Genomic DNA, 56,479 nt, shown 5'->3' on the forward strand with positions numbered 1-56,479 from the left:
GGATGTCTTGTACCGACTGCGCCGGCATGACCTTGGGCTTGGGAGGCAATGCGCTCTCGGCGTCAATCACCCATTTGCGCAGCATATTGGCGTTCAGGCTGTGCGCCAGTGCTACCGCTGCGATGGATACACCAGGGCGCATGCATTCCTGGATCACCGCTGCCTTGAACTCCGAGCTGTGCCGCCGCCTGCGTCGCCGGCCCATCAAATCTATTCCGTAAGTGTTCATGTGTCCGCCTAAGTTGGTGGACACGAGCCTCCTACAGCGTCGGGTCGATATCAACGTGTGTTTGCTGGCCCCTTACCGTGTACAGCGTCGTGCGCTTGCTCAATGCATAGGTGTAGCCTATGGCCAGTTGTTGCGCATCGGCGTCGGATCCGGAACGATTGGATCGCGCGAAGGAGGCCTTGATGGAGCCTGCGCCCACAGGTACGGCGGCCCCGATGAGGATGTTCGATTGCTTGTCGCTGCCCAGCCTGTGCTGCAGGTAATTGACGTAGGCCTTTACCACGCCAAAGTCATAGGTACCGCCCACAGTGGCGGTCTTGTAATCCTCGGCTCCCACCTTGGTCTGTCCATACGCGACGGCGATATTGACCGGCCCCACGGCATAGCCGATGCGCCCGCCCTGGTAGCGTGCGCCGTCGACTTTTTCGCCGGCGGCGATCATCGCCTGCCCATAGACGCCGCCAAGCGTACGGGGCAGGAAGTAGCCCACGGAGTTGCTGGCGCGCGATTGTGTCCTGGCACCGCCCAGACCGAGCGGCCAGCCTTCGATGATGTTGCTGCTGCCGCCGACGCCCACGGTCCCCAGCGGTGTGAAATGCGAGACGTTCCAGAAGGTCGGGGTGTAGTCACGACCCAGGCGTACTTCGCCCAAGGTCTTGCTCGTCAGGCTCACCGTCGAGCGCCGGCCCCAGAATGCGCCCTGCGAAGCACCGGTGTCGGGCAGCACTGCGGACTCCAGCCAAAACCCCGTGGACCAGCCTCCCCCCAGGTCTTCGGTCCCGCGAAAACCGATACGACTGGGAAGCAGATAGCCGCCCTGATCCATGCCGGTGGCATGCTGGCTTGCGACCTTCGAATAAGTGACATTCAAGTCGAGGCTGCCGAAAATCGTGACGCTGGATTGCGCGTTGACTGCACATGCGGCAGCGAATGCGCACAGTGCGAGGACTTGTTTTTTCATGGTGGTGCTTTCTTCAAGGATGCGTTTTCCCGCCCGTCGGCGCGGGCCGACAGGAACGGACGGATGGCGTTTGCCGCGGGTCGGCCCGGCGCCGCAGGGGATCGCCGGGCCGGGCCGCTCTAGCTCTCGAGGCGAATTCCCGCTTGCTTGATGAGTGCGGCCGTCGCAGCGGTCTCATCGCGCACGAGCGTCGCAAACTGCTGCTGCGGCATGGGCGCGGGCTGCGCACCGAGCTTTTCCAGGCGCGGTCTGGCTTCGTCGGAGTCGAGCGCCCTCACCGTTTCAGCATGCAGCCGCGCCAGCACCGTCGCCGGCGTCCTGGCAGGCGCGAACATGCCGACCCAGAACGTGTGATCCGCGTCATGGAGACCGCATTCCGCCGTCGTCGGCACGTCGGGCAGCACCGCCGAGCGCGCGGCCGCGCCTATGGACAGGGCAACGAGCCTGCCGGTCTTGACCAGGGGAGCGGCCACGGCCAGAGGCAGAAGAAACCAGTCCACGCGGCCGCCCATGACATCGTTGAGCGCTTCCGGCGTACCGCGATACGGCACATGCAGCGCATGGATCGCGGCAGCAATACGGAACTTCTCACCGGCTATGTGGGAGGCGCTTCCGTTGCCCGACGAGCCGTACATGTATTTCCCCGGCTCGGCACTGACCCTGCCTACAAGCTCCTTCAGCGAGGTAAAGCCTTTGCTGGGCGCCACGACGAACACGTTCGGCATGGAGGCCAGCATCGTGACCGGCGTGAAGTCCTTGAGCGTGTCGTACTTGAGCGCCGGGTAGAGCGCAGCATTCGCGACATGGCCGGCGGAGTGGATGAGCAGCGTTTGCCCATCGGGAGCAGCGGACGCGACCTGTGCCGCGCCCAGTGTGCCGCCGGCACCGGGACGGTTCTCGATGACGAAGGGCTGGCCCAGGTACTTGTCCAGCCGCTCTCCCACGATGCGTCCTATGACGTCGGTGGTCGATCCCGCCGTAAAGGGCACGATGACCCGGACAGGCCCCTGGGGGTAGCCCGTGGTCTGGGAAAAGGCGGTGGCCGGCAGGAAGGCTGCACCGCCTGTGGCGGATGCAATTTTTAATAGTTCTCTGCGATGAAAGTTCATCGTTGTCTCCTCTTGATAAGGAATGAAGCTAGATAGTCGGGCGCATTGTCGGCGTGCATGAAATGCATGCCCGTGCGCGCCGTCAGGGCGCCAGAACCAGGCGTTCCATGGAACCTGCCAGGACTTTCAGATAGGCGGGGACGGCATGCTCCAGGGGCACGACGCAGGCGTCGCTCACGTCGAACGCAGCGAGCGAGCGGTCCTCGAAGCCAGGCAGCAGCTCCCTGAAAATGTCGGCGCACTGCCTGGCGTCGAGCTTCAGACTGTCGACACCCAGCATCTGCAGATCGCGGCGATAGAACGCCATGATGTCGAATGGCACGTTACGGTCCGGTGTGGAAATAAGGACTTGCGTGCCACCGACCTTCAGGCATTCCAGCGCCGCGGCAAAGTACGGCGACCCGACCGTGTTGTAGGCGATATCCACGCCTTTGCCGTCCGTCAACGACATGACCTGCTGCGCGATATCCGTGTGACTGCCATTGATGACTTCAACGCTCCCACTCGCATGGCCCGCATAAGCCACGGCATTGCGCTCCACTCCGATGACACGGGCACCGACACGCGTGGCGAGCTGGACAGCCGCCTGGCCGACTTTGCCATTGGAGCCAAAGACCAGGATGGTCTGGCCTTGACCCGTCATGCGGGCACGCCGCAGTCCTTCGTAGGCGGTAACGAAAGGCACGCCTACCGTCGCGGCGCAGGGCAGTGAAATATGTGCGGGCTTGCGCACCAGCGCTTCGACAGGCAGAACAAGATACCGGCCATGGGTGCCGTCACGGGTGATTCCCAGGTCGCCGCCTGTGCCCCAGACCATCTCTCCCAGCCATTCGGATGGCCCCGCGACAACGCGCCCCGCATAGTCGCGCCCTGGGGTTCGCGGCCAGACGGCATAGGGCATCATTCCCATGGCGGCCTTGACATCGCTGGGATTGATCGCCGCCGCAAGGACCTCGACGATGGCGGAGCCGTCAGGTGGATGGGGCTGCATGACATCGATGATGCTGGGCTGCAAGGCGTCCGGGCTGGCGGCCTTCGTGATCAGGCGCAGCGCACGTGGTGGAGTGCTCATGGTTTTTTCTCTGTGGGGAATGAAAGGGTGAATGGCGGGTTGCCGGATCAGGCCAGCGGCGGGGTCGGGATGCGCATGACACCCGGTTCGAGGCACAGCTCCACATCGAGATGAAAGTGCCCCTTGCTGTCGGGTTCGAAATTGCGCAGCAGCGAGCCGACGGCACCGAATGCGGCATCGCTGTAGGCGTAGGGATCGTGGGCGTCGAAGATCTGCGTCGTCAGCACCTTGTGGCCTTGCGCGATGGCGATGAAATGCAGATGCGCAGGGCGCATGTGATCGCGGCCTTGCAGCGCAAGAAGTTCGCCGCACGGCCCGTCAATGGGAACGCCATAGCCGGAGGGCCGTACGCTTTCGAACCAGAAACGGCCGTCCACATCGGTTTCGAAAGCGGCACGCAGGTTCATCTCTTCCTGCTCGTGGTCCTGGTTCTCGTACAGTCCCCCGGGGGCGGGCGCCGGCAATGGGCGTTCCATCGATGGAGACCACCTTGCCGCGGACAAACAGCGGGGAGCCGACGGTGTCCTCGGATGCGATATATGCGCCATTGGCGCGCTGCGGCTGATTGGCACGCCAGAACGGACCGATGAGTGCCGGCTCCGTACCGCCCGCGGCCAGCACAGCTTTCGCATCCATCAGGAGCACGAGAGTCGCCAGGCCGAGAATGTCGGCCAACAAGATTCCTTCGTGCTTTTTGGGGCCTGTGGCCTGGCCCACGGCGACCATGAAGTCCAGCCCCTTGTGCAGCTCTTCATAGGTGAGTCTAGTTTCGGTGGCAAATGCATGGATGTGGCGGATCAAGCCATCCAGGAGCTCGCGAGTGCGTTGATCCTTGGTGCCCTCGTTCGCCTTCAATACCGCCTTCAGAAGCGCCTGCGGATTTGCAGGAATGGCGCCTTGGCTGGTGGCATGCCGCGGTTTCTCAATGGCTGCGATGGTCATGTCTGTTCCTCGTAAATTGGATGTATCAGGAAGCGGGCGTCTTTAATCCGCGCGAATGTTTGCCTGGGCGGCAACGGCGGTCCATCGGGGGACTTCTTCTGCGACGCGGGCGGCAAGAAAGGCCGGTGTGCTTGCGATAACGTCGAAGCCGAGCGCGTGAAGCCGCGCCTGGATTGCCGGCACGCCCAGGATTCGGGTCACTTCGGCGTTGAGCCGACTCACCACCGCCGCAGGCGTGCCGGCAGGCGCAAAAAGTGCCTGCATCGTCTCGGAGCGATAGCCCGGGAAGCCGCTTTCGGCCACCGTCGGTACCTGGGCGAGCTCCGCCCAGCGCCTGGTGCTGCCAACGGCCAAGGCGCGCAGGGTTTTCGCTGCCAGGTAAGGACTGGCGGCCGGCAAGGCGACCAGGGCGCAATCCACCTGGCCCGCCAGGGCCGCCTGAACGGCGGGCGCCGCGCCGGAATAAGGAACATGCATCATCCGGACATCGGCCCGCTGCCACAGGAGTTCCCCTCCCAGATGAACGCTGTTGCCATTGCCGGGGGTCGCGTAATCGAGCCCGCCGGTTTGGGTCCTGGCGACGGCCAGCAAATCAGCCAAGCTGGTGATGGCGCTCTTTGCGGGCACGACGATGACGTCGGGCGAAGTCACGAGCAAAGAGATCGGGGCAAACTGCTCAATGGGCTCGTACGGCCGCTTGTCCGGGTGGAGCGCGGGATTGGTCACGAACGATGACGATGCCAGCAGCAAGGTCAAACCATCCGATGCGGCACGCGCCACCGAAGCTATGCCGATGTTGCCGCCCGCTCCAGCACGGTTTTCAATGATGACGGGTTGTCCGAGCGCTTCGGCGAGTCGCGTTGCGAGCAGACGAGCCACGATGTCCGAGGTTCCGCCAGCGGCGAACGGCACCACCATGCGGACCGTCGCCTTCGGTGACCAGACATCGAGTGCTTGCGCAGCAGTCTGTGCTTTTGCGCCAAAGGCAAGGCCGCTGCCGGCCAGCGCCAGGCCAGCACTGAGCGCCAGGCGCCGGCTGACACGCAGCGGTTCATGCCCGGTCGGTATTGTTTTGATCATGCTTGTCTCCTTGCTGCCTGCAGCAGGCACGGCAAGAATGCGCGTGCCCGCCACCACTTTTATTTCGCTTCGCTGGTTTGAGCGATGTAGCCGTCCGTGCCGTAGACCAGACCCGTCGTTTCTGCGGCCTTGACCACATCCGGGTGCCACGCGATGCGGCCGCACTCCTCATCTGTGCCGCCCACCACGGAATAGACGACCAGCGCGTGCGCATTGGGATTGCGAAAGCCACGCATCACGCCGATAGGGCACGAGATCACATCCCATTGATTCAGCATCACGGAGTACTGTCCCGTCTCACCCCAGATGACTTCCATCTGGCCGTTGAGTGGACAGAAGACCTCCTCGGTCTTGTGCGCATGGAGGCTGGCGCCTTGCCCGACGGGAATCTCGATGAAGGTCACGCCGAAGCGGTGGTTGCCAGGAATCGCCGGCTCTACCCCCTTGTTTTCGAGTACGCCGCGATTCATGATCTTGTAGATATTCTTCTTCATGCCGGGCAGGCGGCTTTCGATGAAAGTCTCCCGGTAGGGCTCCACCTTGCCCCAGCGAGCGATGCGTGTGGCTTCCATTTCTGCGGGTTTCGGATCCATGTTGATTCCTTTATGCGATGAGTTATTGGCGTACAAAGCGCTGTGATTGCTCTCTGTTAGTGCAAATATAGGCAGAGGCTTCCAAGATATCCACTAGCATTTTTTGAAGCATTCGATAACATTTCGGCATTGAATGACCGATTGCCGGTCCACGCTTGGAACAACAGGGATTGCAGATGGATTTGAGGCAGCTTCGCTACTTTCTGGTGGTGGCCAACCAGCAGCACTTCGGCCGCGCAGCCAGTGTTCTTCACGTGGCGCAGCCCGCATTGACACGCCAGGTGCAACTGCTGGAAGAAGAGCTCGGGGTGCAGTTGTTCGTGCGGCATGCACGCGGCGCCACGCCTACGCAAGAAGCACTCTTCTTCCAGGAGCGCGTGTCCTTTCTCTTGCGCTATGCCGAACAGATGAAGCAGGACATGATTGCGCTGCAGCGCAATCCGCGCGGCCCCGTTACCGTGGGCCTGTCACCTGGATTGGCGCTCCTGCTTGCCGTCCCCCTCACCCGGGCCGTACACCGTCGTCTACCCGATGTGCGCCTGCGCATCGTGGAGGGGTTCGCCCCCGTGCTGCACACGATGGTCCTGCAGGGCGGCGTCGACCTTGCCGTGCTCAACGGGCCGGTTCAGGTATCCAACCTTGTGACGTTTCCTCTGCTCACCGAAGACCTGTGCCTCATCGCGCGCGCGGACGACAAGCGCGTGCGGGGGCCGGGCGTCCAGCTCGAGCAGTTGGCGGGGCTGCCCTTGGTGATGACCGGCCTGGCCAAGTCCGGTGTCCGCCTGGAACTGGAGGCGGCCGCAGGGCGTGCCGGCATCGATCTCAACCCCGTCGTCGAGGTAGAGACCATTGAAGTCGCCAAACGACTGGTCTGTGAAGGCATTGGAGCCACGGTGCACTTTGCGGCCACGGTGAAAGAGGATGTGGAGGCTGGCCGGCTGGTGGCACACCCCATTGCAGGATTGCATCTGCGCCGCATCCTGGCGCGCGCCGCAGACCGACCGCCATCCCGCGCCACCGAGGAGCTCATCGGCATCATTCGCACCGTCGTCGAAGACGCCGTCGATGCCGGGCAGTGGCCTAACGCCACCCTCAATTAGGCGCCACGACCGCCGGCCGTCCGCCTTCCCCGCAGTGACCAGGGACCCGGGCACAAATCCCTGCGGCCATGGGCAGCACATGCAGATCCGGCCATGAATACTGCAAAGGGAATGGCTGGTTACAGAGGGCCGGGCGGCGCGGCCTGATCGAGCCCCTCAAGATGAAGACCCAGCGCGCTCAGTGGGAGCCAGCTTCGTCCATGGCCGTGGCGGGCTCCCACCGCAACAGCCGCCGCGCTGTCTTTCCCAGCACCCAGTCCTTGTCGCCCTGCGAAAGTGCCGGGTTGTCCTGGACGAAGGAAAGCAAGCGCCCCCACGGCGCATTCGACTCCTCGTGCGTGACGTCGCCGGCCCAGAGCACGCGATCCGCGCCGAACGCGTCGATCGCCTGCAGGAAAGCCCGTTGGACGCCCTGTGCCGGGTCGTCGCAGCGGCCGAAGGAACGCTGCGCATGGCTCCATTTGAACCAGACATTGCGGTGCTGGGCGAGCGCCCGAACATCGCTCCACTGCGCCTCGGATTTGACCCAGCCGCAATGGTCGATCACGAACTGCAGATCCGGAAAGCGGACAACCGCATCACGCAGCAGGACGCCCATGTCGCCCCCCAGCACGCTGATCGGCAGCGCGGCCGACTGCACCAAGCCGAACAATTCGTCATAGCCTCCCGCCATCAGCGCCTCGCGCTCCTGCGGCTCCCAGACCACGATCCGCACGGAACGGCAGCCTGGCGAGTCGGCCAGCACTTTCAGCAACGCCCCCAGTTGGGGGTCATGCCGGCGAATGCGCTGGAGGTAGGAGAATCGGTCGGGGTAGCGCAATGCTGCCGCCTGGGCCAGCGGACTCAGCGGCCTATAGCCGCCATCGTCGAATTCGCGGCATGGCGTGCCCTGCCCCTTTGCATTGCGGTCCCAGAGCTCATCGAGCACCACGCTGCGGATACCCAGCGCATCCATGGCGGCGATGATCTCATCGGCACCGAGTTCCAGCGAAAGGTGCAGTTGCGCGTCCACGATGTCCGCGCTGCCGCGCCCGCCCAAATCTTTGCGTGTGCTCATCATCTGCCTCCCAGGGCCTAGTGTAAACCAGCGAATTTACGGGCCTCGCGCGCTCGTCACAATGATCGCGCCGATATGGTGATCCCTGCGCCAGAACATACCAGGCAAGCCACCGGCCGCTGCAGCGGGGCCGACCGCCAGGGCGATCCCGCGGCAAAGGGCGGTGGCCAGACTGCTTACTCGCTCTTGATATTGGCCGACTGGATCAACCGGCTGAACGTGGCGCGCTGGTCGCGCAGGGTCCTGTCCAGGTCCTGTCGTGAGCCTTGCGCCGCCTCTCCGCCCATTCCCAGGAATCTCTCGGCGATGGCCGGGTCGCGCGTGATTTCGTTGATCTTTCGGTTGAGCAGGTCAAGTATCTCGGCGGGAGTACCGGCCGGCGCCATGACCGAGTTGATGCCCGGCACCACGAGGTCGGGCACGCTCTCGGAGATGGTCGGGACATCGGGAAACTCCTTGAAGCGCGTGGCCGTGGAAACCGCCAGCAGGCGCAGTCGCCCGCCCTTGGCCAGGGGCGTGATGCCGCCCAGACCGTCAATCAGCACGGGAATGCGGCCGCCCATCACATCCGTCTGCGCAGGGCCCGACGTGGGAAACGCCACGTTCATCAGGCGCGTGCCGGTCTTCTCGTTGATGTTCTCGCCAATCAGCCGCGACAAAGAGGCCGCGCCAGGCGTGGCGAAGAACATCTCCCTGGACCTGGCCTGCGTGAGCAAGTCCGGCATGTTGCGGATGCTGCTGTCCGAAGCAACGGCAATGGCCAGCGGAACATAGACCACGGGCGCAACGGATACCAGGGCTTTCTCGCCGTCGTAAGGCAGCGTCTTCGTCATCAATGGCGCGATGACGAGTGCCGAGTTGCCGGCAAACAGCAAGGTATGGCCATCGTTCCTGGCCGTGGCCACGAGCTGAGCGGCAATCGTTCCGTTGGCGCCCGGCCGCGCCTCCACCACGATGGGCTGGCCAAGTGACTGCGACAGCCGGTCTCCTATCAGCCGAGCAAACACATCCACGCTGCTGCCGGCACCGCCCGCAACCACCAGACGTACAGGCTTGGCGGGCCAGCCTTGGGCCTGCGCAGCCGGCGCTGCGGCCAGGACCAGCATGGCGAGCATCGGCATGGCGCGCTTCCGCCACCAGGTCCGACCCCGCGCCACCGTATGTTGAATGTTCATTTTTGTCTCCTGAGGAATGGAGTCATGACTTTAAAAACTAACCACACCAGCCGCCAGCGAGAAGAAGACATGCAGGCCATGTCGATTCGGTATGGACAGGCCGGCTCCCGATTGACGGGGTGCGTGATGGCGACATGCATGTCTGCATTTCGACTCTGCGCGCGTGACGCCACCGACCCACAGCACGCGGCCGGGCCCGGCTTGTCATGACATTCATGCATGGTGGCGATGCCGCTGCGCTCCTAGCGAGATCAGCGCTGGAATCCTAAAGTGCATTCGACTCCTTCATACACCTGAGCGACAACCCGGACTCCCGCATGGACTGCGGGTGCCGGACCCTGAAACGGCGGACTCCATGACCTTCCAGATTCCATTCGAGGAAAGAATCCTCGGCAATATTCTCATCGACAGCGCCAGGAAGTTCGGCCCCAAACCGTTCCTGACCATAAACGGCCGCTGCTATTCATTCACAGAAGCACACGACATCAGCCAGTCCGTGGCGCGGGGCCTCAAGCGGCTCGGCGTGGGCGCGGGCGAACCCGTGATGCTGATGCTCGACAATTCCGCCGAGTTCATCTTCGCGTGGTTCGGCATCGCGCTGCTCAACGCCACCTGCGTGCCGGTGAACACCGCGTACACGGGAGATCTTCTTGCCTACGTCGCCGGCGATGTGCAGGCGCGCGTCGCGATCACCAGCGACAACCTCGCTCCCGCATTCGCCGCCCTGCCGGCCGCGCGCCGCGGCGCGCTGGCCACCCTGGTGATCAGCGGCCATTGCGAGGCCATCGAGGGGCTTGACACCATGGCCTGGGAGGCTCTCAAGGTGGTCGAAGGCGAGCCCGTCAGCACGCCCGCAAAGCCCGGCGACAGGGCATTCATCTGCTACACGTCCGGCACCACCGGTCCATCCAAAGGCGTGGTCATGCCGCACTCGCTTGTGCTGCAGACCACGGAAAACTTCATCAACGTCGCCGGCATGCGCCCCGACGACACGGTGTTCTCGCCCCTGCCCCTTTTCCATGGAATGTCGCGCTCCATGGCGACGCTGCCGGCGCTGGTGCTCGGCGCGCAGGTGCACCTGGCTGCGCGCTTCAGCGCGACGAGCTTCTGGCAGCAGGTGCGCGAAGCCGGCGCCACCATCAGCATGACCATCTTCACGATACCGCCGGTGCTCAAGAGCAAGCCGCCGAGCGCCGACGACCGCGCGCACAAGGTACGCGTGATGTTCAATGCGCACCACGACCCGGAGTTCGAGGAACGCTTCGGCGTGCGCCTCGTCGAGGCGCACGCCATGACCGAAACCGGCATGACGATCTTCACGCCGTTCCCCGAGCGCAAGCTGGGCGCCTCGGGCCGGGCGGGCCCGGACTGGGACACGGCGCTGGTCGACGAAAACGACGACCCCGTGGCACCCGGCGAGATCGGCGAACTGGTGCTGCGACCGCGCAAGCGCGGCATCCTGATGGACAGCTACCTCAACAAGCCCGAGACAACCCTTGGCGCCTTGCGCAATCTCTGGTTTCACACCGGCGACCTGATGCGTGCGGATGAGGACGGCTATTACTTCTTCGCCGGCCGCAAGAAGGAACGCATACGCCGGCGCGGCGAGAACATCTCGGCCTACGAGGTGGAGGCCGTCGCTGCGGAGCATCCGGACGTGGTGGAGTGCGCGGTGGTCGGCGTGCCCGCCGGCGACAACGAAGACGATGTCTACCTCTGCGGCGTACTGCGCAGCAAAGAGGCCATCAGCCCCCAGGCGCTGCACGCCTGGCTGCAGGAACGGCTGCCGAAGTTCATGGTGCCGCGCTATATCGAGTTCCGCGACGAACTCCCCAAGACGCCTTCGGCCAAGGTCGAGAAGCACACCTTGATGAAAACCCTCCCGGCGGCCACGGCCTGGGACAGCCTGCGCGCGCACGCGCCGGCCTGAAACGAATTTCTACAACCAGGAGACAAAAATGACAAGAATCATAGAAAAAAGGAAGTTCCCCATTGCCCTGCTGGCAAGCGCGGCCGCCCTGGGCGCAGCCAGTTCGGCCTCGGCGCAGTCGTCGGTGACCGTGTTCGGTGTCGTCGATGCCGCCGTGAGCCACTTCAGCAATACCTCGCGTGACCCCCGCGGCCCCACGCCGGCCGACCCGCTCTATCAGAACCGCGGAGAAATCAGAACCTCGACCAGCATGCTGCGCCACTCCGGCACCACCACCAGCCGTCTGGGCTTTCGGGGCACCGAAGACCTCGGCGGCGGTCTGGCCGCCAGTTTCTGGCTCGAGGCCCCGGTCACCAACGACGATGGCAACGCTGCCGGCCTGACCTTCGTGCGACGTTCGACCGTGAGCCTGTCGGGTCCCTTTGGCGAGATCCGCCTGGGCCGCGACTACACCCCGACTTTCTGGAACGACAGCACGTTCGACCCCTGGGCACAGATCGGCGCCGGAGCCGCCCTGGGCCTGGCCGCGGGCAACAGCTCGCCGGGCAACGGTTTTGCCGCCAACGGCAACTATGCACGCTCCAGCAACTCGGTGGGCTATTTCCTGCCTCCCAAGCTCGGCGGCATCTATGGCCAGGCGATGTACAGCTTCCATGAAAGCGCCGTCGCCACCTCGCGCGCCGGCCGCTATGTCGGTGGTCGCCTGGGCTACGCCAACGGCCCGCTCAACATCGCAGTGGCTTATGCCGAGAGCAGCCTGCCCGAAGGCGCCTTCGTGGGGACCGTTGACCAAGCCAGGATCTTCAACCTCGGCGGCGCCTACAACTTCGGCGTGGCCACGCTCAGCGCCGCCGTGTCGCGCACCAAGTACGAACGGGACTATGGCAACACGCCCGTGGCCGGGCGCGCGCCAGAGGTCGACATGACGGGGTATCTGCTTGCCGTGACGGCGCCTGTGGGCAGCCACTTGATCCGCGCCGCCTACTCGCGCGTGGACTACGACCGGCATGGCGCGGCGGGCAAGCCCCGGACCAGCAAGCTGGCGGTGGGCTATGTCCACAACCTGTCCAAGCGAACCGCGCTGTACGCCACCGCGGCCCGCGTGAACAACCGCAATGGCGCCTCGCTGGTGGTCAATGGCGCCCCGGCCATCGCCAACAACGCGACCTATACGGCACGCTCGTCCACCGGCTACGACTTCGGCCTGCGGCATTCGTTCTGACCCGGGCGCGCAACGCCCCTACTAGGAAAAAGCAAATGATTCTCACGATCCATGAAGCACGTCAACTGGTACGCGCCAGCATGCTGGCCTTCGAACACAGTCCGCAGGAAGCCGACATCATTGCCGATCACCTGATCGACTGCGAACTGCGCGGGCTGTCGTTCGGCGGCTTGCCGCGCGCGCTGTCGGTGATCGACCGCCTGCGCGACAGCGCCACGCCACGCCGCCCGATCACGCTCCTGAAGGACTCGCCGGTGTCGGCTTCGCTGGATGGCGGCGATCAGGTCGGCTATCTCGTGGGGCGCCGCGCCACCGAGATCGCGATCGAGAAGGCACGCCAGACCGGCCTGGCCGTCGTGGGCGCGTCCAAGACCTGGTACACGGGCATGTTCTCCTATTACCTGGAGATGGTCACCGCGGCCGGCTTTGCCGGAATGATTGCCGGCAGCGGCGGCCAGAAGGTTGCACCCCACGGCGGCACCGAAGGGCGCTTCAGCACCAATCCGATTGCCTTTGGCTTTCCGTCGGATGGCACGCCCGTGATCTGGGACATCGGCACCGCCGGCGTGATGCTCGGCGAGGTCGTTCTGAAGAAACGCCTGGGCGAATCGCTGGCGGAAGGCCTGGCCTTCGACGCCCACGGCCAGCCGACCCGCGACCCCGAAGCCGCGCTCAACGGCGCGTTCACGGTCTGGGGTGGCCACAAGGGCTCGGGACTGGCGATGGTGGTTCAGCTGCTGGGCATGCTGGCCGGGCAGGCGACGGCGCCGCAGTCGCTGCGCGACTGCGGCTTCTTCATCCTGGTGGTCGACCCGGGCCTGCTAGGTGACGCCGCGGACTTCCAGGCACGGGTGGCGGCCTATGCAGACAGTCTTAGGGCGACACGACCGGTGGACCCCACGAAGCCGGTACGTGTGCCCTTCGAGCGATCGGTGGTCGAGCGTGAGCGCCGGCGCGCGGCCAACGCTATCGACGTCCCGGATTTGGTTTACGAAGCACTGCGTGAGGCGGCTGAGTCGTCCACGACTCAATAAGGTTCATCATGAAAATAGGCATCATCGGCGCAGGTTTCATCGGCCGCGCACTCGCAACACTGGCTGTGGCCAACGGCCATGAAGTGATGATCAGCAATTCGCGTGCGCCCAGGACACTGGGCAGCACCGCGGTGGCGATAGGCTGCCAGGTCGGCACCGCGACGCAGGCGGCCACGTTTGGCGATCTGGTGATCGTCGCCATTCCGCTTGCCGCCTACACCGAGATCCCGGCCGAACCCCTGGTGGGCAAGATCGTTCTTGACGCCAACAACTATTACCCGGCGCGGGATGGCCGTATCGAGGCGCTGGACTCCCACGCCACGACCACCAGTGAAATGCTGGCCGCGCATCTCCCGGGCGCAAAGCTCGTCAAAGCCTTCAACGCCATCCTGCAGGACGATCTGGCCACCGACGCACGCCCGGCAGGAACGCCCCAGCGCCGGGCGCTGCCGATCGCGGGCGACGACGCCGAAGCCAAGCGCATTGCCACCGAACTGATAGACGCATTCGGCTTCGATGTGGTCGACGCTGGCCCTCTCGCCGAAGGCTGGCGCTTCGAACGCGCCATGCCGGGCTATTGCATTGCTTTGCCGAAGGAAGACATGAAAGCCGCGCTGGCCGCAGCCGAGCGCGGCGTGGAAGTGCCCCACGGGTCCTGGCGCCGCTAATCGCGCCTCACTTCAGTGCAGCCATACACAAAATTTATAGGAGACAAAATGACCCTCCATCATTCCACCCGGCGCACCGTGTTGCTGGCATTGGCCATGGTCGCTGCGGGCGCTCAGACCGCACCCGCATATGCGCAGGCCTATCCCGGCAAGGCAGTGAAGGTGATCGTGCCCTACAGTCCCGGCTCCAACCCCGACGTTGCCGCACGCATCGTTGCACAGGCATTGCAGGACAACCTGGGCCAGCCCTTCGTCATCGACACCAAGATAGGTGCGGGCGGCGGCATCGGCCTGAGCGCTGGGGCCAAAGCACCGCCCGATGGATACACCGTGGTCATTGGCCACGTCGGCGGACTGGCCATCAACCCCAACGTCTATACCTCGCTGCCGTACAACGCGAACACGGACTTCGTACCTGTCGTCCAGTTGTACAACTCACCTCTGGTACTGCTGGTCGCGCACGACTCCCCCTACAAGAACGTCGCTGACCTGATCGCGGACGCGAAGGCCAGGCCCGGTCAGCTGACTTTTGCTTCGGGCGGCAACGGCAACGGCGCGCATCTGACCGGTGAGTCGCTGGCCAAGCTCAGTGGTGTCTCCATGCGCCACATTCCGTACAAGGGCATGGGCCCGGGGATCACGGACGTCATCGGCGGGCTGGTGACCTTCACGTTCGGCAATTTCTCGCTGGGAATGCCCCTGGTCAAGGGCGGAAAAATGCGCGCCCTGGCGCTCAGCGGCGCAGTGCGCGATCCGCATTTCCCGGACATTCCTACGGTTGGGGAAACCGTCAAGGGTTTCGAGTTCCAGGACTGGACCGGCGTGCTCGTGCCCAGGGGAACACCGCCCGAAGTAACCACCAGGCTGCAAACCGAGATCGCCAAGGTGCTCGCCAGGCCCCAGGTGATCGAGCAGCTTCAGGCCCAGGGCCTGAACCCTGTGAGAAACGGCACCTCTGCGCAATTTGCCCAGTTCATCCAAAGCGAGCAGCAGAAATGGGGTGCGGTGGCAAAGAGCATCAACCTCAAGATCGACTAGGCCACCAGGAATTCCCATGAGCTACCTCCCCGAGGGCTTGCCCTCACCCCACCCCACCCTTGACGACGCCCCGTTCTGGCAGGCCTGCCAGCAGCAGCAGCTGGTGATCCGGCATTGCGAGAGCTGCCACCAGTTCTTCCACCCCCCGCTGCCCGTCTGCCAGAAATGCGGTTCGTCCAATCTCAGCTGGAAGCCGGTCTCGGGCCACGGCACGGTGTACACCTACACGATAGGCCACTACGCCGTGCACCCGTCGCTCAAGGGGCAGGCGCCGTACAACGTTTCTGTCGTGCTCCTCGACGATGCCGACGACGTGCGCCTCGTGTCCAACGTGGTCGACGCCGAGCCGCCGCTGCTGGCGATAGGCCTGCCGGTCACCGTCTGCTTTGAACCCGCCAGCGATGGCTCGCTGCTGCCGCGCTTTCGCCGCCGCGCAGCGGATACCTCATCCCCCCAGGAGGGCGTATGACTTTTCCCATGCCCCATTGGCCGCGCCATCTCCAGCCCGTGATCGTCGGCGTCGGCGAAAGCGAATACCGCAAGCGCGGAGGACACAGCGACACGCCCGAACTCACGCTGTGCCTGGACGCGATTCACAACGCCGCGAATGACGCCGGCCTGGACGCCCGTGAACTCGATGGCTTCAGTTCATTTGGCTTCGAGAAGAACGAACCGGCGGTGGTGCAGACGGCGCTCGCGGCCCCCGCTCAGCGCTTTTCCTCCATCGTCTGGGGCGCTGGCGGCGGCGGCTGCTCCGGCTCGGTGATGCTGGCAGCCATGGCGGTCGCGACCGGCCAGTCGCGCTTTGCCGTCGCCTACCGCTCGATCTGCCAGGGCGATGGCCAGCAGCGCTACGGCCAGTTCCGCGACCGCCCGCTGTGGGGCTCCTATGTAGGCCCCTATGCGCTGATGTCGCCCGGAATGATGACTGCGCTGACCTATCGCCGCTTCATGCACGAGCGCGGCACGGGCCCCGGGCACCTGGCGGAGATCGCCACCAACTCGCGTGCCAATGCCCAGTCCAATCCACGCGCCGTGATGCGCGGCAAGCCGCTGTCGAAGGACGAATACTTCGCTTCGCGCATGATTGCCGACCCCTTCCGGCTGTACGACTGCTGTCTGGAGACCGACGGTGCCTGCGCCGTGATCGTGACCACGCGCGAGCTGGCCGACAAGATGAACTGCGCGGCAGTGCCCATCCTGGGCGCGGCGCAGGCCAGCGGTGAACGTTGGTCGCTTGGCCCCATGGGCTCGCACAACATGCCGCTTGCGGACTATCCAACCATCAATTCACGCGAGGTGGCCAAGGCGGTTTACGCCCAGGCGGGCCTGACGCCGGCCGACATCGACGTGGCCCAGCTCTACGACGCCTTCAGCGGCCTGATTCCCATGGCCCTCGAAGACTACGGCCTGTGCGAGGAAGGCAGCGCCGCGGACATGATCGATTCAGGCGCGCTGCGCCAGGGCGGCCGGCTGCCCGTCAACACGGCCGGTGGCATGCACTCCGAGGCCTACCTGCATGGCCTCAACCTGGTCATCGAGGCCGTGCGCCAGGCGCGCGGCGACGCCGTCCTGCAGGTACCCAAGGTGCGCCACAGTCTGGTCACCAGCGGCGGCGGTGGCGGGCACAAGAGTGCATTGATTCTGGGGGCAGCATGAACGAACTACTGATCCAGATCCGCGCGCTTCTGGAGACCGGCATGCACGGCGTGGCCGCGCTGTGTGCGGTCGACGGCACGCTGGATGCCAAGCGCCTCGACCTGTACCAGCCGCTGTGCTACGAACTGGCGCTGGCGGCGGCGGAATTGCTGGCAGCGGAGAACGCAGTCGCCAAGACCGCAGCGCTCGAAGGGCTCGAGCCCGCCCTGGCCCGCCTGTTCGCAGCCGATGCGATCACGGCCGTGCTGGCCCGTCTCGAGACCGTGTTCAGCGATGCAGAACTCGATCCTGGCCCCCTCCATGCCGTGACCACGGGCCCGGAGCTCGCACGCTGGCGCAGGCAGGCCGCAAGCCATGCGGTAGTGGCGCAGATCGGCCGTGAAGTCGCGGGCTGCGACGCCGACATTGGCGCCGTGGCGCTCGACGAAGACGCGGCGATGGCCCAAAGCGCCTTCCAGCGCTTTGCGGCCGACACCGTGGCACCCATGGCGGAGAAAATCCATCGCCACGACCTCACCGTGCCCGAGCCGCTGCTGCAGTCCATGCGCGAGATGGGCGTGTTCGGGCTGTCGATTCCCGAGTCCTTTGGCGGCACCGCGCCCGACGGCAAGGAGAACGCGCTGGTCATGATCGCCGTGACCGAAGCGCTGTCCGAGGCGTCCCTGGCCGCGGCAGGCAGCCTGATCACGCGGCCCGAGATTCTCGCCCGCGCGCTGCTGGCCGGCGGCACGGCCGCGCAGAAGTCGCACTGGCTGCCGAAAATCGCCGCAGGCGAGCCGCTGTGCGCCATCGCCATCACCGAGCCCGACTTCGGCTCGGACGTGGCCTCGCTGTCGCTCAAGGCCACGCGCACCGAAGGCGGCTGGCTGCTCAACGGCGCCAAGACCTGGTGCACCTTCGCGGGCAAAGCCGGCCTGCTGATGGTGGTGGCACGCACCGATCCCGACCGCACGCTGGGCCACCGCGGGCTGAGCCTGATGCTGGTCGAGAAACCCTCCTTCGACGGCCACGAGTTCACCCACGTGCAGCCGGGCGGCGGACGACTTTCGGGCAAGGCCATTGCGACCATTGGCTACCGCGGCATGCACTCGTTCGATCTGTCGTTCGAGGAGGTGTTCGTCGCCGACGACCATCTGATCGGCGAGGCAGGCGGCATTGGCAAGGGCTTTTACTTCACCATGGCCGGCATGGTCGGCGGCCGCATGCAGACCTCGGCACGCGCCTGCGGCGTGATGCGTGCGGCGCTGCGCGCCGCCGTCAGCTACGCGGGCGACCGCAAAGTGTTTGGCGCGCCGTTGGGCGACTACACGCTGACCCAGGTCAAGCTGGCCCGCATGGCTGCCCGCCTGGCTGCCTGCCGCCGCCTCACCTATGCGGTGGGCGACATGCTCGAGGCCGGCCAGGGCCGCATGGAGGCAAGCCTCGTCAAGCTGTTCGCGTGCCGGTCGGCCGAGGCCGTCACGCGCGAAGCGCTGCAAATCCATGGCGGCATGGGCTACGCCGAGGAAACCGCCGTGAGCCGCTACTTCGTGGATGCCCGCGTGCTGTCCATCTTCGAGGGGGCCGAGGAAACACTGGCCCTCAAGGTTGTCGCCCGCAGCCTGCTGGAACAGGCGTTGGAGGCTGCAAATGCTTGATGCCCCGCTTCACGTGCTCAAGGGCCTGCGCATCGTCGAGGCCTCGGCCTTCGTGGCCGCACCGCTGTGCGGCATGACGCTTGCCCAGTTCGGTGCCGACGTGATCCGCATCGACCCGCCCGGTGGCGGCCTCGACTACCGGCGCTGGCCGGTGACCGCGAACGACACCAGCCTCTTCTGGGTCGGGCTCAACAAGTCCAAGCGCTCGGTGGTCATCGATTTCACCCAGCCCGAAGGCCGCGAGCTCGCCATGGCGCTGATCTGCGCGCCTGGCGAGGACGCGGGCATGCTGCTGACCAATTTCCCGCCGCGCGGATTCCTGTCGTATGAAGACCTCAGCGCACGCCGCCCTGACCTGATCCAGCTCACGCTGTCGGGGGACAGGCATGGCGGGTCGGCAGTGGACTACACCGTCAATCCGCGGCTGGGCCTGCCTGCGCTCACCGGCCCCGAGGACACGCAGCAGCCGATCAACCATGTGCTGCCCGCCTGGGATATAGGCACGGGCTACATGGCCGCCATGGGCATCCTGGCAGCCGAACGGCACCGGCGCACGACAGGTCAGGGCCAGCATGTGAAACTGGCGCTCGAGGACGTGGCGCTGTCTATCGTCGGGCACCTGGGCTTCATCGCCGAGGCCGAGCAAGGCGTGGCGCGCGCGCGGGCCGGCAACGAGCTCTATGGTGCCTTCGGTCGCGACTTCATCTGCGCCGATGGCGAACGCGTGATGATCGTGGGCCTCACCGGCAAGCAATGGCGCTCGCTGTGCCAGGCCACGTCGATTGAATCGGCCGTAAGCGCATTGGCTGCGCGCCTGGGACTGGACCTGGACCAGGAAGGCAACCGCTTTCGGGCGCGCGCCGAGATCGCCGCGCTGGTCGCGCCCTGGGTGGCGGCGCGGCCCCTGGCGCAGGTAGCGCAAACCTTCAATCAACGCGGTGTGTGCTGGAGCGTCTATCAGACGGTGCAGCAGTTGGTGCAGTCCGACCCGGCCTGCTCTCCGGACAACCCTATGTTCGCGCATGTCGACCAGCCCGGCGTAGGCCGCAGCCTGGCGGCGGGCCTGCCGCTGGATTTCTCGGGCATAGAACGCGCCGCGCCGCGCCCCGCGCCGGCACTCGGCGGCCACACGGCCGAGGTGCTGTCGGAAGTGCTGGGCATAGACAGCGCCGCGTTCGGTCGCCTGCTCGCGCGTGGCATCGTGCGCCAGGGCGACGCATGAGTGCAGCCATGACCGACGTGGCGGCCATCGATTTCGCGCGCTGGCTGCGCCCGGGCGACACCGTGCTCTGGGGCCAGGCCAATGCCGAGCCGCGCACATTGACGCGCGCCCTGGTCGCGCAACGCCATGCATTGGCGCGCCTGCGTCTGGTGCTTGGCATCGACTTGTCGCGCACGCTGCAGCCCGAGCACGCCGATGCCTTCGACTTTGCGAGCTATTGCGGCGCCGGCGGCAACCGGGCGCTGGCCGGTGCGGGAGTGCTCGACATCCTGCCCTGCTCCTACTCCCAGCTTCCTGCACTTCTGCGCCAAGGCTCGCTCAAGGTGGACGTGGTGCTGCTGCAAGTGTCCATGCCCGACGCCCAAGGCCGCTACAGCCTGGGCCTGGCCAACGACCTGCTGATTGCCGCACTGGACAGCGCACGGGTCGTCATCGCCGAATGCCATCCCGATGTGCCCTGGACGCACGGCGCGCGCACCTTGGCGGCCGATGATTTCGACCTGCTGGTCCATGCGGCCGAGCCGCCCCTCGAAAACCTGCCTGCCCCATCCTGCGCCATAAGCGCTGCCATCGCGCGCAATGTGGCGCAATGGATCGACGATGGCGCCACGCTGCAGCTGGGCCTGGGCGCCATCCCCGACGCAGTGCTTGCGCTGCTGGGCGACCGGCGCGACCTGGGCCTGCACTCGGGCGTGATCGGCGACGGTGTGGTCGACCTGTTCGAACGCGGCGTGCTCACCAATGCCCGCAAGTCCATCGATGCCGGCACAGGCATTGCGGGCGTGCTGATGGGCAGCCAGCGCCTGTACCGTTTCGCCCACCGCAACCCGGCCCTGCAGCTGCGCGGCAGCGACTACACGCACGCAGCCGACGTGCTGCGCCGCATCGACCGCTTCGTCGCCATCAACTCCGCGATCGAAGTCGACCTGAGCGGGCAGGTCAATGCCGAGGTGGCGGGCGGCAACTACGTGGGCGCCGTCGGTGGCGCGCCTGACTTCATCCGCGCGGCCCAGGCCAGCCAGGGCGGTGCGTCCATCATCGCCCTGCCCGCGACCGCGGGCGCGCGCAGCCGTATCGTGGTCAGGCTGTCGGGCCCGGTGAGCACGCCGCGCTGCGATGCCGGTATCTTTGTCACCGAGCACGGTATTGCGGATCTGCGCGGACTGGGACTCGAGCAGCGCCGCCAGCGGCTGCTCGACATCGCCGCGCCCGAGCACCGCGCCGCGCTCGAAGCACAGGCCTGAAGCGCCAGTCAGCCCGCCACCGTCGCCGACCTGCCTGGCCACAGCCCGCGCTGCACGACGCTCATGATCTCGGCGTAGACAAAGTCATGCATGAGCTGCACGTTGCGCAAGCGCAATTGCTCGCGCGTGCTGACCAGGCTCAAGCCCAGCGACATGCCCTTTTCAGCCAGCGGCACGGCCATCAAGCGGCCGGCGGCGACGTCGTCGACCACGCTGCCAAGCGACAGGACGGTGTAGCCCGTGCCTTGCAGCGCCATCGCCCGCAGCAGATTGACGGTGGTGGCTTCGTAGACCGGGCGCAGCGACAGGCCGATCTCGGCAAATGCATCCTCCAGCAAGACCCGGATGCTTTGCTGACCGCTGGGCAGGACCAGGGGCAGGTTTGCCAGGTCGCTCAAGGTTGCGCTCTTGAGACTCCTGAGCTGCTCGTTGGGCACGCCAACCAGGTACAGCTTTTCCATGAACAGCGGTGTACAGACCAGTTCGCTGTCCGGATCCGGGTCGTAGCAGACAGCCAGCGAAAGCTCGCGCGTGAGCAGCCGCGCGCACAGCACGCGGCTGTCGGCATCCACCATGTTGACGTGCAACTTCGGCCAGCGCGAGGCGACCACCGGCAGCAGGTGCGGCACCATCACCAGGCCCGCCAGATGGGTGACGCCAATCGATATCGTTCCCGAGATCACCTGCGCGGAATGCGCGATCTCTTCACGCAGCTGCGCGAGCTGCAGCAACACGCCCGGCGCCTTGGAGGCCAGAATTTCACCCGCTTGTGTCAGCTCGCAGCCACGGTTGGAGCGCAGGAACAGGCGCACACCCAGTTGCTCCTCCAGGCGACTCACCTTGCGCGTGATCACCGGCTGGGAGGTGTTGAGCCGGTCGGCGGCGCGCGAAAAATTGCGCATCTGCGCGACCCAGCAAAATACGGTCAGCAGGTCGGTGTCGAGCACCTCGGCGTTGGCCGGCAGTGAAAAATCAGTCATGCACTCTCGCTCAATGGTCTGGTGTCTCGTATGTCTCCTGCGCGATGGTAGCCGTGCCCGGCCCCCTATGCAGTGCATGGACACCGGCTGCCAGACAAAAGCATCACTTTTGATCCATCCCCTCGACGGGCCACAGATGCGGCTTGCCCGAGCGTGGGAATCGACAGGTGCCGCGATGCAGCCGCAAGGCATCCGGTCGCGCCGGCCAAATCAGCAGCGCCTGCAGTTCGGCGCCGATTGCGAGCAGTCTAGGAAAAGCGCATGCAGGGCCGCAATGGCCACCACGACATGGGGCGGTGGCGGCTCGGACATATCAAGGGTTAACAAGCATTGCCTGCGCGCCTGCCGCTTTGGCCGTTCACCAGGCCAGGCGAAATGTGCGCCTGGGCGCGGCAGACGCGCACCGCCTGGACTGCGCCATCGCAATCCGTATTGCTGCCTTGTTCAGCGCAGCAGTCCACACACGGCGGGGCGCTCACCGGGCACACAGCAGCGATGAATGGCCTGCTCTCAAAAGACCGGCCCTTCGATCCTTCGACGGGCTCAGGACTCAGGGAGAATGGTGGTTGAGGGCGCGGTGGAAAACGCCGTCTTGCCCAGGGCGAACGGGAAACAAAGCGCTTGTCCGGGCCAAGAACGTGTTCACGTTCTAAGCGCAATGCACGCGCTCGCCGCGCGCCAGCAGCCGTCGGGCCTGCAGCACCACGGGCAAATCCACCATGCGCCCGTCGACCTGCACGGCCGCACCTTGGGAGGCAGCGTCGGCCGCAATGACGCGGCGCGCCCGGTCCATCTCGGCCGCGGTCGGGGCCAGCACCTCGTGCACGATGTCCACCTGGCGCGGATGTATGCACAGCTTGGCGCCAAAACCCAGACGCAGTGCGCGCCGGGTGTCCTGGCGCAGGCGCTCGTCGTCCTGGATTGCCACCGTCACGCCATCCACCGCGGTCGCCAGGCGCTGCAGGCGCGTGGCCATGGCCACCGCAAAGCGCAGCGGCATCAGTTCCGCCTCGTCTTGCGCGCACTGCATGCCGGTATCGGCCATGAAGTCGATATGGCCGACAACCAGGCGCAGCACACCGCCTACGGCGGCGATCTCGGACAATGCGCTCCAACCGGCTGCGCTTTCGATCAGCGGCAAAAGGGCCGCGGCCGGCAATTGCGCATGCACCGCACGCAACGCGGCTGCCGATTCGACTTTTGCCACCATCACGCCAGCGAGCGCGGGCAGCGCTGCCAGCCATTGCAGGTCTTCCTGGCCCTGCGGCTGCTGGAGCACCTCAAGACAAGGTCGCAGCAGCCTGCATGGCCAGGTTGCCTTCCTCGTCCTGTGCCCACAGCGTCACGGTATGGGAGTCATCCTGGCGGCCACACACCATGAACGGCGCGTTGTCCAGCAGCGGGCGCATGGCCCGGAAATTGAACACCTTGACCCGGGCCTGCGGCAGTTCGCGGCGCAGCAGGTCCAGCAGCAGCGTGGCAATCAGAGGCCCGTGCACGACCAGGCCCGCATAGCCTTCGACCTCGGTCACATAGGGCCGGTCGTAGTGAATGCGGTGGCCGTTGAAGGTCAGCGCCGAATAGCGAAACAGCAGCAAGGCATCTGGCACCAGGCGGCGCGACCAGTGGGCATCAGCCAGGGCGGCAGCACCGGCCGGCGCAGGCTCGTGCGCAGACGGCATGTCGCGGTAGACGATGTCCTGCTCTTCGGCAACGGCCAGCACGCCACCGGCGCGGATTTCATGCCGCAGGTTGACAAACACCAGCGGCCCGGTGCGGCCCTGCTTCATGCGCACGTCCAGGATACGCGAATTGCGCGCCAGTTCCTGGCCCGCTCGCAACGGCTGGTGGAACTCGACGCGGCTGCCGGCCCACATGCGCCGCGGCAGTTCCACCGGCGGCAAAAAGCCACCGCGCAGCGGATGGCCATCGGCGCCGTGCTGTGACTGCCGCGCGGTGGGCAGGAAATACAGCCAGTGCCACAGGGGCGGCAGCGCATCGCCGGCCTGCGGGGGTGGGTCCTGCCGGTCCAGCGTGGCGCTGAGCGCGCGCAGCGGCGCAAGCGTTGCAGTGTCGGCCAGGCTGTCGGTACGGCCTATCCAGCCGCGTAGAAAGTCGATGTCTAACGCCATGATTGCCTGAGTCTCCAAGGGTGGGCAGCTCAAGGTCTGCTCAATGGAGGCAATTCTGAATAGAAAGCAGCTGTCTGGGAAATACTGATATGACATGCACACCATAAGAATATTGGTGAGCCAAGCGCACCTTGCGAAACACCCCTGCCTCGCAATCTGGCCACGGTGACCACTTCTGTCCGCGCGATGGAGGCATGCGCATGCACCGGCTTGCCGAGGTCCATGGGGCTTGCATCCTCGCCCGCACTTCCTCCAGGCACCGCGCAAGGACAGAACGCATGACCTTGATGGATCGAAGACATTTGCTGTGTAGGATTACAGCCCGCTTCATGACCGGGCACACTGTCGTGCCGCGACGGTGGGCTGCTTCGGCTCCCAGCCAGTCGCGCGCACCGACACCGGTCACATTCAAGCCATGAGGCGGTCATGCCCCCTATGCGGCATTGGACCGGGTTGTCGCAGAGCGTGCGGCCAGCCACGATGAATGAATGGAGTCAGGCGCGCCCGGTATCGCAGTCCGGTGTACGCGCAAGGCTGACCACCAGGCATGTCCGGATCCCGTCCCGGTTCGGTGATCTGCTGAAGCTGCGGCCTGACGGCCGTACCAGCGAATGCCGCCGGCACCGCATTCTTCAAGTGCTTGCCCCGGGGTCAGCGCATGAAGACGGCGGGCTTTTTCAGGACCTGGCTTGTGCACGCCAGCCAGAACAGGTTGTCGATCATTGATCGAAAGTGCTCTGGAGAGGGCGCCGAGCCGTGCGCAGTTTTCTTTCCATTCAAACCGATTCGCCAACGAGACGGAGTATGCTCATGCGGAAATTCAAGATATGGGGCGCGAGCCTGCTGGCCCTTTTTGCACTTACGGGTGTGCTGTTCCTCTATTGGCCGCTTTATGAGCGGTCGGTGCCCGCCGCCGAAAACGACCAGCCTGTAGACGTGGTGCTGGTGGGCGGCGGCATCATGAGCATCACGCTGGCCACCTACCTGCAGGAGCTGCAGCCGGACCTGAACGTGCAACTGTTTGAACGCCTGGATGGCGTGGCCCTGGAAAGCTCCAACGGCTGGAACAACGCCGGCACCGGGCACTCGGCCTTCGCCGAGCTGAACTACACGCCAGAGCTGCCGGACGGCTCCATCGAGACCACGCGAGCGATCGGTATCGCCGAGCAGTTCGAGGTCTCGCGGCAGTTCTGGTCTCACCAGGTCAAGCAAGGCCGCCTGCCGCAGCCGTCGGACTTCATCAACGCGACCCCGCACATGAGCTTCGTCTGGGGTGAAGACCGCATCGAGTACCTGCGCAAGCGCCACGAGGCGCTGGTCAAGAATCCTATGTTCTACGGCATGCAGTTCACCACCGACCCCGCGCAGATCAAGCAGTGGGCACCGCTGGTGATGGAAGGGCGCGATCCCGGCCAGAAGGTCGCCGCGACCTATATGCCGCTGGGCACCGACGTCAATTTCGGCGTGATCACCAACGAGTTGACACGTAGCCTGCAGCGCAACCCCAACTTCAAGCTGCAGGTGCAGCATGAAGTCACCGCGCTGCGCCAGGACGGCGACAAGACCTGGAACGTCACCGTCAAGGACCTCAAGAGCGGCCAGGAACGCACCGTCAAGTCGCGCTTCGTCTTCATCGGCGCTGGCGGCGCCGCGCTCAAGCTGCTGCAGCTGTCCGGCATTCCCGAAGCCAGGGACTACGCGGGCTTCCCGGTCGGCGGCCAGTTCCTGGCGCTCAAGGCGCCGGCCGTGGCCGAGCGCCACAAGGTCAAGGTCTACGGCATGGCCGAGACCGGCTCGCCGCCAATGTCGGTGCCGCATATCGACGCGCGCAAGCTCGACGACAAGCCGGTGGTGCTGTTTGGCCCCTTCGCGCTGTTCAGCACCAAGTTTCTGAAGGAAGGCTCCTGGTTCGACCTGTACTCATCGGTCACCCATGACAACGTGGCGGGAATGTTGAAGGTTGGCGGAGAAAACCTGGACCTGGTGAAGTATCTGCTGCAGCAGGCCAACTTGACCGACGCCGATCGCCAGGCCGAGCTGCTCAAGTACTATCCCAACGCCAAGCGCGAGGACTGGGAACTGGTCACCGCCGGCCAGCGCGTGCAGGTCATCAAGCGTGACCCTGAAAAAGGCCCCATCCTGCAGTTCGGCACCGAGATCGTGACGGACAAGGACAAGACCATCGCTGCCCTGCTGGGCGCCTCGCCGGGTGCGTCGACCGCGCCCCCCATCATGCTGAACCTGCTGGCCCAGGCTTTCCCCAAGGAAATGAACGCTGGCTGGAAGGCAAAGCTCCAGGACATCGTTCCGTCCTACGGCCGCAAGATCAACGACAGCGCGGCACTGACCAACGAAATCCGCGCCATGACGGGCCAGGCACTGAATCTGCCGTACCTGGAAGTGCCGGTGAATGCGCAGGGCACTGCCGCGGACCAGGTTCCAGCCACGCCATCGCCGGCCGTGCCAGCGGAATCACGCAATGCCGATACGGCAATGCAAGCGCTGTAAGTCAACCTATTGCAGGACGGGTGCATTCCCCAATGGGGAATGCATGGTGACAGCATCGCCCAGCCAGCGCAGCGCAACGGCAAGCTTGCCGATAGCCCTTGGGCTTGCATCCTCGCCTGCACTTCTGCATGCTATGGAGAACATCCAAGGAGGCTGCACATGCCACACACCGAATGGTTCAAGACCGAGGAAGAGGCCCATGCGTATGCGGAGCAAGCGGGGCTGACTAACTACAAAGTCATTGCGCAGCCCGGGCCCCTCTCGGAGATGATGCCGCTCGGGGGCCAGGAAGGCATTCCCGCGATCCGTTTCGTCATCGAGCCCTTGGACTAGGCGCTGCGTAGTCCGGGTCTTTTATTTGGCTCGAATGAGGGCATCGCGCCTACAGCATCCCATGCCGTCTTGCGCCACCCTGGGAGCACCACCGTACCAGGAGCGACCCCATGACCCAGCCAAGAACGCCAGAATCGCTTCCAGAGGATGAGGAAATGGACCCCGTGGGCAAGCCTTATCCCGAGCAGGAGCCTCTTGCGCCTGACGACGCCACGCCCGCCGACGGCGACGACCCGCCCCACCCGCCGTTCTCGCCGAGCAACGAACCCGACATCGCGCCGGAATAGGATTCCGATGGGCCCTGCTCACCAGCCGGGTTTGCGCCCCGGCTGCGTGCTGCGCTGGCGCCGCTGGGCCTGGGTCAGGATGTCGACCAGGTAGTCGCGCGAGGCCTGGCGGGCGAAGTCCACGGCGGTCCAGCCGCGCTGGTTCCTGGCCAGCGGGTCGGCGCCGTATTTGAGCAATTGGGCCACCACGTCTTCCGAGCTGTATTGCGCGGCCATCATCAGCGGCGTCGTGCCGTTGGGCGATGGCGCATCGACCGGTGCGCCCCTGCGCACCAGCAGTTGCACCATGGCCAGGCTGTCGGGCAGCGCCGCCGAAGTCGCGTAGTGCAAGGCGCTCCAGCCCTCCTTGTGGACTGCGGCGCCGCGGTCGAGCAGCTTGCGCGCGATCGCCAGATGGCCCTTGATGGCGGCCATCATCAGCGCGCTTTCGCCCTGGGCGCTGGTTTCATCGAGGCGTATGCCCGGCGACTGCAGCAGCACGTCGAACACGCGCAGCGAATCGCGGTGCAGCGCAGCGACCAGGCCGGGGCGGCCGCGCGAATCGCGGGTGTTCGGGTCGGCGCCACGGAAAATCAGGTTGACCATGGCCTTGGCGTTGTCCTGGATCAGCGCGCGATCAAAATCCACGGCGGTGTCGGCCCGGGCCAGGCCCGCGAGGGCCAGGGCGCTGGCGGCGCCGGCGGATTGCAGCCAGAGGCGGCGGGTAGGCAATCGGGTCAAGAAACCACCCCCTTGAACAAGGCGTCGAAGTTGGCGCTGGTCAGTGCCGCGATCTCTTCGACCGGCATGCCGCGTACGGCCGCGATCTGCCTGGCAACGTAGGGCACATAGGCCGGGCTGTTGGTCTTGCCGCGGTAGGGCATGGGCGCTAGATAGGGGCTGTCGGTCTCGATCAGCATGCGGTCCAGCGGCACGAAGGCCGCGACATCGCGCAGGTACTGCGCGTTCTTGAACGTCACGATGCCCGAAAACGAGATGTAGTAGCCCAGGTCCAGCGCCGCGCGCGCGACTTCGGCGGTTTCGGTGAAGCAGTGCAGCACGCCGCCGGCCTGGTCGGCCGAGCCGTCCTCGCCCTCCTCGCGCAGAATGCCCAGCGTGTCGTCGGAGGCGCTGCGCGTGTGGATCACCAGCGGCTTGTGGCAGGCGCGCGCCGCGCGGATGTGCACGCGAAAGCGCTCGCGCTGCCATTCGAGGTCGGCAATCGTGCGCCCGCCCTTGCGGTCTTCCATGCCGTAATAGTCGAGACCGGTTTCACCGATCGCGACCACGCGCGCCAGGGCTGCGCGCTCGAGCAGGTCCTGCACGCCGGGCTCGGTCATGTCTTCGGTGTCGGGGTGCACGCCCACGGTGCACCAGAAGTTGTCGTACTGGGTGGCCAGCGCATGCACGTCCGCGAACTCTTCCATGGTCGTGCAGATGCACAGCGCGCGGTCCACCTGGGCCTGCGCCATCGCGGCGCGGATTTCCGGCAGATTCTGCGCGAGCGCGGGATAGTTCAGGTGGCAGTGGGAATCGGTAAACATCAAAAACTCTCAAAACAAAAATGCCGACCCACGACTTCGGCGCGTGCCGAAGTGGCTGCGGATCGGCATGCAGCCGCCGGAATGCGCGCTGCTACACCGTTTGCGTGGCCTTGTCCCAGGCCAGCGCGCCGCCGAGGATCTGTTCGATCTTGGCCTTGAGCTGGCCCGATTTCTCGTCCTGGGGGAACTGTATGCCTATGCCCTGCGTGCGGTTTCCCGCGGCGCGCGCGGGCGTGACCCAGGCGACCTTGCCGGCGATGGGGTAGCGCTGCGTTTCTTCGGGCAGCGTCAGCAGCACGTAGACATCGTCGCCAAGCCGGTACTCGCGCGGCGTGGGCACGAAAATGCCCCCGCCGGCAAACATGGGGATATAGGCGGCGTACAAGGCTGCCTTTTCCTTGATGGCCAACTGCATGACGCTGGGGCGCGGCGTGGTGGGGGTCAGGCTCATGGGAATGGGTGCAATGGGTTGCCTCGGACCCGCAGAATGCCGGCCCTCATGCCCTGGAGTTTAGGACGCTTCGGCCCCGCGCGACAAGCGCTTCGAGCATCAGGCCCGCATTGAAGGGGTGTTCGGCAGTGCGCAGCGCGGCCGACAGCTCCTTGCTCCATGCGGCGAGCTGCGCCAGCGATGCCGGCGCGGGCAGGTCTGCGGGCGCGAAATAGCGCGGCGCGGCGCCGCAGGCGCGCGCGAGCTGGTCGTGGCAGATCTTCTGCAGCACGCCTATCACCTGCGCGGGCGCCAGATCGGAGAATGCCGACACATCGCCTTGCGCCAGGGCCCGGGGCAGTTGCGTCCAGGCCTGGGCCGGCCGGCCGCTGCGCGCCAGCGCCAGCGCGTCTTCGGGACGTCCGCCCGAGGCCTTGAGAAAGGCCTGGGCAGCGGCCGCGTCCAGCCCCTGGGCTTCAAGCCAGACGCGCATCGCGTCCTCCTGCGGCCAGGCCATGGTGTGGATCAGGCAGCGGCTGCGGATGGTCGGCAGCAACTGGTGGGCCGACTCGCTGGCGAGCACGAAGCGCACGTCGCCCGGGGGCTCCTCCAGCGTCTTGAGCAAGGCGTTGGCCGTGATCGCATTCATCTGCTCGGCCGGATAGACCAGCACCGCCTTGCCGCGCCCGCGCGCGCTGGTGCGCTGCGTGAACTCGACGGCATCGCGCATCGCGTCGACGCGGATTTCACGGCTGGCCTTGCGCTTCTTGTCGTCGATATCGGCCTGGGCCTTTTCCGCCAACGGCCAGCCCAATGCCAGCATATGGGTTTCGGGCATCAGCACGCACAGGTCGGCATGGGCGCGCACGTCGATCGCATGGCAGCTGGGGCATTGGCCGCAGGCCTGGCCGTCGGCCGCCGACTCGCACAGCCAGGCGCGAACCATTTCAAGGCCCAGCGCGTACTGGCCCAGACCCGAGGGGCCCTGCAGCAGCCAGGCGTGACCCCGCTGGGCCAGCAGCGCCTGGCGCTGGGCTGCGATCCAGGGCGCGACTGCGGGGCGTTCCACGGCGCTCATGCCGCGTCCTGGTCGGCAGGCGCGGGCAGCCAGCCGCGGCCCGCGAACGCCGTCTGCAGCTGGTGCCAGACCCGCGCGCGCTCGTGGTTGGCGTCGATGCGCGCAAAGCGCTGCGGCGCGGCCGCGGTGCGCTCGGCATAGCCCTGGGCGACGCGGCGAAAGAACGCGAGCGGCTGGGCCTCGAAGCGGTCGGGCAGCCGGGCATGCGCAAGCCGTTCGGCCGCGACTTCGGGCGGCAGGTCGAACCAGACGGTGAGATCGGGTTCGCGCAGTTGCGCGGGATCCGGCGCGACGCCGGTCTGCGCCATGCGCTCGAGCTGGGCGAGCTGGGCCAGATCAAAGCCCCGGCCCGCGCCCTGGTAGGCGAAGGTCGCGTCGGTGAAGCGGTCGCAAAGCACCACGTCGCCGCGCGCGAGCGCGGGCTCTATCACCTGCACCAGGTGGTCGCGCCGGCCCGCAAAGGCCAGCAGCGCCTCGGTCAACGGGTCCATGGCGTCGTTCAGCAGCAGCGCGCGCAGCTTCTCGGCCAGCGGCGTGCCGCCGGGCTCGCGCGTGAGCACCACGCGCCGGCCATGGGCGCTGAACGCCTCGGCCAGCGCGCTGATGTGCGAGGACTTGCCCGCGCCATCGATGCCTTCAAATGAAATAAACAGGCCGGTACGGCTCATCGTCAAAAATCCTCAATGCGGCGGACGCTGGCTCAGCGTCCGCGCTGGTAACGGTTCACAGCCCTATTGTGCTCGTCGAGCGAAACGCTGAATTGGCTGCTGCCATCGCCCCGGGCAACAAAATACAGCGCCGGGGTAGCTGCGGGCTGCACGGCGGCCATCATCGACGCCTTGCCGGGCATGGCGATCGGCGTAGGCGGCAGGCCGCTGCGGGTATAGGTATTCCACGGCGTATCGGCGCGCAGGTGGCTGCGGCGCAGATTGCCGTCAAACGCTTCGCCCAGGCCGTAGATCACCGTGGGGTCGGTCTGCAGCAGCATGCCTATGCGCAGGCGGTTGATGAACACGCCCGCGATCTGCGCGCGGTCGCTCGCGCGCCCGGTTTCCTTCTCGACAATGCTGGCCAGCACCAGCGCGTCCTCGGGCGAGCGCAGCGGCAGGTCGGCGGCGCGCATTTCCCAGACCTGCAGCAGGCGCCGGTCCATCGCGTGCACGGCGCGGCGCAGCACGGCCATGTCGCTGCTGCCCTTGGCATAGGTATAGGTGTCGGGGAAAAAGCGGCCTTCGGGCGCGACGCCGGGCTTGTCCAGCGCGGCCATCAGCGCTTCGTCGCTCAAGGCCACGCTGTCCTGGCGCAGGAATTCCTCGCGCGCCAGCGCCGCGCGCACCTGGCGCCAGTTCCAGCCTTCGACCAGCGTCACCGCCCGCAGCGACTCCTCGCCACGCGCGAGCTTTTGCAGCAACTGGTAGGGTGTCGTGCCCGCGGGAATTTCGTAGTTGCCGGCCTTGATCAGCCGGTCCTTGCCCGAGACGCGAAACCAGGCGTAGAGCAGCCGTGCATCGGTCTGCACGCCGGCCTTGACCACATTGCGCGCCACACCGCGCGGCGTCGTGCCGGGCTCGATCTCGAGTTCGAGCACAGGCGCGCCTTGCGCCAGCGGCTGCAGCAGCCACCAGGCAGCCGCGCCCCCGGCGACCAGCGCCATCAACACCAGAAAAAGCAGTCCTTGGAAAAATCTACGCACAAGCTTTACCGCCCCATGAAAGTGACCGGGCATCATAATTCACCCATGACCCAGTCCTTCCATGGCATTGCCCCCATTTCCCACCTCGGCGTTATTCGCGTGCAAGGCGAAGACGCCGCCAGCTTTCTGCACAACCAGCTCACGCAGGACTTCGCGCTGCTCGACCTGCAGCACGCGCGCCTGGCCGCCTTCCTTTCGGCCAAGGGCCGCATGCAGGCCAGTTTCATCGGCTTCAAGCGCAGCGCCACCGAAGTGCTGCTGGTCTGCAGCCAGGATCTGCTGGCGACCACGCTCAAGCGCCTGTCGATGTTCGTGCTGCGCTCCAAGGCCAGGCTCAGCGACGCCACGGCCGAATTCGCACTCCACGGGCTGATCGGCGACGCGGTGGCCGCGGCCGCGGGCCAGCCCCAGGTCGCGCCCTGGGACAAGCAGGACCTGGGCGACGCGCACCTGGTCCACCTCTACCCTGCGGCCGGCCAGCCGCGCGCGCTGTGGGTCGCGCCCCTGGGCACGCCCGCGCCCCAGGCCGCCGCCCTGTCCGCCGAAGCCTGGCTCTGGAGCGAAGTGCAAAGCGGCGTGGCCACGCTCACGGCGCCGCTGTTCGAGCTGTTCGTGCCGCAGATGCTCAACTACGAATCGCTGGGCGGCGTGAACTTCAAGAAAGGCTGCTATCCCGGCCAGGAAATCGTCGCACGCAGCCAGTTCCGCGGCACGCTCAAGCGCCGCGCCTACATCGTGCAGTCCGAGGCCGCGCTCGAAGTCGGCATGGAAGTGTTCGCGGCCAGCGATGCCGAGCAACCCACGGGCACCGTGGTGCAGGCGGCGCCCGCTCCCGGCGGCGGCTGGCTGGCCCTGGTGTCCATGCAGATCGCGTCGGCCGGCGAAGCCCTGCATGCGGGCAGCGCCAGCGGGCCGGCACTGACTATCGAGCCCCTGCCCTACACGCTGCTCGACGATATCTGAGGCCGGGCGGGCAACGCCCGCGTGCCCGGCCCTTCAGCGCGCGCCCGCGGCGCGCAAAATGCGTTCGGTTTCGGTATGGCCGCGCCGCACCGCATGCTGCAGCGGCGTCACGCCGTCGGCGTCCGCCAGCTGCACATCGGCACCGGCATCGACCAGCGCCTGCACGATCTGCTGGTGGCGCGGCCCGCCGTCGCTGAGGATGATGGCCTCGAGCAGCGCCGTCCACCCCAGCCGGTTCACATGGTCCACGGCCACGCCCGCGTCGATCAGCCGGCGCACGGTGTCGACATGACCGCGCTCGCTCGCCGGAATCAAGGCCGTGCCGCCAAAGCGGTTGGTGCTGCGCAGATCGGCGCCCTGGGCCAGCGTCATGGTCAGAATCTCCAGGAGGCCGCGCGCGCCCGCATAAAGATAGGGACTGTCCTGGAGACGGTCCTTGGCGTTGACGTCGGCGCCCGCACCGATCAGTGCCCGGGCCGCCCGGATGTGATTGGCCTGCGTGGCGACCAGCAAGGGCGTGCGCCCCTGGGCATCGCGTGCGTCTATGGCTGCACCCTGGGCCAGCAGCTGCGCAATGGCGCGCGCGTCGTCGCGCCCCGCCGCCTGGTGCAACGGCGTCGTGACCGCCGCTGCGGCCGGCTCAATGGCCTGGGCCTGGGGCAGCCCCAGCACCATCGCCGCACTCAAGGCCAGTAGATTGCGCATGGAATGGTCCCGGTGAAGTGGTCACGCGCGCGTTTCAGAAACTGCGCACCATGGTGATGTGCTCGATGCCGGCTTCGTCGTAGGGCGCGCCCTGGGGCAGAAAACCCGCGCGGCGGTAGAAGCCTTCGGCCGCGCACTGGGCATGCAGCTGCACTTCGCGGTCGCCGCGCGCCTGCGAGGCCGCGACCAGCGCGTCCAGCACCTGGCGGCCCAGGCGGCTGCCGCGCAGGTCGCGGTCCACGGCCAGGCGGCCTATGCGCCCCACGCCCGGCGACTCGGTGATCAGCCGGCCCGTGGCCACGGCCTGCTCCAGGCGGTTGTAGACGACCACATGGCGCGCCGCTTCGTCGCGCCCGTCGACTTCGAGCGCCGGGTCGATCTGCTGCTCGCGCACGAACACTTCCATGCGCAGGCGCAAGGCATCGCGGCCCAGCAGGTTCCAGTCGCCCGAGCGCAGTTCGGTGAACGCGCGGCCGGCCTCGAACTCGTCGATCAGCGTGCGCAACGCCGCCGGCACGGGCCGCGAAGTCTGCGTCGCCGGGTCGGCAAACACATAGACCAGCTCGACGCTGGTGAGCAGCGCCGTGCCGCAGAAAATGCCCATCTCGAAGCGCATGGACGAATTGCCTATGCCCGCGCAGCGCACGCCCACATCCAGCACATCGCCATAGCGCGCCGACGCGCGGTACTCCACGGTGGCTTTCTTGACGTAGAGTTCGCCGCCCAGCCGCGCAAAGCCGGCGTCGTAAGGCAAGGCCAGGGCGCGCCAATACTCGCTGATCGCCGTGTCGGCGTACATCATGTAATGTGCATTGAAGACAATTTTCTGGGCGTCCACTTCGGCCCAGCGCACGCGCAGGCGGTGAAAACAGCGAAACGATTCTCGGTGCAACATAGCTCAGTTCTCCAGTCCAAAAGCCACGCGCAGCGCGCGTGCACAGTCCGCATGGGCCTGGCGCGCTTGGGGAACCGCGCGGCCCATCTTGATGAATTCGTGGGTCACGCCACGGTAGATTTCGAGGTCCACGGCAACGCCCGACGCGCGCAGCCGGTCGGCATAGGCCACGCCTTCATCGACCAGCGGATCGCACTCGGCCAGACACACAAAGGCCGGTGCCACGCCGTCGAGATCATGGGCGTTGAGCGGCGCAAAGCGCCAGTCCTCGCGGTCCGCAGGGCTGCGCACGTAGTTGCCGAAGAACCAGGTGATGCTGGCCTCCTCGAGCACCATGCCATGCGCGAAGCGGCGGTGCGAATCGGTGTCCTGGTGGGCGGTCGTTCCCGGGTAGATCAGCAACTGCAAGGCCAGCGCCAGGCCTGCATCGCGCGCCAGCACGGCATTCACCGCGGCAAGCGTGCCGCCCGCGCTGTCGCCTGCCACGGCCAGGCGCGCGGGGTCGGCGCCCAGCGCCCGGGCATGCAGCGCCAGCCATTGCAAAGCGTCCCAGGCATCGTTGCTGGCCGTGGGAAAGCGGTGTTCGGGCGCGAGCCGGTAATCGAGCGAGACCACCATGCAGCCAGACTGGCGCGCGAGTTCGCGGCACAGCACGTCGTGCGTTTCCACACTGCCGATGGTGAAGCCGCCGCCGTGCAGATACAGCAGCGCGGGCAAGGCGCCGGCGCCAACCGGTGCGGGCGCATACAGCCGCGCCGCCATGGCATGGCCGTCGCGGGCCTGCACATGCAGGTCTTCGACACGCGCCAGCGCGGGCCTGGCGATTTCCAGCACGCCCGAGCCCGCGGCATAGGCGGCGCGCGCGGCTTGCGGGGAAAGGCTGTGCAAGGGCGGGCGCGCAGCCCGCTGCATGCGGCGAATCACATCGCGCATCTGCGCGGTCAACAGGGTTTGGGGGTCCACAGGGTTCACGGTCGGCATCGCGGCAGCGCCTGCCGCAAGCACCAGGGGCGGCAATCCCCGGGCGGCCGTGGCAGGCCTTGAGAACAAAAGAGGTGCCGGCGCTCGCCGACAGTACGCCCGCCATCATGCCCCAAGCCGGGGCCTGCGCGCGCCTGGCAGCAGCTTTCCCTGTATCCCGATGGTTCATGCGCCTCCCAGCCCCAGGGGCACCGAGGGGGGCCAGCCCGTATGGCGGCCAGAGGCACGCCAGCGGCAAAGCCGCTCAGGGCGCTTTATTTCATCGGCACTTGCGCTTGAAGTTCACGGCCACGGGGCTGGAATAGCCATAGCCCAGCACGACCGCCACGCCTTCATAGGCGCAGCGCTCATGTTGCGGCCAGCGCCCCATCGAGGGGCCCATGTCCGACCAGCGCTGCAGGCCCGCCCCTGCGGCATCAGGCCCCGCGGAAGGCTCGCGTTTCCTGCCCATCCGGGTCGTCGACGGTTCGCGCGCGTACTGCCCCCAGCGCATAGGCGGCTGGGTGGCGGCAGCGCCTGGGTCGGAAGGTGATCCCACGCCGATCCGGAAAGCGGCGCTGTAGTGGTAAGAGTCGAGTCCGCCGCAATCCGCTTCCAGGGCCAGCGGGCTGTGCAACACGGGCTGGGTGATGGCCTGCAGCGGCACCTGCTGGGGCCGCAGGCCCAGCCGGTGGGCAATCTCCACCGCCATCATCTGCTTGATCCTGAACAGGTCGGCGGGCTTGAGCGTGCAGGCCATGCCCGTGGCCGGGCCCATCAGGGCCGCGGCACCTGCGATGGCCGCGGCACAATGCTTGATTTTCTGGTGCATCCAATTCTCCTTTGACACCCCACCCCGAGCGGCGGCAGCCGGCGCAAGGCCAGCCATGCGGTGGCTCAGGTGGGAAGATGGCCATCGCCGGGCGGCGGCGGTGGCTGGGTCCAGGCGCGCGGCAAGGCCGCGCAGCCTGCACGGCGTCAGCGGCGTCAGCGGCATCTGCGCTCGAAGTTCACGGCCACGGGGCTGGCCTGGCCATAACCCAGCACGACCACCACGCCTTCGTAGGTGCATTGACGCTGCCGGCCCGGGGCAGGCAATGGCCCGTAGCCGGGCCAAGGTCCGGATCCGGGTCGGGGCCCGGCTTCCGGTCCGGCACCCGGCCAGGGCCTGGGCCCTGGATCCGGCCCCGGGCCCGGCCAGGGGCCGGGACCCGGTCCATGCCGTCCAGGCTGCGAGACACGGAACCCGGCGGTATGGTGGTATGCAGCGAGTCCGCTGCAATCGGCGCCCAGACCGAACGGCGTGAGCAAGCGCGGCTGGGTGATGGCACTGAGCTGGATCTGCTGGGGTCGCATGCCCAGCCGGTGGGCAATCTCGTTGGCCATCAGTTGCTTGATCCTGGCGGGATTCTCGGGCACGAGGCTACAGGCCATGCTGGATGCCGACGCCAGCGCGGCGACACCCCCCAGCAGAATCGTTGCGAGATGGCTGATCTTGGGTTGCATAAAGATTCTCCTTGCAGACAAAACAGGTCTTTTCCCCTGACGGCTGCCCGCTGGCATCAGCAGCGGCCGTCATTTGCAGTATGGGAAGCGTCGTGGTTCGCGGAAAAAGAACAACTGCTGTCAGCATTGGCATCGCCTGGCATGGGCATGCGCCGACGCCGGCGCCATTGAAGCGCCGCCCCCTCTGGCGTGGCTTGCGGCAGCAGGATCAATGCGCTCGCCGTGCGAGAGCGGCGCCTTGTCCATCTTTTGCAACACCCGGGGCGCGGGCCTTGCTGGTCAAAAGTACGCGCGTGCGCCCTTCATCCTTGGGCAGGCGCAAGCCGCAGTTCAGACCATGGCCGGCCCTGCACCCGGCACGATCAGCGCAGCCGAATCCGCCGCCGGCCCGGCGGCAGGCGCTGCGGGTGCCGAAGGCCCCGCGTCCGGCGGCGGCGGCACTTCGGCGCTGCGCGACAGCGTGGCCTGCAGCTGCCGCGCCATGTCGTTGAGCAACGCGAACTCATTGGCCGCGAGGCTGCGCGGCACGGTGTCCATGATGCAAAAGCTCCCCAGCACCATCCCGTGCCGGTCACGCAGCGGAACACCGGCGTAAAAGCGCAGCCGCGCCGACTGCAGCAGCGGGTTGTCGGCAAAGCGCGGGTCGCGCGCGATGTCCTCGACCTGCAGGTCGCTCGCGCCATGCACCACATAGGAGCAGATCGACAGGGCGCGCTCCAGGCCGCCGCTGTGCGTGCCGTCACCAGGCGACGTCAGCAGCGTGCCCGGCGTATGGACCCAGTCGGCGTCGACCAGCGAGACCTGGGCAAAAGGCACATGGAACGCATTCGCCGCATGCACCACCATGTCATGGATGGCGCCAGTGTGGTTCGCGTCCAGCCAGCCGCTGGCATTGAGCGCCGCCACCCGCGCCACGTCGTCCTCGCCCACGGGCGCGGCGCGCGGCCCGGCATGGGGTGAAGACGCGAGCATGGCATCGGCACGCAGGCGCAATTCGCGCACGCTGGTGGTGAGCGCCTGCACACCCAGCTGGGCTGCAGCGCTTTCGGCCAGCAGCGCGGGCGGCGCATTCCACAAGGCCAGCACGATGCGCAGCCCGGGCCAGCGCCTGTGCAGCCGGCGGCAGATCTGCCGCACCTGGGCCTGGGGCTGGGGGGTGAAGACCGACAGGCACAGCAGCTCGACGTCCCCCCAGCTGGCGTCGTCGGGCGCCTGCATGCGTGCGCTGAGCGCATGCGCCGAATGACTGGCCGCATGGCCACCGAGCGCCAGTGCATGCGCCATGGCCGCGGCCGCGAGGGCGTCGACTTCCCAGCGCGCGCCCACGCAATGCACGCGCGGGCGCAGCGCAGCATCGGCGTCGGCCGACGCGCGCACAGGGTACTGCTCCGCCAGCTCGGCCAGCAGCAGCTCCATGCCCTGGGCCAGACGCAGCCGGTGCGCGGCCGTGGCCGCGTCCGTGTGGTGGCTGGTGGCCACGCGCAGCGCCGGCATCACCACCTCGTCATAGAGCCGGGTCACGCCGTCGCTGACCTGTGCCGCAGTCGGCCTGGCCGGCAGCAGCACGTCGACGGCATCGGTGCACAGCTCGATCGCCTCCTCCACGTCGCCGCCGAGCAGGCGCTGGTAGAGGCGCCGCGGCGCATCGAGCACCGGCGCGTTGCCCAGCAGCACTTCGATGAACTTCAGCGCCGGCAGGTAGCGCCCCAGCACCAGCAGGCATACCGTCAGCGGCGTCGAGAGGATCAGCCCGACGGGCCCCCACAGTGCCGTCCAGAACGTGGCCGCGACAATGATGGACAGCGTGGACAGGCCGGTGCTCGCGCCATAGAGCCAGGGCTCGACCACGTTGTTGCTGATCAACTCGAGCAGCAGGATCAGGCACAGCGTCCAGAGAAACATGTTCCAGCCCGGGTCGACCGCGAACGCCAGCGCCAGCGGGAAAACCGCCGACACCATGGGCCCCACATACGGCACGAAGCGCATGATCGCCGCGACCACGCCCCAAAGAATCGCCCCGGGCACGCCAATGAACCAGAGCCCGGCCGCCATCGGAATCCCATAGCTCGCATTGACGATGAACTGCATGCGCAGGTAGCGGCCTATGCGCTCGGACGCTTCATCGAGCGCATTCGTCGCCAGATGCAGGTTGCCGCCCATCAGGCGCAGCAGACGGTCGCGCAGGTCATCGCGGTCCAGCAGGATCAGCACCACGAACAGCAGCACGATGCCGGCCATCAGCACCGGCTCGCTGACGCGGTCCAGCCAGGCCGTGAACTGGGCCATGGGCTTGAGCTCCACGGGCTGGATCTCGACTTTCTGCACGCGCGGCGCGGGCGTGCGGCCACCGGGGCTGGCGATTTCCCTTTCGACCGTGTCGTAGGTCTTGCGCGCGCCGTCCCATACGCTGGGGCCGCTGGCGAACTTGCGCAGATCGCGCAGCTTGGTGCGGATGGTGTTCTGGTAGGTCGGCAGATCGGCACTCAGCTGGCTGACCTGGTTGCCCAGGTAGGCGCCCATGCCACCGAGCGCGCCCAGGGTGATCGTCACCACCAGCAGCGTGGCCGCCATGCGCGACAGGCCCCAGCGCTTGAGCCGGCTCACGGCGGGATCGAGCAAAAAGCCCAGCAGCAGCGCCAATGCGAGCGGCACCAGCAGTTCGCGCCCGAAGAACAGGCCGGAAATCACCAGCGCGGCAATCAACAGGCCGATGAGCACGCGCAAGGCCGGCAGCATCGATGCGAGCTGTGCGAAGACCGGCGCTTCGACCGGCCCCCGGTCCTGCGCTTCGGGACGGTTGCGGCCGGGATCTGCGGCTTCGCCCTGTGCAGGTGCAGGCTGCGGCCGCAAAGGGGCGGGGTCAGGGAAGGTCTCGGGCATGGCTTGGACGGTGGATGGCAGAGAAAGGCAGCAAGCGTCCATTGCATCCCAAAGCACCATGCAGGCCTGTCAGCCGGGACCGCGAAACACTGCGCCGGCGCGGGCTGCAGATGCAGGCGACGCCTCCCGCAGCGCGGGATCAGCGGCGCGGCCCCGCGACGGGCCAGCGCACATGCACGCCCATGCCACGGCCGTCGATTCCCTGCACGCGCTCGAGCTGCGCACCGGCCCGTGCCGCGCGGTCGGCCATGCCCTGCAGCCCCTTGCCAGCCGATGACGCGCCCGGCACCTGCGCCAGGCCCACGCCATCGTCGCGCACGCGCAGATGCCATTCGCCCTGGTGCTGCTGCAGCGTGACTTCGAGCTCCGTCGCTTGCGCATGCTGGAGCATGTTGCTCAGCGCTTCCTGCACGATGGCGGCAATGTGCTGCGCGGGCTCGCCCGCGGGCAGCCCCGGCTGATGGCTGTGCGGCACCTCCCACTGCCAGCGTATGCCCCGGCGCTCGAGCACCGGCTGCAGGCGGTGGCGCAGGATGGCCAGGCGATCGGTCAACATGCACTGGTCGCCGTCCATGCTGTCGACCAGCAGCCGCAGATCGAGCAGGCAATGCTCGAGCACCGCGTGCAGCTGGCGTTGCTGCCGGTCGCTGGTGTCCAGCAGCATCGAGGCATTGACCAGTTGAGAACCGACGGCATCATGCAGCGTGCGCGCAATGCGCTGGCGTTCCCGCTGGATTTCGCGCGAGGGGCGCGGATTGCGCCGGCGGCGCCAGATCCAGGCACGCCGTGACTGCAGTCCCAGCCAGGCACCGACCAGGACCCAGCTTGCCAGGGCCGCGCCAGCCCAGACCGCAAACGCGGTATCCGGCTGGCGCGGCGGCTGCAGCCGCCCGCTGTCCAGAAACCAGCACAGCAGGGCGAAGGGGAAAAGCCACAGCAGCAGCACCAGCAGCGCCAGCAATGCGGCCAGATCGGCACGGTGCAGGGAGTGACCGAACATGGTTGGCATGGCGCATGCCGCTCAGTCAGCACCTGTCCCGCCCGGGCGGGGCGGCCTGCACATCAGAACATCCCCCGCAGCGACGCAAAGCGTACCGCCTGGGCCCGGGTGCGCACCTGGAGCTTGCGGTAGATGTTCTTGATATGGGTGTTCACGGTCATGCTGCTGATGGCCAGCCGCACGCCGATCTCCACGCTGGTATAGCCCCCGGCCACCATGCGCAGCACTTCACGCTCGCGCGCGGACAGGCGCTCGGCCTCGTCGGGCTGGCGCCGGCGCACTTCCTCGACCGCGGTCTTGTCGAAGCGCTGCAGCAGGCGGCGCGCGAGATTGGGCGTGATCGATGCCCCGCCGTTGGCCACCTGCAGCACCGCCATCGGGTAGTCGCCAAACCATGAATTCTTGATCAGGTAGCCGGTGGCGCCGAGCTCGAACGCGCGCAGCACCAGGTCATCGCTTTCCATGATGGACACCACCACGGCCTCGGCCGAAGGATGGACGGTCTTCATGAAATCGATCAGGTCCAGCCCTTCGCCATCGCCCAGGTGCATGTCGACCAGCATCACGTCGAAAGCGTGCTGGCGGATGGCCTTGCGCCCTTCCTTGATGCTGCCGGCCTGCGCCACCACCAAGGTGCGCTCGTCGGCCATCAGCTCCTGCGCAATCACCATGCGGATATGTGCATCGTCATCGACCAGCAGCACGCGCACCGGCTTGTCCACTTGTCCGATCAGAAAATTGGGCCAGATCCGGGCGCTCGGGTACGCGGGTATCTGGGGGAAGGAGTGCGGCTGCAGCGTGGGTGCGGCCGCCGTGCAGGCCGGGCTCTGGGCCTGCACTCCTGTAGGACTGTCGATGGGCATGAGAAATACTCCCTCTACAGAAACAAGCGTCTAGTGCTTACAGGGACAGCTTTGGCGTCGAATGAATCGGGCACGAAATGATGATGAAACAAATATCTACATTTAATTCCATAAAAATACATTAATTACAAAATTTACCTTTAGTTACTAATTAACAAGGGATGAATGACCGCTTGCTGTAACCCGTGCCGACAAACGGCACCCCGTGGCCTGCGGCGCAAGGCCCGCGGGCCTGGCTGCAAAACCCGGGAAATGCGGAGCTGCCACGGCGCGCCGGGGCGGCCGGGCGAGGCCTTGCTCCAGCCAGGAATCCGGGTTGAGAAAGCCCGCCGCAAACGGCGCCAAGCGAACGGCATGGCACCCTTGTGCTCGTTTCAATTTGCCAATGTTGCCTTGCTTGCACCTTGTTACTACCCCGTGGGTGGCGTTCCATGCAGTGGCCGCGGAGGCCGCGAGACGCTTGCAAGCAGTGGCATTTGGCCCGGCGCAGACGCTACAAATTGTTGCCGGCAGGCTACCGCCAACGGGCGATACAGCAAACCGGCACGGGCTTGCACAGTAGCTACTAGGCAAAGCGCAATGGCGCTGATTCTTGCGGGAACCAGCAGCGTTTTGTCCGTAACCGCCCGGGCGCTCCGCGCCGCCCTTGAAATGAAGGAACTGTCATGAAAAAGCTTGCCATTCTCTCTCTGAGCCTGATTTCTGCGGGTGCATTTGCCTTCACCTTTCCCCAACCGCCACAGCCACCAACCCAGCCTTCCGGGCCGCAGATCAATGTCAACGCTCCGTCGGTCCAGGTCACATCGCTGTCGCATTCGGCGGTCATCAACAGTGCCACCTGGGGTGGCGACGCTCGCCAGAACCTGGCCAGCAACAGCGGCAACGTGAACATCAACGCCAACTCGGTGCAGGTGGCACAGGCTCGCAGCAGCGCCATCATCAACACGGCCAGCGGCAGCGGTGCCAAAGCCACGCAGAGCCTGGCGACCAACCTGGGCCACGTCAACGTGAACGGAGCGCAGCTGCAACTGGTCGCAGCCAAGCGCTCGTTCATCAGCAACAGCGCCTATGGCAATTCGAGCGCCGTGCAGAACCTGTCGACCAACAACGGCTGCCAGACTTGCAACTGATGCTGGTCTGACCGGGTTGCCCGCAGCCCAGGCCGGTGCTTGCACGCTGCATGTGCGGCGTCAACGCCGGCCTTTTCACCGAATGGAGGCTTGCCATGACATTTCCCACCATCGCCGTGACCGCACGCATTTCCTGGGGCCTGCTGCTGCTCGCAGCCATTGCGGCCCCCGCTGCTGCCGCTCCTGGAGAAGACCCGCTGGTACTGACCACGCCGGTCGAACATCTCAGCATGCCCTGGGCCCCCGCAGCGCCCTCCAAGGGCCTGGAGACCGAGGACGGCATTCCCTCTGCGATCCAGGCCAAGGTCGCGCGCTACCTGGCGAAATCCATGTCTGCCAATGCCGAGGGCATCCAGACCGATGCCGATGCGATCACCACGAACGCCACCCAGGGCCTGCGCCGCTCCTGCACGCAGGAGATTGCAAGCAACACCGACGCCGCAGCCGGCAGGTACGGCCCGAACACCAGCCCCGCACAGATCGTGGTGCTGCGCGGCGACCTGATCAACGCCTGCCGCTGACCCGCGCCCACGGCCGCCCCCGGGCCTGGAGCACATCCAGCCGACAAGAACCCCCTCATGCCACGGCATCGATCTGCCTGCCCTTTGCGGAGCTGCACCATGGACCATCCCGACCGCTTTCGGCACGACGTGCCGTCCTCACGCCCGCATGCTGCGCGCAGTCGCCGCGGGCCAGGCCTGCTGGCCGCCGCGCTGGGCCTGAGCGCCCTGCTCGCAGGCTGCACAGCGCCGCTGAACGCCAGGAAGGACGCCGTATTCCAGAGCTATGGCTATGCGGAAAACCGGCCCACGGTGCGGCCCGTGCGCTCGATATCGAGCTTCTCGGACTCGCTGATGTGCATGGACCGCCTGCTGCGCGAAACCGGCATGCCGACCATCCTGATCACCAGCAAGCAGTTGCCCGACTACTCGGGGCGCGTGGCCGTCGCGACCAAGGAAATGGTGATCACCGCGCTCTCGCAGATGTCGCGGCTGAGCAATGCGTTTCGCTACGTCGACTATGAAGTCGATATCGCGCGCCAGGACACGGTGCAGAACCTGACCACCATCCTGCTCAACAACAACCAGATGCAGCTCCAGCGGCCCGCACTCTATATCTCGGGCGCGATCTCCTTTGTCGACCAGAACGTGCTGCGCAACGATTTCGACGTCGGCACCTCGGCCAGCCGGCTCGAAACCGGCTACAGCCGCAACCGCAACGCCACCGTCATCGGACTGGAAATGCACCTCGGCGAGTTCCGCAACCGCACCCTCATTCCCGGGCTGGACTCGGCCAACGAGGTGATCATAGGCAATGGCGGCCAGGGCCTGGACCTGGCGGGCCGCATCGGCAGCTATGGCGTGCAGTTCACCGTCGGGCGCGACTATGCCCAGGGCTCGGGCCCGGCCGTGCGCACGCTCGTCGAGCTGGGCATGATAGAGCTGCTGGGCAAATGGGCGCGCGTGCCCTACTGGCAATGCCTGACGCTGGAGCAGACCCATCCCGACTTCCAGCGCCAGCTGCGCGACTGGTACGAGGAGTCGGGCCCCGACGCGCGCCAGCAGCTGGTGCAGCGCTCGCTGATCCGCAAAGGCTATCTGCCGCTGTCCTCGCAGGTGCTGAGCCCGCAAAGCGGCGCACTGCGCACCGCGCTCGCGCGCTTCCAGGCCGACCAGGGCATGGTCGTCACGGGCGTCACGGACTTCAGCACCTATGAGCGCGCGCTCAGCGGCTTTGTCGGCGTGGGTCCCGACGGCAAGCTCACCCGCATCGGCTGGGCCAGCGCGAATGGGCGCAGTCTCGCACTGCCCGGGCAGGCAGGCGCGGGTGGCGCGGGCCTGGCGGTCGCCGAGCGCATGATCGACATGCAGATCGAGAACATCTCGCTCGACCGCTCGACGTTCGAGGTCGGCGAGCAGATCTTCGTGTCGGCCACCGTTTCGCGCACTTCCTTCATGAGCTGCTACATGTCCAGCGCCCAGGGCACCGTGATCCGCCTGCTGCCGAACAGCACCAACCCCTCGGGCTGGGTGTCGGCCAACCAGGCCGTGCGCATTCCCGACTGGATGAGCCCGTATCCCGGCTTCCTGATGGACGCCGGCAGCCCGGGCAGCGAAGGCGTGGCCTGCTATGCCACGGGCAATGACATCGGCAAACAATTGCCCGCGGCGTTCCAGGTCGCGCCCTTCCAGCCCATGGCCGGCATCCGCACGCTCGATGACGTGACCGCCGCCATGCAAAAGGCTGCGGGTGCCGATGGCTTCAGTACCCAGCGCCTGATGTGGCAGGTCGTGCCGCGCCGCGCTGCGCCTGCCGGCGTGCCGCCTGCTGCGCCTGCCGCACGGTGAGCCCCATGCCCACGCCAAGCACACGCACCCACCGCAGGAGCTGGGCAGGAGGGGGCCTGGCCCTGGCCCTGGGCCTGCAGTTCTGGGGACCGGCGATGGCACTGGCCACGGGTCCGCTGTCCGCGGAGCAGCCATCGCTGCGCACCTCCGCGCCCTCGCAGCTCGCCAAGCCGCCCGCCATCGACCCCGCCCGGATGCAGCCCGACACGCCCGCGGTCAGCGGCGCCGGCCCCCGGCAGCAGCGCCAGGCCCAGGCGCTCAAGCAGTTGCGTGCCCAGGCGGACGATACCGCGCCGCGCAAGGGCCCGCCCGCCGCCCGCCAGGCCGCGCAGCGCGACGCCGCCTGGCTGCTGGGCCTGCTGTCCCTGCATGGCACGGGTACTGCGCACGACCCGGCAGCCGCACGCCAGTGGTTTGCGCGCGCCCAGGCACTGGGCCATCCGCTCGCGGCAGCCGGGCTGGCCTGGTGTGCGATCGACGGCTGCGGTGGCCCGCCCCAGCCGGGTGCGGCCGCGCCCTGGATCGCGCAGTTGCGCCGCAGCGACCCCGCACGCGCGGACTACCTCGATTGGCTGCGCGGGCAGCAGCTCGCGCCCTTGCAGGACACAGACCGCGCCGCCCCTGCGCGCATGGCCGCAAACCGGCTGCTCGCGCGCGCCGCCGCGGGGGGCAACCCCGCGGCCCAGGTCGAATACGGACTCGCACTGCTGGAGAATGGCCAGCGCGAGGCCGCCCTGCTGCAGTTTCGCCAGGCTGCAGCGCGCTCGCCAGCCGCAGCGGCCAACGCCGAGTGGCTGCAGATGACCTCGGCCAGCAAGCCGGCCGATCGCAACGTCGAACAAAGCGCCCAATGGCTGGCCGAAGCCAAGCGCTACCACCGCGGCGAGGGAGTCCCCGCCAACTACACCGAAGCCCTGCGGCTGTACCAGCGTGCGGCCAACGCCGGCAATGCCGAGGCACGGCGCATGCTGCAAACGATTTATTCACGCCCCGGGCCCGTGGGCGGCATCGATATCCCCTGGATGCAGCAGCTCGCGCGCCTGAACCTCGACGCGCTGGGCCAGGCCGTGCCCGGCACCCTGGCAAGCGTGCACGCGTTCGCGCGCGACCCTACGCCCTTGTATGACCTGGTGCCGGCGCAGTGGCGATAAGCGGCTCAGTCCGCGCCCGTCTGACTTCCCGGCCGTGACCAGTCGATGGGCTCCTGCTGCAGCACCATGTCGATGTCCAGGCCCAGCGCCAGGCCCACTTCGCTGGGGAAAAGCACGGCGAGTTCACGCTCGCCCAGTGCCGCCTGCGCGGCGCGCACGCGCCACACGGCCAGGTGCAGCAGCCCCGCGAGCGGCTCGCTGGCATCGCCGTTGAGCGGTCGCTGCATCTGCTCCAGGCCATCGACCATCGCCGACGGAAACTGCCAGTGCCGCGCCAGCGCGGCCGTCACCTGCGGGTAGGCAAAGCCCCAGGCGATCTGCTGCTGGCGCGCGCGTTCGAGCGCCAGGGGGGCACTGCGAAGATTGAGCGCGGCCGCGCGCTGCGGCGCACGCAGGTGTATCACCCACTCGCCCAGGCCATGCACCAATCCAGCGGCATAGGCGTGGGAAGGGTTGTAGCGCACCATGGTCGCCAGCGACCGGGCCAGCCGCGCGGTCTGCAGGCTATAGCGCCAGAACGCCGGCAGATCGATACCCGGCACGGCGCGCGCGTCGCCGCCCGTGCGTGCCGCGCCGACCAGTGCCTGCAGGCGCTGCGGCGCGAGCACCACCAGCGCTTCGGCAATGCCGCCGATGCGGCCCGACAGCTGATACAGCGGCGCATTGGCCTGCGCCAGCAACTGCGCCGTCAGCGCCGGATCGGCCGCAAACAGCTGGGCCAGGCGGCCCAGGCTGGTCGCGGGCGCAGCCAGTTCGGCGCTGAGCAGCGCCACTGCGCGCGGCCTGCTTGGCAGGCAAACGGGCGCGGCCAGCAGGTCCGACAAATCCATGGCGTGGCAGCCCTCTTGATGGCATGGGAACGTGGGAGGCCATTATGGCCAGGCCCGGCGAAAGCCGCGCCTGGGGGCCCACCATTTAGGCTACTTGTTGCGTCCGGGCTGGAGCTTGGCGAATGCCGAAGCCATCGCGCTTTGCGCCACCGGTTCATTGCGCCGGGGTGCGGCCGCATAGCCGCGGCCCGCGCCTTCGAAGCGGTTGTCGCGCGGGCCGTCGCGCCGCGCGGGCGCCGCGTCGAGCTTCATCGTCAGACTGATGCGCTTGCGCGCCACGTCGACTTCAAGGACCTTGACCTTGACGATCTGGCCGGTCTTGACGACTTCGCGCGCATCGGTGATGTACTTGTGGCTCATCTGGCTCACATGCACCAGGCCGTCCTGGTGCACGCCCAGGTCGACGAAGGCGCCGAACTGCGCGACGTTGCTCACCGTGCCTTCGAGCGTCATGCCTTCCTTGAGGTCCTTGATGTCGTCTACGCCGTCGTTGAAGCGCGCGACGACGAAGTCCGGGCGCGGATCACGCCCCGGCTTCTCGAGCTCGCCCAGGATGTCGCGCACCGTGATCACGCCGAACTGCGGGTTGGCGAACAGCTCGGGCTTGAGCGTCTTGAGCATGTCGGCGCGGCCCATCAGCTCGGCCACGGGCTTGCCGGTGGTGGCAATGATGCTTTCCACCACGGGATAGGTTTCGGGGTGCACGCCGGTCATGTCCAGCGGATTGTCGCCGCCGCGTATGCGCAGAAAGCCCGCGCTTTGCTCGAAGGTCTTGGCGCCCAGGCCGCTGACTTCCATCAGTTGCTTGCGGCTCCTGAAGCTGCCGTTGGCATCGCGCCAGCGCACGACCGACTTGGCCACGCTGCCCGACAGGCCCGAGACGCGCGCGAGCAGCGGCGCGCTCGCGGTGTTCAGGTCCACGCCCACGGAGTTCACGCAGTCCTCGACCACGGTGTCGAGCGTGCGCGCGAGCTCGCTCTGGTTCACGTCGTGCTGGTACTGGCCCACGCCTATGCTTTTCGGGTCTATCTTCACGAGTTCGGCCAGCGGGTCCTGCAGGCGCCGCGCAATGCTGGCCGCGCCGCGCAGGCTCACATCGACATCGGGCATTTCCTGAGAGGCGAATTCACTGGCCGAATAGACCGAGGCCCCGGCTTCGCTGACCACGACCTTCTGGATGCTTTGCTCGACCTTGGCCATCAGCTTGATGAGTTCGCCCGCGAGCTTGTCGGTTTCGCGGCTGGCCGTGCCGTTGCCGATGGCGATCAGGTTCACGCCATGCTTTTCGCAGAGCCTGGCCAGCGTGTGCAGCGCGCCGTCCCAGTCCCTGCGCGGCTCGTGCGGGAACACGGTGGCGGTGTCGACCAGCTTGCCGTTGGCATCGACCACGGCCACCTTGACGCCGGTGCGAATGCCCGGGTCCAGGCCCATGACGGTGCGCGCGCCCGCGGGCGCGGCCAGCAGCAGATCGCGCAGGTTGTCGCCAAACACCTTGATCGCGACCTTCTCGGCATCTTCGCGCAGGCGCGAGAACAGGTCGCGCTCGGTCGACAGGCTGAGCTTCACGCGCCAGGTCCAGGCCACGCATTTGCGCAGCAGGTCGTCGGCCGCGCGCTTGGCGTGGCTCCAGCCCAGGTGCAGCGCGATGCGGCCTTCGGCCAGGCTGGGCTGGCCGGGCTCGGGCTCCACGGGCAGCACCAGCTTGGCTTCGAGGATTTCCAGCGCCCGGCCGCGAAACACCGCCAGCGCGCGGTGCGAAGGCACGCGGCCTATGGGCTCGTCGTATTCAAAATAGTCACGGAATTTCGCGACCTCGGGGTCGTTCTCGTTCTTGGCCTCGACCTTCTTGCTGCGCAGCAGCCCCTCTTCCCAGAGCCATTCGCGCAGCGCCTGCACCAGCACCGCATCTTCGGCCCAGCGCTCGGAAAGAATGTCGCGCACGCCGTCGAGCACCGCCAGCGTGTGGGAAAAATCGGGTCCGGGCTTGCCGTCGTCGAGCAGCGTTGCGGGCCGGCAGTAGGCCTGGGCTTCGGCATGGGGGTCCAGCGTGGGGTCGGCAAACAGCTTGTCGGCCAGCGGTTCTATGCCGAATTCACGCGCGATCTGGCCCTTGGTGCGGCGCTTTTGCTTGAACGGCAGGTAGATGTCTTCGAGTTCCTGCTTGGTCGGCGCGGCGGCGATGGCCGCGCGCAGCGCGTCCGTGAGCTTGCCCTGCTCGTCGATGTTCTTGAGCACCGACACGCGCCGGTCTTCAAGTTCGCGCAGATACGACAGCCTGGCTTCGAGCTCGCGCAACTGCACATCGTCGAGACCACCCGTGACCTCCTTGCGGTAGCGGGCGATGAAGGGCACGGTGGCACCGGAGTCCAGCAACTCGACGGCCGCGGTGACCTGCTGCTGGCTGACTTTGATTTCTGCGGCAATTTGCCCGATGATTTTTTGCATGCGCTACTCGCCCCACGGCGATGGATCAAGGAAAGCGTTCAAGTGTGCCATACGGAAAGCGGCGCACAGAGAGTTACAGGTGGCGGGTGGCTCAACCCTGCGGCATCGAGGCATTCAACGGAAAATGCAAGGCCGCGCCACTTCAGACCACTTTTCCGATGCAAGACGGGCTTTTTGATGATCTTCCGCCGGCGCCCGAGCCGCCCCCACGCAAGCGCCCGGCTTCGGCGGCCGCAGCCGGCGCCGTGCCGGGGCCCGGCGCCGCCAAGCCGCCCGCGCGGCTGCTGGACGTCGCGCAGGAACTGCCGCCGCTGCTGCGCATGGGCGCCTCGACCTGGTCCTACCCTGGCTGGGAGGATCTGGTCTGGGATGGCGCCTATGACGCCAGCGTGCTGGCAAAGACGGGGCTGACGGCCTATGCCCGGCACCCGCTGCTGCGCACCATCTGCATAGACCGCAGCTTCTGGCGCCCGCTCACCGTGAGCCAGTACGCGACCTATGCGGGCCAGGTGCCCGCGGATTTCCGCTTTGTCGTCAAATGCCCGTCCGTGGTGACCGATGCGCAGGTGCGCACCGAGGACGGCCGCGGGCGTGAAGCCAACCCGGCCTTCCTCGACCCGCAGTTGGCCATCACGGCATTTGTCCAGCCCACGCTCGAAGGGCTGGGCGACAAGCTGGCGGTGCTGGTGTTCCAGCTCAGCCCCCTGCCCTGGGACTGGCTCAACCGGCCGTCGGCGCTGTTCGCGCGGCTGCAGGCGCTGCTGGCAAGCGTGCAGTCGCAGCTTGCCCAGCATCCCGGAGTCATCGTCGCCGTCGAAGTGCGCGACCCGCAGTTGCTGGTGCCGGCTTTCGCCGACGTGCTGCGCGCGACGGGCTCCACCTTCTGCCTGGGCCTGCACGGCAAGATGCCGCCGATTGAGGAACAGCTCAGGCTGCTGCGCCTGCTGTGGCCCGGGCCGCTGGTCTGCCGCTGGAACCTGAACCGCCGCTTCGGCCCCTACGGCTATGAGGATGCCCAGAAGGCGCATGCGCCGTTCAATGCCATCCTCTCGCCCGATCCGCACACACGCGCGCTGCTGGCGCGCACCATTGCCGGCATCACGGGCAGGGGCCAGCGCGCCTACGTCACCGTGAGCAACGACGCCGAAGGCTGCGCGCCGCGCTCGATTGCGCTGCTGGCCGAGGCGGTACTCGAGGAGACAGCCGCCCGCAACGAGCGGCCGCGCTGAGCGTGCGTCAGCGGCTGAGGGGCGCAGCCGCTGCGGCCACTGCCGGCGCGGCAGCGGCAGGCTCTGCGCCCAGCACCTTGACCAGGCTCACGCGGTTGAGCTGCTCCTGCAGTTGCAAGGTGATCAGCGTCTGCTGCGCGGCGTAGAGGCTGCGCTGCGCATCGAGCACGGCGAGGTAGTTGTCCACGCCCGACTTGAAGCGCGCTTCCGACAGCTCGAAGGCCTTTTGCGTGGACGCCACCAGCGAGGCCTGGGCGGCCAGGCGCTCGGTCCACTGCGCCCGGTCGGCGAGCGCATCGGCGGTTTCGCGAAAGGCCGTCTGCACGGCTTTTTCGTACTGCGCAAGCGCCACCTGTTCATTGGCCTGCGCCACAGCGACATTCGCGCGGTTGCGCCCGCCGTCGAAGATCGGCAGCCGCACCAGCGGCACGAAGCTCCAGGTGCTGTTGCCGCTGCCGAACAGCCCCGACAGCTCGTTGCTGCCCGTGCCCACCGAGGCCGTGAGGCTGATGGTCGGAAACAGCGCCGCGCGCGCCGCGCCGATGTTGGCGTTCATCGCGCGCAGCTGGTGCTCGGCGGCGCGCACGTCGGGGCGCGCGAGCAGCACGCTCGAGGGCAGGGGCACGGGCAAGGGCAGCAGCGCGGCGGCAGGCGCCTGCGCCGACAATTGCAGTGGCGCGGGCATGGCCGATTCGGGCAGCGGACCGCCGACCAGCAGTTGCAGCAGATTGCGGTCGCGCACCACCTGGCTGTTGAAGCTGGCCACGTCGGCGCGCGCGGCGTCGACCGTGGTGCGGTTTTGCTCGAGCACCAGCCCCGACGTAGAGCCCAGTTCATGCATGCGCTCGGTCAGCGCGAACGACTGGCGGCGCGCGGCCAGCGTCTGCTCGGCCAGCGCCAGCCGCGCCTGGTCGGCGGCCAGCGTGAGCCAGGCATTGGCAACGTCGGCGAGCAGCGTGAGCTGCACATTGCGCTGGTTCTCGCCGGACTGCAGGAAGGCCTGCAGCGCGGCCTCGTTGAGGTTGCGCACGCGGCCCCAGAGATCGAGCTCGTAGCTGGTCATGCCCAGCTGGGCCGTGTATTGGGTCACGACGGCCGAGCGGCCGTTGCTCGCCAGATCGGCCGCAGTGCGGTTGCGGCTGCCCTGGCCATTGGCGTTGATGCTGGGCAGCAGATCGGCCTCGGCGATGCCGTACTGGGCACGCGCCCTGTCGATGTTGGCCAGCGCCACGCGCAGGTCGCGGTTGTTCGCCAGCGCCAGCGCCAGTGCTTCGCGCAGGCCCGGCGACTGCACCCAGGCCAGGGCCTGGGCCGCGTCCAGGCTCGCCGGCGTGGCCTGCGCGGGCGCGGCGGCCGTGCCGACTTCGGCGGGCACGACGTCCGTGGGCGCGGCGTAGTTCGGCGCAAGGTTCATGCAGCCGGTCAATGCCGCAACAGCAAGGGCCACGGCGCAGGCCACGGCATGCAGCCGATAGGCGTTCTTGGTTTGAATGCTCATGCCACGTCCTTTGCGTTGCTGTCTTGTGCATCGACGGCCGGCGCCGCGTCAGAGGAGCGCGACGCAAACCAGCTGCGCACCAGCAGGAAAAACACCGGCACAAAGAAAATCCCCAGCACCGTCGAAAACACCGTGCCGCCCAGCACGGCCGTGCCTATGGCCTGGCGCCCGCCCGCGCCCGCGCCTGTGCCTATCGCCAGCGGCAGCACGCCGAAGCCGAACGCCAGCGACGTCATCAGGATAGGGCGCAGCCGCAGGCGCACGGCCTCGACGGTGGCGTCGCGCAGATTGCGGCCCTGCTCCTGCAGCTGGGTCGCGAACTCGACGATCAAGATGGCGTTCTTAGACGCCAGCCCCACCGTGGTCAACAGCCCCACCTGGAAGTAGACGTCGTTGTGCATGCCGCGCAGGCCCGTGAACAGCAGCGCGCCGACGACGCCCAGCGGCACGGCCAGGATCACCGCCAGCGGCACGGTCCAGCTCTCGTAGAGCGCGGCCAGGCACAGGAACACGAACAGCACCGAAATCGCATACAGCAGCGGCGCCTGCGCACCCGACAGCCGCTCCTGGTAGGAGGCGCCGGTCCACTCATAGCCAATGCCCACGGGCATCTGCTGCATCATCTTCTCGATAGCATCCATGGCCGCGCCCGAGCTCACGCCCGGCGCCGCGTCGCCGACGAACTCGAAGCTGGGGCTGCCGTTGTAGCGCTGCAGCTGCGGCGAGCCATAGGTCCAGTTCGTCGAGGAGAAGGCGGAGAACGGCACCATTTCGCCCTTGTCGTTGCGCACCGTCCACTGGTTGATGTCCTGGGGCAGCATGCGAAACGGTGCATCGCCCTGCACGTAGACGCGCTTGACCCGGCCATTGTTCAGGAAGTCGTTGACGTAGGTCCCGCCCATGGCGCTGGACAGCACGCTGTTGATGTTGGCCGTGCTCACGCCCAGCGCCGCGGCCTTGCGGTCGTCGATCACCACGCCGAGCTGCGAAGTGTCGTCGAGGTTGTTGCTGCGCAGGTTCTGGATCGCGCCTTCGCTGCCCGCGAGCTCGAGCAGCTTGTCGCGCGCCGCCACCAGCGCCTCATGGCCCAGACCGTTCAAGTCCTTGAGCTGGAAGTTGAAGCCGGCGTTCGAGCCCAGGCCGCGCACCGCGGGCGGCAGCATCACGAAGATGCGCGCATCGCGCAGCCGGCTCAGGTCCTTGGTCGCCTTGCGCGCGATCGCATCGGCCGTCTGGTCCGGGCCGGGCCGTTCGGCCCAGTTCTTGAGCCGCACGAAACCGCGCGCCGAGGACTGGTCGCCGGTCAGGCCGGTGATGGAGTTGAAACTCACCACATCGGGCTGCGCGGCGAAGTACTGCTGGACTTCGGACATCACGGCCTGCAGGCGCGCGTCCGTGCCGCCCGAAGGCAGCGTGATCTGCACCTGCATATAGCCCTGGTCCTCGACCGGCAGGAACGACGTCGGCAGCTTGGTGAACAGGAACGCCGTGCCCGCGCAGATCAGCAGGAACACCAGCGCCATGCGCTTGCTGCGCTGCAGCAGGCGGCCCACGGTGCTTTGCGCCTTGTTGGAGCTGTAGTCAAAGCCTTTGTTGAAGGCCTGGAAGAAGCGGTCGATGCCGCCGCGCAGGCCGGGGCGCGGCGCGCCGCCGTGGTGCCCCTGGCCCTTGGCCACGGGCTTGAGCAAGGTCGCGCACAGCGCGGGCGTGAGCGTCAGCGCGACAAACACCGACAGCACCATGGCCGAGACGATGGTGATCGAGAACTGCCGGTAGATCACACCCGTCGAGCCGCCGAAGAACGCCATGGGAATGAACACCGCCGACAGCGTGAGCGTGATGCCGATCAGCGCCGGCGTGATCTCGGCCATGGACTTGCGCGTCGCCTCCTTGGGCGACAGTCCCTCCTCGCTCATCACGCGCTCGACGTTCTCGACGACCACGATCGCATCGTCGACCAGCAGGCCGATCGCCAGCACCAGGCCGAACATCGTCAGCGTATTGATGGAGAAACCCGCGACCGACAGCACGCCGAACGTGCCCAGCAGCACCACGGGCACGGCGATCGCCGGAATCAGCGTGGCACGCAGGTTCTGCAGGAACAGGAACATCACCACGACCACCAGCAGCATGGCCTCGAACAGCGCCTGCACCACTTCCTTGATCGAGGCGCGCACGAACGGCGTCGAGTCCGAGCTGATGAAGGGCTTGAGGTCGTTGGGAAAGAACGGCTGCATTTCCGCGAGCTTGGCGTTGACCGCATCGGACACCGCCGTGGCGTTCGCGCCGTCGGCCAGCACGATGCCCATGCCCGCGCCGGGGCGGCCGTTGAGGCGCGAGGTGATGCTCAGGTTGTCCGCGCCGAGCTCGACACGGGCCACGTCCTTGAGCAGCACGGCCGCGCCGTCGGCAGAGGACTTGAGCAGGATGGCCTCGAACTCGGCCACGGTCTTGAGCTTGGTGCGCGCGGTGATGGTGGCGTTGATCTGCTGGTCCCTGACCGCCGGCAACGCACCGAGCTGGCCCGCCGAGACCTGGGCGTTCTGGTTGTTGAGCGCCGCGATCACGTCCGAAGGCATCAGCGCGAACTGCTGCAGCTTGGCCGGATCGAGCCAGATGCGCATCGCATAGCCGGTGCCGAACACCTGGATGTCGCCTACGCCGTCGACGCGGCCGATCACATCGACCACGTTGCTGGTCAGGTAGTCACCGATATCGACCTGGCTCACGTTCGGGTCGGGCGAAGTGAAGCTGTAGGTGGTCAGGAAGTCGTTGCCGCCCTTGTTGACGAACACACCGCGGCTCTTGACGGCCTCGGGCAGGCGGTTCATCGCCGACTGCAGCTTGTTTTGCACCTGCACCTGCGCCACGTCGATGTTGGTGCCGGGGCTGAAGGTCAAGGTGGTGCGCGAACGGCCCGACTGGTCGCTGGTCGAGCCCATGTACAGCAGGTTGTCGATGCCCTTGAGCTGCTGCTCGATCAGCTGGGTGACCGAGTTCTCGACGGTTTCGGCCGAAGCGCCGGTGTAGGTGGCGTTGATGGTCACGCGCGGCGGCGCGATATCAGGGTACTGCTCGAGCGGCAGCGTCGAGATCGACAGCGCGCCCGCGAGCATGATGACGATGGAGATGACCCAGGCAAAAATGGGCCGGTCGATGAAGAACTGTGCCATGGCGTGCGGCTTTCTCAGGGCTGGGCCGCAGGGCCGGAAGCTGCCGTGGGGATGTCCGCCTCGGCGGGCGCTGGCGGCGCGGCGTTCGCGGGCGCAGCGCCGTTGGCCTGCGCCGTCCTGTCCGCAGCCAGCTTGGCCTTGGCACCCAGGTCCACTTCCTGGGGCTCGACGGCGTCACCGACCTTGACGCGCTGGAAGCCATCGACGACGATCCTGTCGCCCGCGTTCACGCCTGCCGTGACCAGCCAGCGGCTGCCCACGGCGCGATCGGTTTCAATCGGCCGGCGCTGCACTTTCTCGTCGGCGCCCACGACCAGCACGCTGGCCTTGCCCGCGATATCGCGCGTCACGGCCTGCTGGGGAACGAGCAAGGCCTCGGGCGCCACGCCCGTGGGCAGCAGGGCCTGGACATACATGCCCGGCATCAGCACGCCTTCGGGGTTGGGCACCACCGCGCGCAGCGTCACCACGCCGGTGCTGGGGTTGACGATCACACCCGCGAACTGGAGCTTGCCGGTGTGCGAATACAGGCGCCCGTCTTCGAGCCTGAGCGCGATCGCCAGCGCATCGCGCTCGAGCTTCTGAAAGCGCCCGTCCTGGATGTCGCGCTTGAGCTGCAGCAGCTCGGTGCTCGACTGCGTGAAGTCCACGTACATCGGGTCAAGCTGAACGATGGTCGTGAGCGCATCGGCCTGGTTGGCCGTGACCAGCGCGCCGGGCGTGACCGTCGACAGGCTGGTCTGGCCGCTGATCGGCGCCTGGATGCTGCTGTAGCGCAGGTTGATGCGCGCACTCTCGAGCGCCGCCCTGGCCGCCGCCACGTCGGCGCTGGCCTGGGCCTGGGCGGCCTGGCTTTCTTCATGGGCCTGGCGGCTGATCGCGTCGATCTTCACGAGCTCGGCATTGCGCGCCGCCGTCGCCCGCAGCGTGCGCTCGCTGGCCTGGGCCTTGGCCAGCGCGGCCTCGG

At 66.9% G+C, this 56,479-nt stretch carries 52 protein-coding genes (1 of these 52 cut by a window edge); 20 read left to right on the forward strand and 32 right to left on the reverse strand.

The annotated features are described in order from the left end of the window. The 8 genes from GVL12_RS16860 to GVL12_RS16890 all read right to left on the reverse strand — a co-directional run. Positions 1-229 (reverse strand): transposase (locus GVL12_RS16860; RefSeq protein WP_200843837.1); only part of this gene is annotated, 229 nt, incomplete at its 3' end. Positions 230-260: 31 nt separating this feature from the next. Next, entirely contained in the window at positions 261-1,190 is a 930-nt protein-coding gene (locus GVL12_RS16865; protein ID WP_159916115.1) for a porin, read from the reverse strand. A 119-nt stretch (positions 1,191-1,309) separates the two neighbouring features. Then, on the reverse strand, positions 1,310-2,299 hold the full coding sequence (locus GVL12_RS16870; protein ID WP_159916117.1) for a tripartite tricarboxylate transporter substrate binding protein: 990 nt from the start codon (positions 2,297-2,299) through the stop codon (positions 1,310-1,312). A gap of 82 nt (positions 2,300-2,381) precedes the next feature. After that, positions 2,382-3,371, reverse strand: coding sequence for a zinc-binding alcohol dehydrogenase family protein (locus GVL12_RS16875; protein ID WP_159916119.1), 990 nt, complete (start codon positions 3,369-3,371; stop codon positions 2,382-2,384). Between the two features lie 47 nt (positions 3,372-3,418). Beyond that, positions 3,419-3,778: a hypothetical protein gene (locus GVL12_RS26315; RefSeq protein ID WP_200843838.1), complete on the reverse strand. Its 360-nt coding sequence runs from the start codon at positions 3,776-3,778 to the stop codon at positions 3,419-3,421. After that, positions 3,690-4,313: a dioxygenase gene (locus tag GVL12_RS16880; protein ID WP_200843839.1), complete on the reverse strand. Its 624-nt coding sequence runs from the start codon at positions 4,311-4,313 to the stop codon at positions 3,690-3,692. The genes GVL12_RS26315 and GVL12_RS16880 overlap by 89 nt, the downstream gene beginning before the upstream one ends. 42 nt (positions 4,314-4,355) lie before the next feature. Further along, positions 4,356-5,393, reverse strand: coding sequence for a tripartite tricarboxylate transporter substrate binding protein (locus GVL12_RS16885; protein WP_159916121.1), 1,038 nt, complete (start codon positions 5,391-5,393; stop codon positions 4,356-4,358). Between the two features lie 59 nt (positions 5,394-5,452). Beyond that, entirely contained in the window at positions 5,453-5,986 is a 534-nt protein-coding gene (locus GVL12_RS16890; RefSeq protein ID WP_159916123.1) for a cupin, read from the reverse strand. Between the two features lie 176 nt (positions 5,987-6,162). Between GVL12_RS16890 and GVL12_RS16895 the strand changes: the two genes are divergently transcribed. Further along, on the forward strand, positions 6,163-7,086 hold the full coding sequence (locus GVL12_RS16895) for a LysR family transcriptional regulator (protein ID WP_159916125.1): 924 nt from the start codon (positions 6,163-6,165) through the stop codon (positions 7,084-7,086). A gap of 178 nt (positions 7,087-7,264) precedes the next feature. On the opposite strand, the gene GVL12_RS16900 is transcribed toward GVL12_RS16895, so the two are convergent. Continuing rightward, the gene (locus GVL12_RS16900) at positions 7,265-8,146 is read right to left on the reverse strand and encodes an amidohydrolase (RefSeq protein ID WP_159916127.1); all 882 of its coding nucleotides are present in this window, start codon (positions 8,144-8,146) and stop codon (positions 7,265-7,267) included. 173 nt (positions 8,147-8,319) lie between these two features. Next, the gene (locus tag GVL12_RS16905; protein WP_159916129.1) at positions 8,320-9,318 is read right to left on the reverse strand and encodes a tripartite tricarboxylate transporter substrate binding protein; all 999 of its coding nucleotides are present in this window, start codon (positions 9,316-9,318) and stop codon (positions 8,320-8,322) included. A 355-nt stretch (positions 9,319-9,673) separates the two neighbouring features. On the opposite strand from GVL12_RS16905, the gene GVL12_RS16910 reads away from it, so the two are divergent. From GVL12_RS16910 to GVL12_RS16955, 10 genes are read left to right on the forward strand one after another with little or no spacing between them, the layout of a single operon-like run. Further along, entirely contained in the window at positions 9,674-11,248 is a 1,575-nt protein-coding gene (locus tag GVL12_RS16910; RefSeq protein WP_159916131.1) for an AMP-binding protein, read from the forward strand. Positions 11,249-11,276: 28 nt separating this feature from the next. Beyond that, a complete protein-coding gene (locus GVL12_RS16915) occupies positions 11,277-12,470 on the forward strand; it encodes a porin (RefSeq protein WP_159916133.1) in 1,194 nt (397 codons plus the stop codon). A gap of 35 nt (positions 12,471-12,505) precedes the next feature. Beyond that, positions 12,506-13,504: an Ldh family oxidoreductase gene (locus GVL12_RS16920; RefSeq protein WP_159916135.1), complete on the forward strand. Its 999-nt coding sequence runs from the start codon at positions 12,506-12,508 to the stop codon at positions 13,502-13,504. An 8-nt stretch (positions 13,505-13,512) separates the two neighbouring features. Then, positions 13,513-14,172, forward strand: a complete 660-nt coding sequence (locus tag GVL12_RS16925) for an NADPH-dependent F420 reductase (protein ID WP_159916136.1) — start codon at positions 13,513-13,515, stop codon at positions 14,170-14,172. Positions 14,173-14,220: 48 nt separating this feature from the next. After that, positions 14,221-15,210: a tripartite tricarboxylate transporter substrate binding protein gene (locus tag GVL12_RS16930; protein WP_159916138.1), complete on the forward strand. Its 990-nt coding sequence runs from the start codon at positions 14,221-14,223 to the stop codon at positions 15,208-15,210. 16 nt (positions 15,211-15,226) lie between these two features. Beyond that, complete coding sequence (locus tag GVL12_RS16935) at positions 15,227-15,679, forward strand: Zn-ribbon domain-containing OB-fold protein (protein ID WP_159916140.1); 453 nt, start codon at positions 15,227-15,229, stop codon at positions 15,677-15,679. Continuing rightward, positions 15,676-16,869, forward strand: a complete 1,194-nt coding sequence (locus GVL12_RS16940; protein WP_159916142.1) for a hypothetical protein — start codon at positions 15,676-15,678, stop codon at positions 16,867-16,869. The genes GVL12_RS16935 and GVL12_RS16940 overlap by 4 nt, the downstream gene beginning before the upstream one ends. Continuing rightward, on the forward strand, positions 16,866-18,506 hold the full coding sequence (locus GVL12_RS16945) for an acyl-CoA dehydrogenase family protein (RefSeq protein ID WP_159916144.1): 1,641 nt from the start codon (positions 16,866-16,868) through the stop codon (positions 18,504-18,506). Before GVL12_RS16940 ends, GVL12_RS16945 begins: the two co-directional genes overlap by 4 nt. Next, positions 18,499-19,728 carry a CoA transferase gene (locus GVL12_RS16950; RefSeq protein WP_159916146.1) on the forward strand — a complete coding sequence of 410 codons (1,230 nt, stop codon included), beginning with the start codon at positions 18,499-18,501 and terminating at the stop codon, positions 19,726-19,728. The genes GVL12_RS16945 and GVL12_RS16950 overlap by 8 nt, the downstream gene beginning before the upstream one ends. An 8-nt stretch (positions 19,729-19,736) precedes the next feature. Beyond that, positions 19,737-20,972 (forward strand): acetyl-CoA hydrolase/transferase family protein, encoded by a 1,236-nt coding sequence (locus tag GVL12_RS16955; RefSeq protein WP_159916148.1) that lies wholly within the window; start codon positions 19,737-19,739, stop codon positions 20,970-20,972. An 8-nt stretch (positions 20,973-20,980) separates the two neighbouring features. On the opposite strand, the gene GVL12_RS16960 is transcribed toward GVL12_RS16955, so the two are convergent. From GVL12_RS16960 to GVL12_RS16970, 3 genes are all read right to left on the reverse strand, one after another. Beyond that, on the reverse strand, positions 20,981-21,952 hold the full coding sequence (locus tag GVL12_RS16960; protein ID WP_159916150.1) for a LysR family transcriptional regulator: 972 nt from the start codon (positions 21,950-21,952) through the stop codon (positions 20,981-20,983). 649 nt (positions 21,953-22,601) lie between these two features. Continuing rightward, on the reverse strand, positions 22,602-23,231 hold the full coding sequence (locus GVL12_RS16965; protein ID WP_159916152.1) for a CoA ester lyase: 630 nt from the start codon (positions 23,229-23,231) through the stop codon (positions 22,602-22,604). A 1-nt stretch (position 23,232) separates the two neighbouring features. Beyond that, complete coding sequence (locus tag GVL12_RS16970) at positions 23,233-24,084, reverse strand: MaoC family dehydratase N-terminal domain-containing protein (protein ID WP_159916154.1); 852 nt, start codon at positions 24,082-24,084, stop codon at positions 23,233-23,235. An 810-nt stretch (positions 24,085-24,894) separates the two neighbouring features. Between GVL12_RS16970 and mqo the strand changes: the two genes are divergently transcribed. The 3 genes from mqo to GVL12_RS16985 all read left to right on the forward strand — a co-directional run bounded on the left by mqo (position 24,895) and on the right by GVL12_RS16985 (position 27,212). Continuing rightward, positions 24,895-26,592, forward strand: coding sequence for a malate dehydrogenase (quinone) (gene mqo, locus GVL12_RS16975; RefSeq protein ID WP_159916156.1), 1,698 nt, complete (start codon positions 24,895-24,897; stop codon positions 26,590-26,592). Positions 26,593-26,751: 159 nt separating this feature from the next. Beyond that, complete coding sequence (locus GVL12_RS16980; protein WP_159916158.1) at positions 26,752-26,925, forward strand: hypothetical protein; 174 nt, start codon at positions 26,752-26,754, stop codon at positions 26,923-26,925. Between the two features lie 110 nt (positions 26,926-27,035). After that, on the forward strand, positions 27,036-27,212 hold the full coding sequence (locus GVL12_RS16985; RefSeq protein WP_159916160.1) for a hypothetical protein: 177 nt from the start codon (positions 27,036-27,038) through the stop codon (positions 27,210-27,212). 18 nt (positions 27,213-27,230) lie between these two features. On the opposite strand, the gene GVL12_RS16990 is transcribed toward GVL12_RS16985, so the two are convergent. The 6 genes from GVL12_RS16990 to mltG form a co-directional block, all read right to left on the reverse strand. Beyond that, entirely contained in the window at positions 27,231-27,932 is a 702-nt protein-coding gene (locus GVL12_RS16990; RefSeq protein WP_200843840.1) for an ankyrin repeat domain-containing protein, read from the reverse strand. After that, the gene (locus GVL12_RS16995) at positions 27,929-28,735 is read right to left on the reverse strand and encodes a TatD family hydrolase (protein WP_159916162.1); all 807 of its coding nucleotides are present in this window, start codon (positions 28,733-28,735) and stop codon (positions 27,929-27,931) included. Before GVL12_RS16995 ends, GVL12_RS16990 begins: the two co-directional genes overlap by 4 nt. 91 nt (positions 28,736-28,826) lie before the next feature. Then, positions 28,827-29,186 carry a PilZ domain-containing protein gene (locus tag GVL12_RS17000; RefSeq protein WP_159916164.1) on the reverse strand — a complete coding sequence of 120 codons (360 nt, stop codon included), beginning with the start codon at positions 29,184-29,186 and terminating at the stop codon, positions 28,827-28,829. A 46-nt stretch (positions 29,187-29,232) separates the two neighbouring features. Beyond that, positions 29,233-30,243, reverse strand: coding sequence for a DNA polymerase III subunit delta' (locus GVL12_RS17005; RefSeq protein ID WP_159916166.1), 1,011 nt, complete (start codon positions 30,241-30,243; stop codon positions 29,233-29,235). After that, positions 30,240-30,911, reverse strand: coding sequence for a dTMP kinase (gene tmk, locus GVL12_RS17010; RefSeq protein ID WP_159916168.1), 672 nt, complete (start codon positions 30,909-30,911; stop codon positions 30,240-30,242). The genes GVL12_RS17005 and tmk overlap by 4 nt, the downstream gene beginning before the upstream one ends. 32 nt (positions 30,912-30,943) lie before the next feature. Beyond that, positions 30,944-31,936 (reverse strand): endolytic transglycosylase MltG, encoded by a 993-nt coding sequence (gene mltG, locus GVL12_RS17015; RefSeq protein WP_159916170.1) that lies wholly within the window; start codon positions 31,934-31,936, stop codon positions 30,944-30,946. 45 nt (positions 31,937-31,981) lie between these two features. Here mltG and GVL12_RS17020 point away from each other — a divergent pair, with 45 nt between their 5' ends. After that, the gene (locus GVL12_RS17020; protein WP_159916172.1) at positions 31,982-32,899 is read left to right on the forward strand and encodes a folate-binding protein YgfZ; all 918 of its coding nucleotides are present in this window, start codon (positions 31,982-31,984) and stop codon (positions 32,897-32,899) included. 33 nt (positions 32,900-32,932) lie between these two features. Here the strand turns inward: GVL12_RS17020 and GVL12_RS17025 are convergent, their stop codons facing one another. The 8 genes from GVL12_RS17025 to GVL12_RS17060 form a co-directional block, all read right to left on the reverse strand. Then, the gene (locus GVL12_RS17025; RefSeq protein ID WP_159916174.1) at positions 32,933-33,604 is read right to left on the reverse strand and encodes an ankyrin repeat domain-containing protein; all 672 of its coding nucleotides are present in this window, start codon (positions 33,602-33,604) and stop codon (positions 32,933-32,935) included. Positions 33,605-33,638: 34 nt separating this feature from the next. Next, entirely contained in the window at positions 33,639-34,499 is an 861-nt protein-coding gene (locus tag GVL12_RS17030) for a YbgC/FadM family acyl-CoA thioesterase (protein ID WP_200843842.1), read from the reverse strand. Between the two features lie 3 nt (positions 34,500-34,502). Further along, the gene (locus GVL12_RS17035; RefSeq protein WP_200843843.1) at positions 34,503-35,462 is read right to left on the reverse strand and encodes an alpha/beta hydrolase; all 960 of its coding nucleotides are present in this window, start codon (positions 35,460-35,462) and stop codon (positions 34,503-34,505) included. Positions 35,463-35,739: 277 nt separating this feature from the next. Next, complete coding sequence (locus tag GVL12_RS17040) at positions 35,740-36,291, reverse strand: hypothetical protein (protein WP_159916176.1); 552 nt, start codon at positions 36,289-36,291, stop codon at positions 35,740-35,742. Positions 36,292-36,446: 155 nt separating this feature from the next. Beyond that, positions 36,447-36,965, reverse strand: a complete 519-nt coding sequence (locus GVL12_RS26320; RefSeq protein ID WP_200843844.1) for a hypothetical protein — start codon at positions 36,963-36,965, stop codon at positions 36,447-36,449. Positions 36,966-37,295: 330 nt separating this feature from the next. After that, entirely contained in the window at positions 37,296-39,845 is a 2,550-nt protein-coding gene (locus GVL12_RS17050) for an AI-2E family transporter (RefSeq protein ID WP_159916178.1), read from the reverse strand. 139 nt (positions 39,846-39,984) lie between these two features. Continuing rightward, complete coding sequence (locus tag GVL12_RS17055) at positions 39,985-40,854, reverse strand: sensor histidine kinase (RefSeq protein WP_159916180.1); 870 nt, start codon at positions 40,852-40,854, stop codon at positions 39,985-39,987. Positions 40,855-40,907: 53 nt separating this feature from the next. After that, positions 40,908-41,708 (reverse strand): response regulator transcription factor, encoded by an 801-nt coding sequence (locus GVL12_RS17060; RefSeq protein ID WP_159916182.1) that lies wholly within the window; start codon positions 41,706-41,708, stop codon positions 40,908-40,910. A gap of 665 nt (positions 41,709-42,373) precedes the next feature. Between GVL12_RS17060 and GVL12_RS17065 the strand changes: the two genes are divergently transcribed. From GVL12_RS17065 to GVL12_RS17080, 4 genes are all read left to right on the forward strand, one after another. Beyond that, complete coding sequence (locus GVL12_RS17065) at positions 42,374-42,838, forward strand: hypothetical protein (protein ID WP_159916184.1); 465 nt, start codon at positions 42,374-42,376, stop codon at positions 42,836-42,838. 95 nt (positions 42,839-42,933) lie between these two features. Continuing rightward, a complete protein-coding gene (locus GVL12_RS17070; protein WP_159916186.1) occupies positions 42,934-43,359 on the forward strand; it encodes a hypothetical protein in 426 nt (141 codons plus the stop codon). Positions 43,360-43,458: 99 nt separating this feature from the next. Next, positions 43,459-45,186 carry a DUF4384 domain-containing protein gene (locus GVL12_RS17075; protein ID WP_159916188.1) on the forward strand — a complete coding sequence of 576 codons (1,728 nt, stop codon included), beginning with the start codon at positions 43,459-43,461 and terminating at the stop codon, positions 45,184-45,186. Between the two features lie 5 nt (positions 45,187-45,191). Then, positions 45,192-46,337: a tetratricopeptide repeat protein gene (locus GVL12_RS17080; protein ID WP_159916190.1), complete on the forward strand. Its 1,146-nt coding sequence runs from the start codon at positions 45,192-45,194 to the stop codon at positions 46,335-46,337. 5 nt (positions 46,338-46,342) lie between these two features. On the opposite strand, the gene GVL12_RS17085 is transcribed toward GVL12_RS17080, so the two are convergent. Both GVL12_RS17085 and GVL12_RS17090 read right to left on the reverse strand, forming a co-directional pair. Further along, positions 46,343-47,167: an HDOD domain-containing protein gene (locus GVL12_RS17085; RefSeq protein WP_159916192.1), complete on the reverse strand. Its 825-nt coding sequence runs from the start codon at positions 47,165-47,167 to the stop codon at positions 46,343-46,345. A 90-nt stretch (positions 47,168-47,257) separates the two neighbouring features. Then, positions 47,258-49,612, reverse strand: coding sequence for a Tex family protein (locus tag GVL12_RS17090; RefSeq protein WP_159916194.1), 2,355 nt, complete (start codon positions 49,610-49,612; stop codon positions 47,258-47,260). A gap of 158 nt (positions 49,613-49,770) precedes the next feature. Here GVL12_RS17090 and GVL12_RS17095 point away from each other — a divergent pair, with 158 nt between their 5' ends. Beyond that, positions 49,771-50,841, forward strand: coding sequence for a DUF72 domain-containing protein (locus GVL12_RS17095; protein WP_159916196.1), 1,071 nt, complete (start codon positions 49,771-49,773; stop codon positions 50,839-50,841). Positions 50,842-50,848: 7 nt separating this feature from the next. On the opposite strand, the gene GVL12_RS17100 is transcribed toward GVL12_RS17095, so the two are convergent. The 3 genes in view from GVL12_RS17100 to GVL12_RS17110 are tightly spaced (at most 14 nt apart) and all read right to left on the reverse strand, a layout consistent with a single transcriptional unit that may run on beyond the window. Continuing rightward, the gene (locus GVL12_RS17100) at positions 50,849-52,339 is read right to left on the reverse strand and encodes an efflux transporter outer membrane subunit (protein WP_159916198.1); all 1,491 of its coding nucleotides are present in this window, start codon (positions 52,337-52,339) and stop codon (positions 50,849-50,851) included. Continuing rightward, positions 52,336-55,512: an efflux RND transporter permease subunit gene (locus GVL12_RS17105; protein ID WP_159916200.1), complete on the reverse strand. Its 3,177-nt coding sequence runs from the start codon at positions 55,510-55,512 to the stop codon at positions 52,336-52,338. The genes GVL12_RS17100 and GVL12_RS17105 overlap by 4 nt, the downstream gene beginning before the upstream one ends. A 14-nt stretch (positions 55,513-55,526) precedes the next feature. Then, a protein-coding gene (locus GVL12_RS17110) for an efflux RND transporter periplasmic adaptor subunit (RefSeq protein WP_159916202.1) crosses the window boundary here: on the reverse strand, positions 55,527-56,479 show its 3' portion. It continues 391 nt past the right edge of the window; only the last 953 of its 1,344 coding nucleotides appear in the window; its start codon lies beyond the right edge, outside the window; it ends in the stop codon at positions 55,527-55,529.

It is taken from the genome of Pantoea sp. 18069 (genome assembly GCF_902706035.1).
Classification (GTDB): domain Bacteria; phylum Pseudomonadota; class Gammaproteobacteria; order Burkholderiales; family Burkholderiaceae_C; genus Comamonas.

What these genes read in the sequence shown, in the direction of transcription:
- GVL12_RS16865 (WP_159916115.1), bottom strand. Translation starts at nt 1,190, where the DNA reads ATGAAAAAACAAGTCCTCGCACTGTGCGCATTCGCTGCCGCATGTGCA.
- GVL12_RS16870 (WP_159916117.1), bottom strand. Translation starts at nt 2,299, where the DNA reads ATGAACTTTCATCGCAGAGAACTATTAAAAATTGCATCCGCCACAGGC.
- GVL12_RS16875 (WP_159916119.1), bottom strand. Translation starts at nt 3,371, where the DNA reads ATGAGCACTCCACCACGTGCGCTGCGCCTGATCACGAAGGCCGCCAGC.
- GVL12_RS26315 (WP_200843838.1), bottom strand. Translation starts at nt 3,778, where the DNA reads ATGAACCTGCGTGCCGCTTTCGAAACCGATGTGGACGGCCGTTTCTGG.
- GVL12_RS16880 (WP_200843839.1), bottom strand. Translation starts at nt 4,313, where the DNA reads ATGACCATCGCAGCCATTGAGAAACCGCGGCATGCCACCAGCCAAGGC.
- GVL12_RS16885 (WP_159916121.1), bottom strand. Translation starts at nt 5,393, where the DNA reads ATGATCAAAACAATACCGACCGGGCATGAACCGCTGCGTGTCAGCCGG.
- GVL12_RS16890 (WP_159916123.1), bottom strand. Translation starts at nt 5,986, where the DNA reads ATGGATCCGAAACCCGCAGAAATGGAAGCCACACGCATCGCTCGCTGG.
- GVL12_RS16895 (WP_159916125.1), top strand. Translation starts at nt 6,163, where the DNA reads ATGGATTTGAGGCAGCTTCGCTACTTTCTGGTGGTGGCCAACCAGCAG.
- GVL12_RS16900 (WP_159916127.1), bottom strand. Translation starts at nt 8,146, where the DNA reads ATGATGAGCACACGCAAAGATTTGGGCGGGCGCGGCAGCGCGGACATC.
- GVL12_RS16905 (WP_159916129.1), bottom strand. Translation starts at nt 9,318, where the DNA reads ATGAACATTCAACATACGGTGGCGCGGGGTCGGACCTGGTGGCGGAAG.
- GVL12_RS16910 (WP_159916131.1), top strand. Translation starts at nt 9,674, where the DNA reads ATGACCTTCCAGATTCCATTCGAGGAAAGAATCCTCGGCAATATTCTC.
- GVL12_RS16915 (WP_159916133.1), top strand. Translation starts at nt 11,277, where the DNA reads ATGACAAGAATCATAGAAAAAAGGAAGTTCCCCATTGCCCTGCTGGCA.
- GVL12_RS16920 (WP_159916135.1), top strand. Translation starts at nt 12,506, where the DNA reads ATGATTCTCACGATCCATGAAGCACGTCAACTGGTACGCGCCAGCATG.
- GVL12_RS16925 (WP_159916136.1), top strand. Translation starts at nt 13,513, where the DNA reads ATGAAAATAGGCATCATCGGCGCAGGTTTCATCGGCCGCGCACTCGCA.
- GVL12_RS16930 (WP_159916138.1), top strand. Translation starts at nt 14,221, where the DNA reads ATGACCCTCCATCATTCCACCCGGCGCACCGTGTTGCTGGCATTGGCC.
- GVL12_RS16935 (WP_159916140.1), top strand. Translation starts at nt 15,227, where the DNA reads ATGAGCTACCTCCCCGAGGGCTTGCCCTCACCCCACCCCACCCTTGAC.
- GVL12_RS16940 (WP_159916142.1), top strand. Translation starts at nt 15,676, where the DNA reads ATGACTTTTCCCATGCCCCATTGGCCGCGCCATCTCCAGCCCGTGATC.
- GVL12_RS16945 (WP_159916144.1), top strand. Translation starts at nt 16,866, where the DNA reads ATGAACGAACTACTGATCCAGATCCGCGCGCTTCTGGAGACCGGCATG.
- GVL12_RS16950 (WP_159916146.1), top strand. Translation starts at nt 18,499, where the DNA reads ATGCTTGATGCCCCGCTTCACGTGCTCAAGGGCCTGCGCATCGTCGAG.
- GVL12_RS16955 (WP_159916148.1), top strand. Translation starts at nt 19,737, where the DNA reads ATGACCGACGTGGCGGCCATCGATTTCGCGCGCTGGCTGCGCCCGGGC.
- GVL12_RS16960 (WP_159916150.1), bottom strand. Translation starts at nt 21,952, where the DNA reads ATGACTGATTTTTCACTGCCGGCCAACGCCGAGGTGCTCGACACCGAC.
- GVL12_RS16970 (WP_159916154.1), bottom strand. Translation starts at nt 24,084, where the DNA reads ATGGCGTTAGACATCGACTTTCTACGCGGCTGGATAGGCCGTACCGAC.
- mqo (WP_159916156.1), top strand. Translation starts at nt 24,895, where the DNA reads ATGCGGAAATTCAAGATATGGGGCGCGAGCCTGCTGGCCCTTTTTGCA.
- GVL12_RS16980 (WP_159916158.1), top strand. Translation starts at nt 26,752, where the DNA reads ATGCCACACACCGAATGGTTCAAGACCGAGGAAGAGGCCCATGCGTAT.
- GVL12_RS16985 (WP_159916160.1), top strand. Translation starts at nt 27,036, where the DNA reads ATGACCCAGCCAAGAACGCCAGAATCGCTTCCAGAGGATGAGGAAATG.
- GVL12_RS16995 (WP_159916162.1), bottom strand. Translation starts at nt 28,735, where the DNA reads ATGTTTACCGATTCCCACTGCCACCTGAACTATCCCGCGCTCGCGCAG.
- GVL12_RS17000 (WP_159916164.1), bottom strand. Translation starts at nt 29,186, where the DNA reads ATGAGCCTGACCCCCACCACGCCGCGCCCCAGCGTCATGCAGTTGGCC.
- GVL12_RS17005 (WP_159916166.1), bottom strand. Translation starts at nt 30,243, where the DNA reads ATGAGCGCCGTGGAACGCCCCGCAGTCGCGCCCTGGATCGCAGCCCAG.
- tmk (WP_159916168.1), bottom strand. Translation starts at nt 30,911, where the DNA reads ATGAGCCGTACCGGCCTGTTTATTTCATTTGAAGGCATCGATGGCGCG.
- GVL12_RS17020 (WP_159916172.1), top strand. Translation starts at nt 31,982, where the DNA reads ATGACCCAGTCCTTCCATGGCATTGCCCCCATTTCCCACCTCGGCGTT.
- GVL12_RS17025 (WP_159916174.1), bottom strand. Translation starts at nt 33,604, where the DNA reads ATGCGCAATCTACTGGCCTTGAGTGCGGCGATGGTGCTGGGGCTGCCC.
- GVL12_RS17030 (WP_200843842.1), bottom strand. Translation starts at nt 34,499, where the DNA reads ATGTTGCACCGAGAATCGTTTCGCTGTTTTCACCGCCTGCGCGTGCGC.
- GVL12_RS17040 (WP_159916176.1), bottom strand. Translation starts at nt 36,291, where the DNA reads ATGCACCAGAAAATCAAGCATTGTGCCGCGGCCATCGCAGGTGCCGCG.
- GVL12_RS26320 (WP_200843844.1), bottom strand. Translation starts at nt 36,965, where the DNA reads ATGCAACCCAAGATCAGCCATCTCGCAACGATTCTGCTGGGGGGTGTC.
- GVL12_RS17050 (WP_159916178.1), bottom strand. Translation starts at nt 39,845, where the DNA reads ATGCCCGAGACCTTCCCTGACCCCGCCCCTTTGCGGCCGCAGCCTGCA.
- GVL12_RS17055 (WP_159916180.1), bottom strand. Translation starts at nt 40,854, where the DNA reads ATGCCAACCATGTTCGGTCACTCCCTGCACCGTGCCGATCTGGCCGCA.
- GVL12_RS17060 (WP_159916182.1), bottom strand. Translation starts at nt 41,708, where the DNA reads ATGCCCATCGACAGTCCTACAGGAGTGCAGGCCCAGAGCCCGGCCTGC.
- GVL12_RS17065 (WP_159916184.1), top strand. Translation starts at nt 42,374, where the DNA reads ATGAAAAAGCTTGCCATTCTCTCTCTGAGCCTGATTTCTGCGGGTGCA.
- GVL12_RS17070 (WP_159916186.1), top strand. Translation starts at nt 42,934, where the DNA reads ATGACATTTCCCACCATCGCCGTGACCGCACGCATTTCCTGGGGCCTG.
- GVL12_RS17075 (WP_159916188.1), top strand. Translation starts at nt 43,459, where the DNA reads ATGGACCATCCCGACCGCTTTCGGCACGACGTGCCGTCCTCACGCCCG.
- GVL12_RS17080 (WP_159916190.1), top strand. Translation starts at nt 45,192, where the DNA reads ATGCCCACGCCAAGCACACGCACCCACCGCAGGAGCTGGGCAGGAGGG.
- GVL12_RS17085 (WP_159916192.1), bottom strand. Translation starts at nt 47,167, where the DNA reads ATGGATTTGTCGGACCTGCTGGCCGCGCCCGTTTGCCTGCCAAGCAGG.
- GVL12_RS17090 (WP_159916194.1), bottom strand. Translation starts at nt 49,612, where the DNA reads ATGCAAAAAATCATCGGGCAAATTGCCGCAGAAATCAAAGTCAGCCAG.
- GVL12_RS17095 (WP_159916196.1), top strand. Translation starts at nt 49,771, where the DNA reads ATGCAAGACGGGCTTTTTGATGATCTTCCGCCGGCGCCCGAGCCGCCC.
- GVL12_RS17100 (WP_159916198.1), bottom strand. Translation starts at nt 52,339, where the DNA reads ATGAGCATTCAAACCAAGAACGCCTATCGGCTGCATGCCGTGGCCTGC.
- GVL12_RS17105 (WP_159916200.1), bottom strand. Translation starts at nt 55,512, where the DNA reads ATGGCACAGTTCTTCATCGACCGGCCCATTTTTGCCTGGGTCATCTCC.